54 protein-coding genes and 2 pseudogenes (2 of these 56 running past the window's edge) are annotated in these 56,576 nt (G+C 61.1%); 18 read left to right on the top strand and 38 right to left on the bottom strand.

Annotated features, from left to right (window positions below; genetic code table 11):
• The 3 genes from ACN9MY_RS27345 to ACN9MY_RS27355 all read right to left on the bottom strand — a co-directional run.
• Positions 1-14 carry the start of a response regulator transcription factor gene (locus ACN9MY_RS27345; protein WP_055929369.1) on the bottom strand. Its footprint begins 352 nt before the window's first position, so the window shows 14 of its 366 coding nt (coding positions 1-14); it begins with the start codon at positions 12-14; its stop codon lies beyond the left edge, outside the window.
• A 25-nt stretch (positions 15-39) separates the two neighbouring features.
• Entirely contained in the window at positions 40-438 is a 399-nt protein-coding gene (locus tag ACN9MY_RS27350; RefSeq protein ID WP_426164806.1) for a response regulator, read from the bottom strand.
• Between the two features lie 149 nt (positions 439-587).
• Positions 588-740 (bottom strand): rubredoxin, encoded by a 153-nt coding sequence (locus tag ACN9MY_RS27355; RefSeq protein ID WP_028104578.1) that lies wholly within the window; start codon positions 738-740, stop codon positions 588-590.
• Positions 741-836: 96 nt separating this feature from the next.
• Here ACN9MY_RS27355 and thiD point away from each other — a divergent pair, with 96 nt between their 5' ends.
• Together thiD and hemL are read left to right on the top strand one after the other, a co-directional pair.
• Positions 837-1,646, top strand: a complete 810-nt coding sequence (thiD, locus tag ACN9MY_RS27360) for a bifunctional hydroxymethylpyrimidine kinase/phosphomethylpyrimidine kinase (protein WP_426164808.1) — start codon at positions 837-839, stop codon at positions 1,644-1,646.
• The gene (gene hemL / locus ACN9MY_RS27365) at positions 1,643-2,926 is read left to right on the top strand and encodes a glutamate-1-semialdehyde 2,1-aminomutase (RefSeq protein WP_426164810.1); all 1,284 of its coding nucleotides are present in this window, start codon (positions 1,643-1,645) and stop codon (positions 2,924-2,926) included. The genes thiD and hemL overlap by 4 nt, the downstream gene beginning before the upstream one ends.
• A 96-nt stretch (positions 2,927-3,022) precedes the next feature.
• Here hemL and ACN9MY_RS27370 read toward each other — a convergent pair whose 3' ends face one another.
• Positions 3,023-4,141 carry an ATP-binding protein gene (locus tag ACN9MY_RS27370; protein WP_426319248.1) on the bottom strand — a complete coding sequence of 373 codons (1,119 nt, stop codon included), beginning with the start codon at positions 4,139-4,141 and terminating at the stop codon, positions 3,023-3,025.
• 324 nt (positions 4,142-4,465) lie between these two features.
• On the opposite strand from ACN9MY_RS27370, the gene ACN9MY_RS27375 reads away from it, so the two are divergent.
• Positions 4,466-5,263, top strand: a complete 798-nt coding sequence (locus ACN9MY_RS27375) for a hypothetical protein (RefSeq protein ID WP_426164814.1) — start codon at positions 4,466-4,468, stop codon at positions 5,261-5,263.
• Between the two features lie 15 nt (positions 5,264-5,278).
• Here ACN9MY_RS27375 and ACN9MY_RS27380 read toward each other — a convergent pair whose 3' ends face one another.
• The 11 genes from ACN9MY_RS27380 to mpl all read right to left on the bottom strand — a co-directional run bounded on the left by ACN9MY_RS27380 (position 5,279) and on the right by mpl (position 15,385).
• Entirely contained in the window at positions 5,279-6,151 is an 873-nt protein-coding gene (locus ACN9MY_RS27380) for a hypothetical protein (protein WP_426319249.1), read from the bottom strand.
• Between the two features lie 4 nt (positions 6,152-6,155).
• A complete protein-coding gene (locus ACN9MY_RS27385; RefSeq protein WP_426164818.1) occupies positions 6,156-6,848 on the bottom strand; it encodes a hypothetical protein in 693 nt (230 codons plus the stop codon).
• Between the two features lie 98 nt (positions 6,849-6,946).
• Positions 6,947-7,912: a magnesium/cobalt transporter CorA gene (corA, locus tag ACN9MY_RS27390; protein WP_426164820.1), complete on the bottom strand. Its 966-nt coding sequence runs from the start codon at positions 7,910-7,912 to the stop codon at positions 6,947-6,949.
• 102 nt (positions 7,913-8,014) lie between these two features.
• Entirely contained in the window at positions 8,015-8,392 is a 378-nt protein-coding gene (locus tag ACN9MY_RS27395; protein ID WP_426164822.1) for a DUF4124 domain-containing protein, read from the bottom strand.
• Positions 8,389-9,081: a monofunctional biosynthetic peptidoglycan transglycosylase gene (gene mtgA / locus ACN9MY_RS27400; protein WP_426164824.1), complete on the bottom strand. Its 693-nt coding sequence runs from the start codon at positions 9,079-9,081 to the stop codon at positions 8,389-8,391. The genes ACN9MY_RS27395 and mtgA overlap by 4 nt, the downstream gene beginning before the upstream one ends.
• Positions 9,078-9,899, bottom strand: coding sequence for a shikimate dehydrogenase (gene aroE, locus ACN9MY_RS27405; protein ID WP_426319250.1), 822 nt, complete (start codon positions 9,897-9,899; stop codon positions 9,078-9,080). Before aroE ends, mtgA begins: the two co-directional genes overlap by 4 nt.
• Positions 9,899-10,780, bottom strand: coding sequence for an energy transducer TonB (locus ACN9MY_RS27410; protein ID WP_426164828.1), 882 nt, complete (start codon positions 10,778-10,780; stop codon positions 9,899-9,901). Before ACN9MY_RS27410 ends, aroE begins: the two co-directional genes overlap by 1 nt.
• Positions 10,781-10,825: 45 nt before the next feature.
• Complete coding sequence (locus ACN9MY_RS27415; protein ID WP_426319251.1) at positions 10,826-12,859, bottom strand: RNB domain-containing ribonuclease; 2,034 nt, start codon at positions 12,857-12,859, stop codon at positions 10,826-10,828.
• A complete protein-coding gene (locus ACN9MY_RS27420) occupies positions 12,856-13,440 on the bottom strand; it encodes a chorismate--pyruvate lyase family protein (RefSeq protein WP_426319252.1) in 585 nt (194 codons plus the stop codon). Before ACN9MY_RS27420 ends, ACN9MY_RS27415 begins: the two co-directional genes overlap by 4 nt.
• Positions 13,437-14,018: a YqiA/YcfP family alpha/beta fold hydrolase gene (locus ACN9MY_RS27425; protein ID WP_426164834.1), complete on the bottom strand. Its 582-nt coding sequence runs from the start codon at positions 14,016-14,018 to the stop codon at positions 13,437-13,439. The genes ACN9MY_RS27420 and ACN9MY_RS27425 overlap by 4 nt, the downstream gene beginning before the upstream one ends.
• Positions 14,018-15,385, bottom strand: a complete 1,368-nt coding sequence (gene mpl, locus ACN9MY_RS27430) for a UDP-N-acetylmuramate:L-alanyl-gamma-D-glutamyl-meso-diaminopimelate ligase (RefSeq protein WP_426336405.1) — start codon at positions 15,383-15,385, stop codon at positions 14,018-14,020. The genes ACN9MY_RS27425 and mpl overlap by 1 nt, the downstream gene beginning before the upstream one ends.
• A 245-nt stretch (positions 15,386-15,630) precedes the next feature.
• Here mpl and ACN9MY_RS27435 point away from each other — a divergent pair, with 245 nt between their 5' ends.
• From ACN9MY_RS27435 to ACN9MY_RS27470, 8 genes are all read left to right on the top strand, one after another.
• Positions 15,631-16,239 (top strand): hypothetical protein, encoded by a 609-nt coding sequence (locus tag ACN9MY_RS27435; RefSeq protein ID WP_426164836.1) that lies wholly within the window; start codon positions 15,631-15,633, stop codon positions 16,237-16,239.
• Positions 16,239-16,790: a redoxin family protein gene (locus tag ACN9MY_RS27440; protein WP_426336406.1), complete on the top strand. Its 552-nt coding sequence runs from the start codon at positions 16,239-16,241 to the stop codon at positions 16,788-16,790. The genes ACN9MY_RS27435 and ACN9MY_RS27440 overlap by 1 nt, the downstream gene beginning before the upstream one ends.
• A gap of 115 nt (positions 16,791-16,905) precedes the next feature.
• Entirely contained in the window at positions 16,906-17,343 is a 438-nt protein-coding gene (aroQ, locus tag ACN9MY_RS27445; RefSeq protein WP_426336407.1) for a type II 3-dehydroquinate dehydratase, read from the top strand.
• Positions 17,344-17,438: 95 nt separating this feature from the next.
• Positions 17,439-17,909, top strand: a complete 471-nt coding sequence (gene accB / locus ACN9MY_RS27450; RefSeq protein ID WP_426336408.1) for an acetyl-CoA carboxylase biotin carboxyl carrier protein — start codon at positions 17,439-17,441, stop codon at positions 17,907-17,909.
• 75 nt (positions 17,910-17,984) lie between these two features.
• The gene (accC, locus tag ACN9MY_RS27455) at positions 17,985-19,343 is read left to right on the top strand and encodes an acetyl-CoA carboxylase biotin carboxylase subunit (RefSeq protein WP_426164844.1); all 1,359 of its coding nucleotides are present in this window, start codon (positions 17,985-17,987) and stop codon (positions 19,341-19,343) included.
• 17 nt (positions 19,344-19,360) lie between these two features.
• Positions 19,361-20,272, top strand: coding sequence for a 50S ribosomal protein L11 methyltransferase (gene prmA / locus ACN9MY_RS27460; protein WP_426164846.1), 912 nt, complete (start codon positions 19,361-19,363; stop codon positions 20,270-20,272).
• Positions 20,273-20,288: 16 nt separating this feature from the next.
• Positions 20,289-23,057, top strand: a complete 2,769-nt coding sequence (locus tag ACN9MY_RS27465; RefSeq protein WP_426336409.1) for a DUF3426 domain-containing protein — start codon at positions 20,289-20,291, stop codon at positions 23,055-23,057.
• A 7-nt stretch (positions 23,058-23,064) separates the two neighbouring features.
• The gene (locus tag ACN9MY_RS27470) at positions 23,065-24,009 is read left to right on the top strand and encodes a carbohydrate kinase family protein (protein ID WP_426164850.1); all 945 of its coding nucleotides are present in this window, start codon (positions 23,065-23,067) and stop codon (positions 24,007-24,009) included.
• Positions 24,010-24,169: 160 nt separating this feature from the next.
• Here ACN9MY_RS27470 and ACN9MY_RS27475 read toward each other — a convergent pair whose 3' ends face one another.
• The 3 genes from ACN9MY_RS27475 to ACN9MY_RS27485 all read right to left on the bottom strand — a co-directional run bounded on the left by ACN9MY_RS27475 (position 24,170) and on the right by ACN9MY_RS27485 (position 25,199).
• On the bottom strand, positions 24,170-24,463 hold the full coding sequence (locus tag ACN9MY_RS27475) for a DUF167 domain-containing protein (protein WP_426164852.1): 294 nt from the start codon (positions 24,461-24,463) through the stop codon (positions 24,170-24,172).
• Positions 24,460-24,990: a YggT family protein gene (locus ACN9MY_RS27480; protein ID WP_426164854.1), complete on the bottom strand. Its 531-nt coding sequence runs from the start codon at positions 24,988-24,990 to the stop codon at positions 24,460-24,462. Before ACN9MY_RS27480 ends, ACN9MY_RS27475 begins: the two co-directional genes overlap by 4 nt.
• Positions 24,991-25,073: 83 nt before the next feature.
• Positions 25,074-25,199 carry a hypothetical protein gene (locus tag ACN9MY_RS27485; RefSeq protein ID WP_260115156.1) on the bottom strand — a complete coding sequence of 42 codons (126 nt, stop codon included), beginning with the start codon at positions 25,197-25,199 and terminating at the stop codon, positions 25,074-25,076.
• 109 nt (positions 25,200-25,308) lie between these two features.
• Here ACN9MY_RS27485 and ACN9MY_RS27490 point away from each other — a divergent pair, with 109 nt between their 5' ends.
• Entirely contained in the window at positions 25,309-26,103 is a 795-nt protein-coding gene (locus ACN9MY_RS27490) for a hypothetical protein (protein WP_426336410.1), read from the top strand.
• 677 nt (positions 26,104-26,780) lie between these two features.
• Here ACN9MY_RS27490 and ACN9MY_RS27495 read toward each other — a convergent pair.
• The 8 genes and pseudogenes from ACN9MY_RS27495 to ACN9MY_RS27530 form a co-directional block, all read right to left on the bottom strand.
• Positions 26,781-27,605: a chemotaxis protein CheW gene (locus tag ACN9MY_RS27495; RefSeq protein WP_426336411.1), complete on the bottom strand. Its 825-nt coding sequence runs from the start codon at positions 27,603-27,605 to the stop codon at positions 26,781-26,783.
• 268 nt (positions 27,606-27,873) lie between these two features.
• Positions 27,874-28,284 (bottom strand): annotated as a pseudogene (locus tag ACN9MY_RS27500) (chemotaxis protein CheW); the annotation flags it as partial.
• Between the two features lie 3 nt (positions 28,285-28,287).
• Positions 28,288-28,971 (bottom strand): methyl-accepting chemotaxis protein, encoded by a 684-nt coding sequence (locus ACN9MY_RS27505; protein ID WP_426336412.1) that lies wholly within the window; start codon positions 28,969-28,971, stop codon positions 28,288-28,290.
• A gap of 30 nt (positions 28,972-29,001) precedes the next feature.
• Entirely contained in the window at positions 29,002-29,529 is a 528-nt protein-coding gene (locus ACN9MY_RS27510; RefSeq protein WP_426336413.1) for a PAS domain-containing protein, read from the bottom strand.
• Between the two features lie 68 nt (positions 29,530-29,597).
• Complete coding sequence (locus ACN9MY_RS27515) at positions 29,598-29,789, bottom strand: PAS domain-containing protein (RefSeq protein WP_426336414.1); 192 nt, start codon at positions 29,787-29,789, stop codon at positions 29,598-29,600.
• 169 nt (positions 29,790-29,958) lie between these two features.
• Entirely contained in the window at positions 29,959-31,461 is a 1,503-nt protein-coding gene (locus tag ACN9MY_RS27520; protein ID WP_426319261.1) for a tripartite tricarboxylate transporter permease, read from the bottom strand.
• Positions 31,462-31,470: 9 nt separating this feature from the next.
• Positions 31,471-31,932 (bottom strand): tripartite tricarboxylate transporter TctB family protein, encoded by a 462-nt coding sequence (locus tag ACN9MY_RS27525; protein ID WP_426164866.1) that lies wholly within the window; start codon positions 31,930-31,932, stop codon positions 31,471-31,473.
• A 21-nt stretch (positions 31,933-31,953) separates the two neighbouring features.
• Positions 31,954-32,931 (bottom strand): tripartite tricarboxylate transporter substrate binding protein BugD, encoded by a 978-nt coding sequence (locus ACN9MY_RS27530; protein ID WP_426164868.1) that lies wholly within the window; start codon positions 32,929-32,931, stop codon positions 31,954-31,956.
• A 134-nt stretch (positions 32,932-33,065) separates the two neighbouring features.
• Here ACN9MY_RS27530 and ACN9MY_RS27535 point away from each other — a divergent pair, with 134 nt between their 5' ends.
• Positions 33,066-33,809 (top strand): substrate-binding periplasmic protein, encoded by a 744-nt coding sequence (locus ACN9MY_RS27535; protein WP_426164870.1) that lies wholly within the window; start codon positions 33,066-33,068, stop codon positions 33,807-33,809.
• Here the strand turns inward: ACN9MY_RS27535 and ACN9MY_RS27540 are convergent.
• From ACN9MY_RS27540 to ACN9MY_RS27550, 3 genes are all read right to left on the bottom strand, one after another.
• On the bottom strand, positions 33,795-35,549 hold the full coding sequence (locus tag ACN9MY_RS27540) for a chloride channel protein (protein ID WP_426336415.1): 1,755 nt from the start codon (positions 35,547-35,549) through the stop codon (positions 33,795-33,797). The two genes, ACN9MY_RS27535 and ACN9MY_RS27540, sit on opposite strands and share 15 nt — an antisense overlap.
• Positions 35,546-35,965 carry a MarR family winged helix-turn-helix transcriptional regulator gene (locus tag ACN9MY_RS27545; RefSeq protein WP_426319264.1) on the bottom strand — a complete coding sequence of 140 codons (420 nt, stop codon included), beginning with the start codon at positions 35,963-35,965 and terminating at the stop codon, positions 35,546-35,548. Before ACN9MY_RS27545 ends, ACN9MY_RS27540 begins: the two co-directional genes overlap by 4 nt.
• A gap of 90 nt (positions 35,966-36,055) precedes the next feature.
• On the bottom strand, positions 36,056-37,648 hold the full coding sequence (locus ACN9MY_RS27550; RefSeq protein ID WP_426336416.1) for a mechanosensitive ion channel family protein: 1,593 nt from the start codon (positions 37,646-37,648) through the stop codon (positions 36,056-36,058).
• Positions 37,649-37,734: 86 nt separating this feature from the next.
• On the opposite strand from ACN9MY_RS27550, the gene ACN9MY_RS27555 reads away from it, so the two are divergent.
• On the top strand, positions 37,735-38,451 hold the full coding sequence (locus ACN9MY_RS27555; RefSeq protein ID WP_426336417.1) for a substrate-binding periplasmic protein: 717 nt from the start codon (positions 37,735-37,737) through the stop codon (positions 38,449-38,451).
• A 369-nt stretch (positions 38,452-38,820) separates the two neighbouring features.
• Positions 38,821-39,066 (top strand): hypothetical protein, encoded by a 246-nt coding sequence (locus tag ACN9MY_RS27560; RefSeq protein WP_426336418.1) that lies wholly within the window; start codon positions 38,821-38,823, stop codon positions 39,064-39,066.
• Positions 39,067-39,352: 286 nt separating this feature from the next.
• Here the strand turns inward: ACN9MY_RS27560 and ACN9MY_RS27565 are convergent, their stop codons facing one another.
• From ACN9MY_RS27565 to ACN9MY_RS27595, 7 genes are all read right to left on the bottom strand, one after another.
• Positions 39,353-41,530 (bottom strand): S41 family peptidase, encoded by a 2,178-nt coding sequence (locus ACN9MY_RS27565; protein WP_426164882.1) that lies wholly within the window; start codon positions 41,528-41,530, stop codon positions 39,353-39,355.
• 56 nt (positions 41,531-41,586) lie between these two features.
• Complete coding sequence (locus tag ACN9MY_RS27570) at positions 41,587-42,777, bottom strand: JmjC domain-containing protein (protein WP_426336419.1); 1,191 nt, start codon at positions 42,775-42,777, stop codon at positions 41,587-41,589.
• Between the two features lie 33 nt (positions 42,778-42,810).
• Entirely contained in the window at positions 42,811-44,943 is a 2,133-nt protein-coding gene (locus ACN9MY_RS27575; protein ID WP_426319270.1) for a peptidase domain-containing ABC transporter, read from the bottom strand.
• Positions 44,944-44,984: 41 nt separating this feature from the next.
• Complete coding sequence (locus tag ACN9MY_RS27580) at positions 44,985-46,250, bottom strand: HlyD family secretion protein (RefSeq protein ID WP_426164888.1); 1,266 nt, start codon at positions 46,248-46,250, stop codon at positions 44,985-44,987.
• Positions 46,247-49,393, bottom strand: a complete 3,147-nt coding sequence (locus ACN9MY_RS27585) for a lantibiotic dehydratase (protein ID WP_426164890.1) — start codon at positions 49,391-49,393, stop codon at positions 46,247-46,249. The genes ACN9MY_RS27580 and ACN9MY_RS27585 overlap by 4 nt, the downstream gene beginning before the upstream one ends.
• Positions 49,394-49,435: 42 nt before the next feature.
• On the bottom strand, positions 49,436-50,587 hold the full coding sequence (locus ACN9MY_RS27590) for a lanthionine synthetase LanC family protein (protein WP_426164892.1): 1,152 nt from the start codon (positions 50,585-50,587) through the stop codon (positions 49,436-49,438).
• Positions 50,588-51,248: 661 nt separating this feature from the next.
• A complete protein-coding gene (locus ACN9MY_RS27595; RefSeq protein WP_426164894.1) occupies positions 51,249-52,100 on the bottom strand; it encodes a 2OG-Fe(II) oxygenase in 852 nt (283 codons plus the stop codon).
• A 290-nt stretch (positions 52,101-52,390) separates the two neighbouring features.
• Between ACN9MY_RS27595 and ACN9MY_RS27600 the strand changes: the two genes are divergently transcribed.
• From ACN9MY_RS27600 to ACN9MY_RS27610, 3 genes and pseudogenes are all read left to right on the top strand, one after another.
• Positions 52,391-53,773 (top strand): MBL fold metallo-hydrolase, encoded by a 1,383-nt coding sequence (locus ACN9MY_RS27600; protein WP_426164896.1) that lies wholly within the window; start codon positions 52,391-52,393, stop codon positions 53,771-53,773.
• Between the two features lie 265 nt (positions 53,774-54,038).
• Positions 54,039-54,490, top strand: a pseudogene (locus tag ACN9MY_RS27605) (zinc ribbon domain-containing protein); the annotation flags it as partial.
• Positions 54,491-54,558: 68 nt separating this feature from the next.
• The gene (locus ACN9MY_RS27610; protein ID WP_426164898.1) at positions 54,559-55,278 is read left to right on the top strand and encodes a substrate-binding periplasmic protein; all 720 of its coding nucleotides are present in this window, start codon (positions 54,559-54,561) and stop codon (positions 55,276-55,278) included.
• Between the two features lie 13 nt (positions 55,279-55,291).
• On the opposite strand, the gene ACN9MY_RS27615 is transcribed toward ACN9MY_RS27610, so the two are convergent.
• Together ACN9MY_RS27615 and ACN9MY_RS27620 are read right to left on the bottom strand one after the other, a co-directional pair.
• Positions 55,292-56,257 (bottom strand): hypothetical protein, encoded by a 966-nt coding sequence (locus ACN9MY_RS27615; protein WP_426336420.1) that lies wholly within the window; start codon positions 56,255-56,257, stop codon positions 55,292-55,294.
• A 102-nt stretch (positions 56,258-56,359) separates the two neighbouring features.
• Positions 56,360-56,576, bottom strand: the 3' end of a protein-coding gene (locus tag ACN9MY_RS27620) for a hypothetical protein (RefSeq protein ID WP_426164902.1). Its footprint extends 1,076 nt past the window's final position; the window shows 217 of its 1,293 coding nt (coding positions 1,077-1,293); its start codon lies off the right edge, out of view — the gene reads right to left on this strand; it ends in the stop codon at positions 56,360-56,362.

Here is a 56,576-nt window from a genome sequence, read left to right on the forward strand (position 1 = left end):
CGTTGAATGGCCATGCTTTACTCTCTGTATTACGGTGTTTTACGCACTGGCGGCGGCGGTGTGCTCTCGCACCGCAGCCAGCAGGCTATCTTTGGTGAAGGGTTTGGTCAGGTAGGCAGCCGAACCGACCATGGCGCCGCGTGCGCGGTCGAACAGGCCATCCTTGGATGAGAGCATCAGCACTGGGGTCGTATGAAACTTGGCGCTCTTTTTGATCAGGGCGCAGGTTTGATAACCATCCAGCCGCGGCATCAGGATGTCGCAGAAAATCAGCGCAGGCTGCTGGTCATTGATCTTGGCCAGCGCATCAAAGCCATCCTCGGCCAGGATTACCTGGTATCCCGCCTGGGTCAGGAAAATTTCTGCGGACCGGCGAATAGTCGAGCTATCGTCGATCACCATGATTTTCAGTCCGGTTCCTTGCGGTTTTGTCGTCATTTCTAAAGTATTTCCCTATAGTCTCGCTACGATAGCACAGGGGACAGCCCTATGGCAGGATCTGCTGCTTAAAAGAAACACTTATTTATTTGAAAACTTGGAAACATTCCTTATTTGATAAGAAACTAAGTTTTCAACTACATAACGGTTTAGATGGCGACCATCTCGAAATCATCCTTGCGCGCGCCGCATTCCGGGCAAGTCCAGTTCATCGGCACATCGGCCCAGCGGGTGCCCGGCGCAATACCTTCTTCCGGCAAGCCTGCGGCTTCGTCATAAATCCAGCCACAGATCAGGCACATCCAGCTCTGGAATTCCTGGCTTGTATCATTGCTGCTCACGTTGAGTCACCTTCTAATAAAGTAAAATGCTGAATTAGGTATCTTAATCTAACCGCCGTGCAAAACCAAACATCTCCCTTGATCCTGACATTTGGCGTGGCCGATCCGGTCGGAGCGGTGGGCGTGCATGCCGACCTGGCTGTTTTCCATGCCCTCGGCTGCCGCGGCCTGTCCGCCACCACCGCCCTGCTGGTGGGCGACAGCGCGCGCGTCGAAGACCAGCAGCATGTCGATCCCGACTGGGTGGCCGACCAGGCCCGCATGGTGCTGGAAGACGTGCCGGTGCAAGCCTTCAAGGTGGGCGCGCTGGACCACCTGGAACATGTCTCCACCCTGGCCGAAATCGTTTCCGACTATCCCGACGCGCCGCTGGTGCTCGACCCCTTCGGCAGCCAGTTGCCGCCGCCGGGCGACGAAGACGATCCCGAAGAGCTGCTGACCGTGTTGCGCCAGCTGCTGGTGCCGCAGGGCACGCTGCTGATGCTGTCGGAAGTCGAACTGGCGCGCATGGCCGAAACCTGGCGCGACCTGGGCAACGGCGAAACCATGGCCGACGACGCCGAACACCTGATCGACCTCGGCTGCGAATACGTGCTGGTCACCGGCACCAACGCCGGCGGCGGGCAGCGCGCCAATACCCTGTACAGCGCCGAAGGCGTGCTGCGCCACGACAAATGGCAGCACCTGCCGGGCCCCTTCGTGGGCGCCGGCGGCACCCTGTCGGCCGCCATCGCCGCCTGGCTGGCGCACGGCCTGGCCGTGCCGGAAGCCGTGGAGCGCGCCGAACAATACACCTACCAGACCTTGCTCCATGCCCAGCGCTATGGCATGGGGCGCTTTGTCCCCAATCGATTCTTCAAGCCATGACTACTTCGAAAAACGACATCCTGTTCGAACGCGCCCAGAAATCCACCCCGGGCGGCGTCAATTCGCCGGTGCGCGCCTTCCGTTCCGTGGGCGGCACGCCGCGCTTCATCACCCGCGCCGAAGGCCCCTACTTCTGGGATGCGGACGGCAAGCGCTACATCGACTACATCGGCTCCTGGGGCCCGGCCATCGTCGGCCACGCCCATCCGGAAGTGGTGAAGGCGGTGCAGGATGCCGCCACGCGCGGGCTGTCCTTCGGCGCCCCCACCGAAGCTGAAATCGAGATGGCGGAAGAAATCTGCCGCCTGCTGCCGTCGATCGAACAGGTGCGCCTGGTCTCCTCCGGCACCGAAGCGACCATGAGCGCCCTGCGCCTGGCGCGCGGCGCCACCGGCCGCGACAAGATCGTCAAGTTCGAAGGCTGCTACCACGGCCACGCCGACTCCCTGCTGGTGAAAGCCGGCAGCGGCCTGCTCACCTTCGGCAACCCGACCTCGGCCGGCGTGCCGGAAGACTTCGTCAAGCACACCCTGGTGCTCGACTACAACAACGTGGACGCCATCCGCGCCGCGTTCGACGAGTACGGCAATGAGATCGCCTGCGTCATCGTGGAACCGGTGGCCGGCAACATGAACCTGATCAAGGGCACCCCGGAATTCCTGGGCGCGCTGCGCGAACTGTGCACCGAGCACGGCGCCATCCTGATCTTCGACGAAGTGATGTGCGGCTTCCGCGTCGGCCTCGGCGGCGCGCAGGAACTGTATGGCATCAAGCCCGACCTGACCGCGCTGGGCAAGGTGATTGGCGGCGGCCTTCCGGTGGCAGCCTTTGGCGGCTCGAAAGAACTGATGTCGAAGATGTCGCCGGTGGGCGCGGTGTACCAGGCCGGCACCCTGTCGGGCAACCCGGTTGCCGTGGCGGCCGGCATGACCACTTTGAAACTGATCCAGCAGCCCGGCTTCTACCAGGGCTTGGCCCGCAGCGCGCGCCGCCTGGCCGACGGCCTGAGCGCCGCCGCGAAAGAAGCCGGCGTCACCTTCTGCGCCGATGCCGAAGGCGGCATGTTCGGCCTCTACTTCAGCGCCACGCCGCCCAACAACTACGCCGAAATGATGGCCGGCGACCGCGAGAAGTTCAACGTGTTCTTCCACAAGATGCTGGACGAAGGCGTCTACTTCGCCCCGGCCGCCTTCGAAGCCGGCTTCGTCAGTGCCCAGCACGACGACGCCGTGATCGACGCCACCATCGCCGCCGCGAAAAAAGTCTTCGCTACGCTTTAAAAAGTCGGGGTCAAAAAGTCGGGGTCAGGTCTGGCAATCCGCCACATTTTTCGCTTTGCGAAAAATGTGGCGGATTGCCAGACCTGACCCCGACTTTTAATTCACTACTGGGGCGCAGTTGAAAGGCCGCGCGTCCATCGGGATGTCGATCCGGAAGGTGGTGCCCAGCGCCGCCGAACTGGTGACGATGATGCTGCCGCCGTGGCTCTCGGCCACGCGGCGCGCATAGGGCAGCCCTACTCCCCAGCCATCCTTGGAGCATTTGCCCCCGCGCGCGCGGCGATAGACCTGGAAGATCGATTCCAGCTCTTCGGCAGGAATCGGCTCGCCGTCGTTGTGCACGGACAGTTGCACGCGCTCGCCATGGAAGGCGACCCGGACCAGGACCGGCGTACCCGGCGTGCGATACTTGATGGCATTGCCCAGCAGGTTCTCCAGCGCGCGCTGCAGCGAGGCGCGGCACCATTGCCCCACTGCCGACTCGAATTCCACCTGCACCTGCACTGCGCTGCGCTCCATGGTTTGCTGCGCAACCTCGTAGGCCAGCAAGGCAAGGTCGAACTCCTCCAGGTGCAGCGGCAAGCGTTGCCCGCCTTCGAACACCATGCAGTCCAGCAGGTCGCGCGTCATTGCTTCGATGCGCTGCGCGTTCACCGCGATGCGCTCGGCCAACCTGCGGATGTCGTCACTCGGCGCCTTGCTTTCGATAACTTGCGCCGCCACGCTGACGGTCGACAGTGGTGTGCGCAGGTCATGCGTCAGCGCGGCAATGAACTGCTCGCGCAGCGCTGACTGGATCAGGGCGAAGGCCGTCACGCTTTCGCGGATGGCGCTGTCGATCGAGGTGGCAATCGCTTCGCGCTGATCATGGGTCAGCACCACGCTGTGCAGGTGCAGCATCTTGAACAGCACTTGCCGGAACAGCTGGTATTCGCGGATCAGGGTGGTGGTGTCGTAGCCGCTCAGGCGCGCGCGCTCGCCGCCATGCTCCTGCGCGATCACCGCCACGTCGACGCCGCTGGCCTGGTAATACTCGTGCGTCAGCAGGCGTGCCAGGTGCTCGTAAAAAGTCGGCAGGGTATTCAGCAAGATCGGGTCGGGCAGCTCGCCGGCCTTGCACAAGGTCTCCCGCGCTACCTCGCGCCAGGCGTCGATCACCTGGTCGCGCAGCGCCAGCATCGCTTGCGATGCTGGCGACAAATCGACCTCAGCCATTCAGCCTCCGGGGTAAATGTGGATTGTGAAACGAAAGAATGTGACGAAGATACTTTCGTGTCAATATGTGGCCCGAATGCTGTATATGATTGACAAGTACAAGTACTGGAGCATGCAATGGTTCGCAGCTGGAGCAGGAACAACTGGTTTTCACTGTTATTCGCAGGCGCCCTGGGCGGTCATTTCGTCCTTTACCGGACACAGGGCAACCCCTTGGGTCATCCGGAGTGGCCGCTGCTACTGGACCTTTTGGTTACATTCCCTGTTGCATATTTGCTGATTTGCCGGCCCGCCTGGAAGGATTGGCTCAGGAAATGTGCCGCCATGTTGTTGCTGGGGCTGGCGTTCGGCAGTTTCGCCATCCCCGATGCATCCAAGCTGGCATGGCGCGAGATTGACCGCTTGCGCATGGCACTGCCTGGGCTGCTCGCCATGGCGGAAATAGCCCTCGCAGCCTGGCTGCTGCTGGGAATTCGTCGCGCCCTGCAGGCCGACGCCAATCCAGACCGCGTCCTGGCGCGTGCTATCCGGCGCCGCTTTGGCAAAGGCACCACGGGCCGCCTGATGGAGTTCGAAGCACGCATCTGGTATTACGCCCTGTTCATGCGCACGGCGCCCGTATTTGAAGGCGAACAGCATTTTTCGACGGCCCGTGCAGGCGGCAACGCGAGCAACCAGCTTGCGTGGATCTGGCTGATGGCATTCGACATCCCCGTCGCGCATTTGCTGCTGCACTTCCTATGGTCTCCGGCTGCCGCCTGGGTCGCTACGGCGTTGACTGCCTGGGGCCTGCTCTATTTGCTGGCCGACTATCGCGCCACCCTGGCGCGGCCAGTGTCGCTTGGCGCTGCCGATTTGCACCTGCGCTGCGGCGCGCTGGCCGCCGATGCCGTCGTCCCGTATGCCGCGATCGTCTCAGTCGCGCGCGTGCCGCATCCGGAGCGGCGCCTGCCTGGCAAGCGCTATTTCCGCCACCAGGGTGCGATGAATGTGGAAATCACGCTGCGGCCCGGTACCGCGCTGCCAACACTCTTGGGCGGCGACCGGGCTGCCACCCACATCGTGCTTGGCGTGGACGACCCTGCAAAATTCGTCGAGGCGCTGGGCGCGCGGCTGCACTGAGCCGGGTCCGCTGCGCTACAGCGCTGGCGGCCCGGCCGGCCCAGCGCACTCGGGCGCTGACGCGCGCACGCGCTTGAGCGGAATCGACATCAGCCAGCCACGCAAGTTCCTGACCAGCGCACGGCCGCAATGCTCGCTGACCGGTACAGCGCGTTCGACTGCCTCATTCTTCCCTTCCAGGTAGCGGAAGGTGCGCTCGGCGCCGGCGTTCGGTGCGACAGGCACGAACGCATGCGCCCGCGCAATCTCGACTGATGCACGGAACAGTCCAGCGCTGACCTCCCGCAGCCGCTGGCCGCCGTCGCGTTGCCAGAATACAGCCTCGTTCTCCACTTCAACGGCTCGCGACACGACCCGCACCGTGTTGGTGTAGACCGGCTGCTCGCTTCCCGCCTGAAACACCGACACGGTATTGTCGACGATCAGCGCGCTCTGGTCCTGCGTCATGTAAAACACCGGTGAGCTGGCAATGAGCAGTCCTGACTGCGGCCGCTCATTGCTGCCGAGCCAGGATGCGCCCGTCGCCGCAGGAAAAGCACGCTCAGCCAGCTCGGCATGGCTGAAGGTATTCAGGGTCTTCCTGAAAGGCACCAGGATCCGGTCCGCCTCAGCTTCGATCTCGCTGCGCTGCTCTTTCATCTGGCCCTTGACCACCGCCGCGTGCGTCGCCAGGGCCATGATAAAACCGGCCAGGCCGGGCGTCGGATACAGCATGGTGCCCGGCGCCTGGCCGGCCTTGTCAAAATTGACCTGGCCGTGGAAGGCGACTTTTTCCTCGGCCGGCAAACTGAGCGACCAGTGGGCATCGGCCTGCGCGGATTCGGCCGCCTTCGCCGCCGGCAGGCAAGCCAGCAGTACGGCCAGGGCAATGTAACGATGGCGGGTCATTGTCTTAGTTGGCCAGCGGCTGGAGGATGGCCTGGCGGGCCGCTTCGATCGCCTGGAAATAGGCATTGCTCAAGCCAGGGAAGGCCGGCGCTTCGTCCCAGTTGCCCTGCGCGCTCTTTTGCTGCAGCAGCGGCACATACCACTCGTAGGAACCGTCCCTGAAGTCGACCATGTAGAACATGCCGCGGACGACTCCTTTGGGTTCGCCAGCGGGAATGTACGAGGAGTATGCGCGCGTGATGCCTACTTCCGCCAACTCCACCACCAGCAGCTTGTCCAGCTGGTACTGCGATTGGAGCGAGGAGTAATCCCTGGGCGCCGCGTTGCGCACTGTGCTGCCGGCCTTGGGCAATTGGCCCACCACAATCGGCTCGTCGATCACGACAGGCACCTGGCCCTTCAGTTTCAACACTGCGGCGATGTCATCCTTCAGGCCGGCCAGGTCATCCGTCGGCAAGGTCCGCGCGTGGGCCGTCAGCTTGGCGTTTGCCAGCGCGGCGGCAGCATGGCACAGCGGCCATTCGGCACCTGGGAAACTGGTGTCAGCCTTGGGCAATTTGCTCATCGCGACGCCGATGCGCAGTCCCGGCTCGGCAAATGGCCTGTAAGCCATCGAGACCGGAGCTTGAGGCGGGGTGGCGCAACCTGCCAGCCAGCCTGCGGCAACGGCAAGCAGCAGCCCAAATCCGAATCTCATCTCAGCCCTTTCGTATCGTTGGAATTTCGCGCAACCGGGAGTCGCGGCGAAATTCTACCTTTCAAACAGGGCTTAGCAAATAAATATGTTGCTTTACATCAACGCAGCCAGCCGCGGCGGCGGAAATACATCAATGGCGCGGCAGCACTGACAATCATCAGGCCCCAGGCCCAAGGGTAGCCCAGGTGCCATTTCAGTTCGGGCATGAAGTCGAAATTCATGCCGTACACCGAGGCGATCAGGGTCGGCGGCAGGAAGGCCACCGAAGCCACCGAGAAGATCTTGATGATCTTATTCTGGTTAATGTTGATGAAGCCGACGGTGGCATCCATCAGGAAGTTGATCTTGTCGAACAGGAAGGAAGTGTGGCCATCCAGCGATTCGATGTCGCGCAGGATCTGGCGTGCTTCCTCGAACTGGTCGGAATTGAGCAGGCGGCCGCGCATCAGGAACGAGACCGCGCGGCGCGTGTCCATCATGTTGCGGCGGATGCGGCCATTCAAGTCTTCCTCGTGCGCGATGGCGCTCAGGGCGTCGGCCGCGTCCTTGTCGGTGAATTCTTCCTGCAGCACGCGGCCCGAGACTTCTTCCAGGTTCTGGTAGATGCCTTCCAGCGCATCTGCCGAATACTCGGCGTCGGTGGCGTACAGGTCCAGCAGCACGTCCATGTAGTCGGCGATCGAACCGGGACGCGAACGGGCGCGCATGCGCACCAGGCGGAATACCGGCAGGTCGTCGGTGTGTACCGAGAACAGCATTTTCTTGGCCAGGATGAACGCCACCGTGACCACGCGCGACGGGCCCTCGTCTTCTTCCAGCAGGAAGTCGGTCCGCAGGTGGAGGTCGCCGTTTTCCGCTTCGTAGTAGCGGGCGGAGGCTTCGATGTCCTTGACTTCGTCTTCGCCTGGCAGGATGACGCCGTAGATGGACTTGACCCAGGCGCGTTCGTCTTCTGTCGGATCAGTCAGGTCGACCCAGACCGGCGCCACTTGTTCAAGGTCTTCGCGCGTCTCAATTGGCACCTGGTTGAGCCGGCCATTTTGTAAAACGAAAACATTGATCATAGGCAATCTCAGCCGGACAGGGGATGTAGAGCGCGGGTTCTAAAAAACTTCGCAAGTGTACCCGCAAAGGGGGGCGGGTTGCCACCCCGCCGAGGCATATTTTTAGCGCGTTGCCCGCTCAATGGCGCGGTCTGTGGCATTCGGCATCGCTTCCGGCGGCGGCTTGGGCGGCTCCTTCGGCGGCTCGATGCCGCGCGAGTCGTGGATCTCGATGACTTTGCCTTTTTCACCACATTCGGTATTGGAAATCACGGTCTTGCCGTTGATGACGCACTTGCGCATCGGTGCCGGCGGCGGCGTCACCGATGCCACCGCTGGCGCCGCCACTTCGGCCGCCTTGGCGCCGACCTTGTTCAGTCCTTCTGCAAACAGGTTGCGCTCCTGCCGCATCGAGATCAGTGCAAATGCCGCCACTGCGCCCAGCACGCCCATAATGACCGCCACCGCGACCAGGCTGATGCCCGCTTGATGTTTTTTCATGGAAGATCCGCCGAATTCATTCGTTGCATGATGATGCCGGTACGCCGCGCCAGATAGGCCGATTCGCGGTGCGCATCATAGTATTTAGGACGCGGCAGCATGACTGCCAGCCGCGCCGCCTGTTCCGGCCCCAGCTTCGACGCCGGAATCCGGTAATAGTGGCGCGCCGCCGCTTCCGCACCGTAGATGCCGCGCCCGAACTCCGCCACGTTCAGATAGATCTCGAAGATGCGGCGCTTATCCATCAGCATCTCGAGCATATAAGTGATGATCAGCTCCTGCCCTTTGCGCAGATAGCTGCGCGAGCCGGACAGGAACAGGTTCTTGGCCAGTTGCTGCGTGATCGTCGAGCCGCCGTGGATCTTGGCGCCCTTCTTCTTTTCCTGGTTGTGCTCGTAGGCTTTCTGCATCGCCTCCCAATCCACGCCTTCATGCTCGGCGAAGTTGGCATCCTCCGAAGCGATCACCGCGCGTTTCAGGTTCGCGGAAATGGCCTGGTAGCCTACCCATTGCTGCTGCACGCGCGCTTTCGGGTCCTTCTCCTGCATGGCGGCCTGCTGCTCACGCATGAAGGCCGTCATGGTCGGGTTATGGTCGACCCACCACCAGATCTGCACCAGGAAATACAGCTGCACCGCGAGGAAAATCGCGATCGGGACGATGATGAACCACTTCAGCTTCCTGATCATAGCCTGGCGCGCAACTGCTGTAGCACTTCGGCAGTCCGAGGGCGCACGCCACGCCAGACCTGGAAGGCTTCGGCGGCCTGTTCGACCAGCATGCCCAGGCCGTCGCGCGCGACGGCGCCGTGGCTGGCGGCGAATTGCATGAAGACGGTCGGCCTGGCGCCGTACATCATGTCCAGCGCCAGCGCACCCGGCGCAAAGACCGTGGCCGGCACGGGCGGAAGATCGGCGCTCAGGCTGGCGGAGGTGGCGTTGATGATGATGTCGAATGCGCCCAGGACGTCGGCAAAGCCGCAGGCCGACAACACGCCCGGCCCGGCCAGCGCGCCGAATTGTTCGACCAGGGCCTCGGCCGTGGCAACGGTGCGGTTGGCGATCACCAGCGCAGCGGGACGATGTTCCAGGATGGGCAGCACGACGCCGCGCGCAGCGCCTCCTGCGCCAAGCAGGAGCACGCGCTTGCCGGCAATCGCGACGCCGGCGTTCTGCACGATGTCGGCCACCAGGCCGGCGCCGTCGGTGTTGTCGCCCGTGATGCTGCCATCAGCGCCGAACACCAGGGTATTTACCGCGCCCGCAGCCTGGGCGCGCACGGTCAGCGAAGTGGCCAGCCTGTGCGCTTCCAGCTTGAAGGGCACGGTGACGTTGGCGCCCTTGCCGCCAGCGGCGATAAAGGCCCGGACTGCGGCGCCGAAGCCATCCAGCGGCGCCAGCCATTTCTCGTAACTCAGTTGCTGGCCAGTCTGCGCCGCATAGGCCGCGTGGATTTCAGGCGACTTGCTGTGGGCAATCGGGTTGCCAAAGACGCAGTACTTGTCCATCACTGGTTGCTTCCGTAGGAAACCTCGACCTTCTCTTCACGCGTAAAGACGAACTTCTGCACGATCACCCACAGGTCGTCGCGGTCCTTGGAGCGCATATTCGGCGGGAATTTGCCGAATGGCGCGGAGCGGCGCACGATGCTGATCGCAGCCTTGTCCAGATCCGGATTGCCGGAGCTGCGCTCGATCACGGTGCCGCCTTCCTTTTCATAGACGCTGCCGTCCTGGAAGATAGGAATGCTCAGCACCACCACGCCGTACAGCTTGCGCCCATCCTTCTGCGGGAAATTGAGCGTGCCGATATCCTCCACGCGGCGGCGGAAGGCGTTGTAATACATGGCGTAGCCGACGCCCTGCGTGCTCGGCGACAGGAAAGTCTTTTTCGGCCGCTTGTTCTGGTCGTCGATGGTTTGCGTGATTTCCGCTTCCATGCGGGCGATGGCCTTGCTGCTTTCAATCAGCTCGGCGCCAGTGCGGCTAGGGTCGGTCTGGTTCTTTTCGGCCACCGGCGGGGCGGACAAAGGACTCTTCCTGACTTGGCTCAGCAGGTTTTTCTGGCGCTCCTCCAGCTCCTGCATATAGCGCTGGGAGGCCTTGATGCTGTCGCCGGTTTCCATGCGGCGCATGTCGGGCAGCGGGGATTTGGCACGGCCGGCATCGGCATTGCCGCCGCCATCCAGGTCGGCCTGCGCCAGTGCATCGGCCTTCAGCGGCTTGGATGCATGCTTGGCATTGACCAGGATGACTTCAAGGCCGGGGTCGGTTGGCTCGACCTTGAAATCTTTGGGGGCGACGAAATGCACCATCAGCGCCACGGCGTGGAAACCCACCGATACTGCGGAGGCGATGACAAGGAACTGGTTTTCTTTGAAATACTTCACGCGCTGGAATCAAAAATGATGCTTTAGAGAATCTTGAATTCTACTTCACTGTGGGCCAGGTTCGGTAACAACCGTCTCGCTGGCGAGCGAAGCTTCCTCTGCGTCGGCCTCGGTCGGCTGCGCCGGGTCGGCTGGCGCCTCTTCCTCGTCCAGTTCCGCCTCGGGCTCGGAAGGCAGGATAATCGAGCCTTCCTGCAGGCGCGTCTCGATGGCCAGGTCGACTTCGTCCCAGCGCAGCACGTCCAGCTTCACGTGTGACCCGCGTGCAACAGACGGCATGCCGGGCATGCGCACGATCAGCGGGATGTCGGCCAGGCGCAGTACTTCATCCTTCAGCACCACGGCTTCCACTTCCTTCGCATTTTCCTGGCCCAGCCATCTCAGGCACCAGTAACGCTCCATATTCGACTGGAAGTCGGCATAGGCCGCGTAGGCCGCATCGAAGGCCGACACGATGGCGAACAGGTTGGCGTCCTTGTGCTTGAACGGCGCCACCATCGGCGCGGTCACGCCGTGCGAAGCGCAGGCCAGGATCTGCCATTGGTTGACCAGGTCGGTATACCGGCGCAGCGGCGAAGTCGACCACGCGTACTGGTCCACGCCCAGGCCCTGGTGCGGGGCCGCCTGCGTCATCATGCGCACCTGCATCTTGGCGGCCCAGCCGCCCACGCCCTGTCCCTGGGTACGGTAAATGCCCGGCACGCCATGGTCGTGCATCAGCTTGCCCCAGGTGGAGTTGGCAAAGATCATCAGCTCGGCCACGATCTTGTCCAGCGGCGCGCCGCGCTTGCGGCGGGAAATGGTGACGACATCGTCTTCCACATAGAAGTTGAAGTCGACGCGGTTGTTCTGTTCCGGCTTCAGGCCGAACGCTTCGCGCTTGACCATGCGGCCTGCTTCCAGGTGCTGTGCCCAGCCCCACAGCAAGGCCAGCTCGGCCTTGCGCGGGTAGTCGCCCGCGCCGCTGGCCAGGGTTTCCTCGTTGACCAGTTCGTCCAGCGTGTTGTGGCGCAGGTTGTTGGCGATCGGAACCAGTTCAGCTATCGTCTCGGTCGAGATCACGGACCAGTCGGCCGGGTCGAGCACGGCATACAGGGACAGGGCCGGGCAAGTCTTGCCCTCGGCCAGGGTGAAAGCGTCGACGATGCTGTCCGGCAGCATGGTGATCTTATCGCCCGGCATATAGACCGTGGACATGCGGCTGCGCGCGATCTTGTCGATGGCGTCGTCCGGCTTGATGCCCAGGCCCGGGGCGGCGATGTGGATGCCCACGCGCACCTTGCCGTCCGGCTGGTGCACCACGGAGAAAGCGTCGTCGATCTCGGTGGTGGTCACGTCGTCGATGGAGAACGCTTCCACCGCCGCCAGCGGCAGCTTGGCCGGAGCGGAAGGCACCGGCAGTTCGGGGAAGCCATGGCCTTTCGGGAAATTCTCGAACAGGAACTTGGCCATATGCAGCTCTTTCGGCGACTTGATGCCGCCGGCCGACAGCATCAGGCGCGCCGGCGTGGTGTGGGCCTCGTTGGCGGCCTGCTCCAGCGCCTTGTATTCGATGGTGTTCTTGTCCGGCTTGAACAGCAGCTGGTTGACGATGTTCTGCATCGATGCCGGCAGGGTGCCAGCCTTCAGCTCCTCGGCGTACTGGCCCTGGATGATGGCTTGCTGTTTCTTTTTCTCGATGCCGGCCAGGGCGGCCTTCAGGGTCTGCTCGGGCGCTTTCTTATAGCGGCCGCGGCCCTTCTTGTGGAAATAGATCGGTGCCGAGTGCAGGCTCAGGATCAGGCCGGCCGCTTCGGCCGCTTGCGGAGCGTGGCCGAAGTATTCGGCGCCCAGTTCGGCAAAACCGAACTCCTCTTCGCCCGCCACCTCCCACAGGAAGTCCAGGTCGACGTCGGCGGCAATGGCCTTGGCCTGCTCCATCAGCTCGGCCGGCGACGGCTTGTCAAACTGCAGCATGACATCCTTGGTCTTGACCTTGTTGCGCTTGCCGCTGGCCATTTCAACCTGGTAGGCTTCGCCCGCCTGCGACAGCACGCTGCCTACTTTGAAATCGCCGGATTCTTCAAAAAATACATTCATTTCACATTATTCCGTTCAAGCTTGAGCACCGGCGGCAGGAATACCTCGGTCACAAGCAAAGTTCCTTCATGGCGCTGGTACAGGCAGCGCCGTGCATACAGTAAAGCTTCATCCGGCACCTCGGCGCCGTGCGCCGACAAGGCACTGCGGGCACGCCGGGCCAGCGGATGCGTCGCGCGCAGCCGCGCAAATTCCAGTTCGCCACGCCGCACCTGCGGGTCGCCAAACAGTGTACTGCCGAGCGAACGTTCGCCCAGGGCGCTGAACAGCGGCCAGTCCGAGGCATCGGCCGACATCGGCACCACGGTATGGGCGAAGACGACAGGCGTATTATCACACCGCAGCAAGACCTCCCGCTCCCAGACGCGGCCTGGGCGGTGGTAGCCGATGATGTTGGCTTCATCTGCCAGGCAGATTGCCGTGTCCTGGTGCAGCAACTGCACGCGGAAGGCGCTGCTGTGCGCTTTCAGCTTATTGGTCAGCGAGCCGCCGCCGGTCAGCCAGTGGCGGTAGGGGTGCGGGGCGTTTGTCGCGAGCACGTGACCGTGCCAGTTGGCCTGGCGCAGCGATTGACCTTTCATCGAGCCTCGCCCGTGATGCCGCAAAACTCGAGGACCTCGTCGAGGTAGCCGGCGTACTCGCTGATGGCGTGGTCGCTGCCCTGCACTACCTTCTGCTTCGCGCCGGCATAGTGCGCCACCATGTCGCGGTAGTCCAATACTTCGTCACCGGTGCAGGCAACCAGGAAGTAGCGTTCCGGCTGCGTAATCTTCGGCACGGCCAGCGCGCGCAGCTCCTCTATATATTCACGCTTGAATTCGAACGGCTCGTCCGAATGATAGGCGGTCGTGACGCCAACGTGCTTTTCGAGGTCAAGCGCCGCAACCACTGCGGGATTCAGCAGGACGGCGCGGCAGCCAAGCTTTTCCGCCATCCAGGTGGCGTAGTAGCCGCCCAGCGAGGAACCGACAATCGTGAGTTCTTCGGCCGGCACGCCTGCCACCAGGCCAAAGGCCAGTTCCATTGCCCGCCTGGGGCTGGCCGGCAGCTGCGGGCAGATGAATTCCGCGCTGCGGCCAAGCTGCGCCATCCGCTCCCCGGTCAGCCGCGCCTTCATCGACTGCGGCGAAGAACGGAAGCCATGCAGGTACAAAATCATTACTTCAGCGCCTCCAGCAATTTCTGGTGGACGCCGCCGAAGCCGCCGTTGCTCATCACAATAATATGGTCGCCCGGCCTGGCCTGCGCGACAATAGCTTTCACCATACCGTCCAGGTCCTCGTAGGCCGAGGCGATTTCGCCCATTGGCGAGAGGGCTTCAGCCAGTTTCCAGCCCAGGGCTTGCTCGCTGCCAAAGCCGAATACCAGGTCGGCCTCTTTCAGGCTGCCGGGCAGCGCGTCCTTCATGGTGCCCAGCTTCATGGTGTTGGAGCGCGGCTCCAGCACGGCCAGGATGCGGCCATTGCTGCCGATCTTCTGGCGCAGGCCGCCGACGGTGGTTTCGATGGCGGTTGGATGGTGGGCGAAGTCGTCGTACACGGTCACGCCGTTAACGGTGCCGCGCACTTCCATGCGGCGTTTCACGCTCTGGAAGCTTTCCAGCGCCTGGGCCGCGATCTCGATCGGCACGCCCACGTGGCGGGCTGCGGCAATCGCGGCCAGCGCGTTGGAGCGGTTATGTTTACCGGTCAGCTGCCAGTTCACAGTGGCGGCCTTGGCGCCCTTGAAGATGACGTCGAAGCTGCCGTCGGCATGTTCAGCCATGGACCAGTCGGCGCCCTCTGCGCTGCCGAAGGTTTCCTTCTCGCTCCAGCAACCGCGTTTCAGCACGCGCTGCAGGCTCGCTTCGTCGGCATTGGCGATCACGCGGCCGATGCCCGGCACGGTGCGCACCAGGTGGTGGAACTGGGTTTCGATGGCGCCGATGTCCGGGAAGATGTCGGCGTGGTCGTATTCCAGGTTGTTCAGGATGGCCGTCTTCGAGTGGTAGTGCACGAACTTGCTGCGCTTGTCGAAGAAGGCGGTGTCGTATTCGTCTGCTTCGATGACGAAGAATTCGGAGTCGGCGCCGGGGCCGGTCAGGCGGGCCGAGATGCCGAAGTTCTGCGGGATGCCGCCGATCAGGAAGCCGGGCGCGTAGCCGGCATGTTCCAGGATCCAGGCCAGCATCGCCGAGGTGGTGGTCTTGCCGTGGGTGCCCGCGACCGACAGGACCCATTTGTCCTTCAGGATGTGGTCACCGATCCATTGCGGGCCGGAGATCATCGGCAGGTTGCGGTTCATGATCTCTTCGATCAGCGGATTGCCGCGCGAGACGACATTGCCGATGACATAAAGGTCGGGATTCAGTTCCACCTGCTCGGGGCCGAAACCCTGGATCAGTTCTATGCCCTGCGCTTCCAACTGCGTGCTCATCGGGGGATAGACATTGGCGTCGCAACCCGTTACGCGGTGGCCGGCTTCCTTTGCCAGGACGGCAAGCCCGCCCATGAAGGTGCCGCAGATGCCTAGGATGTGGATGTGCATGGTGCAGATAGAAAAGAATCAAGAGCCGGATTTTACCTGATTAAAACCGATAAACCGGTGTCTGACCCGCAGGGTCAGACACCCAACGGTCTCCTGGTCGGCGGTTTTGGTTGTGCGATGTTGATCTTCTCAAAAGTCAAGGGCACAGAACCAACCCACGGCTTCGAGACCGTTCGGGGTCTGACTCTGCGTCGGATGGCCGCCCCGTCAGACCCCGAATTACCGGTTTTAGGTATGATGCATCCATGAACCCCGAGATCAAAACCGAAATCGCCGCCGCCGCCGCCCGCATGATCGCGCAGGATGGCGCCGACTACGGCAGCGCCAAACGCAAGGCCGCCCGCCAGATATTGGGCGAGTCGCAAGCCCGCGACCTGTCCGACATCCTGCCCGACAACGAACAGATCGAAGAAGAAGTCCGCCTATACCACGCTCTATATAACGCCGACACCCACCCGGCGCATTTATTCAGATTGCGCGGCCTGGCTTTGCAGGTCATGGAAATGCTGGAACAATACCAACCTTTCCTGACCGGCTCCGTCCTGTACGGTACGGCGGGCATGCACGACGACATCCACCTGCAAGTATTCGTCGACAGCGCCAAGGAAGTAGAAATCTATTTATTAAACAAGAACCTGCAAATCGAGATCTCCGAGTCGCCCCATTTTCGAGGCCCCCGTTTCGAAGATGTTGAAACGGCCAGCTTCATGTGGAAGAACGTCGGCGTGCACGTCGAAATCTATGAGCAGGACGATCTGCGCGGCGCGAAAAAGAAAAGCGGCGACAAGCTGCTGCGCGCCGACCTCACCGAATTGCGCACCATCCTTACCAATAGCTCCCACCCAGCCCAATAATGAAAAAATTTGCAATCTACGCCGTGGCCGCCGTCCTGTTTGCCGGCGCCGGCGCCTGGTACTTCCTCCACACCCAGCAAGCTCCCGCCCCAGCCCCGATCACCACCACCGCGCCAGCCGGCGTGACCAGCCCGGTGGCCGCCATGATGGCCGAGTCCTTGCCAAATGATAAAGGCGTCAAGGAAGCGCTGTCGAAATGGAAAGGCAAGAACCTGCTGGTGAATTTCTGGGCGCCGTGGTGCGCACCGTGCGTGGAAGAGATGCCGGAATTGTCCGAACTGCAAAATTCCGAGCTCGGCAAGAAGGTCCAGGTGATCGGTATCGGCATTGACTCGCCATCCAATATTGCAGAATTCACACAGAAAGTGAGAGTCGCCTACCCTGTTTACGTGGCAGGAATGAGCGGGACCGAACTGTCGCGCCAGTTCGGCAACACGCAAGGCGGGCTGCCCTTCACCGTCCTGATCGGCGCTGACGGCACAGTCAAAAAGACCTACCTCGCACGCCTGAAATTCGACGACCTGAAGGCCGACCTGGCGGCACTAAACTAGCAGAAGAACGCCGCCGAACGACCGTTCTATTAAGTTCCGACAAGTTATTTTCTCTTGCCAATGCTCGTAGATGGCGGCAAAATGCGGAACTTTCGCGGAAAATGGTCAGGGAATCATGGCATCGAACCTGCTGCTACTTAATGGCCCCAACCTGAATTTGTTGGGGACGCGCGAGCCTGAAACCTACGGCGCCAGCACGCTGGCAGACGTTGAACAGGCTGCGCAGGCACAGGCCAACACAGCCGGTGCACAGCTCGCCTGTTTCCAGAGCAACCACGAAGGAGCGTTGATTGACCGCATCCACGCAGCCCGAACCGAGGGCGTGGATTTCATCGTCATCAACCCGGGTGGCTATACCCACACCAGCGTCGCATTGCGCGATGCACTGGCCGGCGTAGCGATCCCTTTTATTGAAGTGCACATTTCGAATATTTATCGGCGGGAGGAGTTCCGCCACCATTCCTATCTCAGCGCAATCGCACAGGGGACGATCTGCGGGCTTGGTATCGAGGGATATCGTCTCGCCATCGACTTTGCTTTAAAAAGCAGTTAATCTACCGCGATCTGCGCACATCTAACGCGATGCCGCCCATAAGGTGACATCAATGTAACCGTCAACATAATAGATAGAACAAGGGAGCCAACAACATGGATCTACGCAAGCTGAAGACGCTGATCGACCTGGTAGCAGAGTCGGACATCGCTGAACTGGAAGTGACCGAAGGCGAAAGCAAGGTTCGCATCGTCAAGTCCGGCGGTCTGGCACAAAACCAGGTCGTGATGATGCCGTCGCAAGCGCCAACCCATTACGCACCCGCTGCCGCTCCTGTCGCAGCACCGGTTGCCGCGCCTGCCGCCGCCGCTCCAGCTGCCGCCGAGCCGACCGGCCACGTTGTGAAGTCCCCAATGGTGGGCACTTTCTACCGCGCTTCCGCGCCTGGCAACCCAGCCTTTGTTGAAGTGGGCGCCACCGTGAAGGAGGGCGACACCCTCTGCATCATCGAAGCGATGAAGCTCCTGAACGAGATCGATGCCGACAAATCCGGCACCATTACCCAGATCCTGGTCGAGAACGGCCAACCGGTCGAATTCGGCCAGCCACTGTTTGTGATCGGCTAAAGCCGGGCCATGGCTGCTGTGGATACCGCGGCAGCCAGCACAATCTCTCCTCCTTTCACAAACATAGAAGCTGCCATGTTTGAAAAAATCCTTATTGCCAATCGCGGTGAAATCGCCCTGCGCATCCAGCGCGCGTGCCGCGAACTGGGCATCAAGACTGTGGTCGTGCACTCCGAAGCCGACCGTGACGCCAAGTACGTGAAGCTGGCCGACGAGTCCGTCTGCATCGGCCCTGCTCCTTCGGCCCAGTCCTACCTGAATATGCCGGCCATCATTTCCGCGGCCGAAGTCACCGACGCGGAAGCGATCCACCCGGGCTACGGCTTCCTGTCCGAGAACGCGGACTTCGCCGAGCGCGTGGAAAAATCCGGTTTTGTCTTCATCGGCCCGCGCGCCGAATCGATCCGCATGATGGGCGACAAAGTGTCGGCCAAGCAGGCGATGATCAAGGCCGGCGTGCCTTGCGTGCCAGGTTCCGACGGCGCCCTGCCGGATGATCCGAAAGCCATCGTGCAGATCGCACGCAAGGTTGGCTATCCGGTGATCATCAAGGCCGCTGGCGGCGGCGGTGGCCGCGGCATGCGCGTGGTGCACACCGAAGCTGCCCTGCTGAACGCGGTCACCATGACCAAGTCGGAAGCCGGCGCCGCCTTCGGCAATCCGGAAGTGTATATGGAGAAGTACCTGGAAAACCCACGCCACGTGGAAATCCAGATCCTCGCCGACGAACACAAAAACGCCGTCTGGCTGGGCGAGCGTGACTGCTCCATGCAGCGCCGCCACCAGAAAGTGATCGAAGAAGCGCCGGCGCCGGGCATCCCGCGCAAGCTGATCGAAAAGATCGGCGACCGCTGCGCCGAAGCTTGCCGCAAAATCGGCTACCGCGGCGCGGGTACCTTCGAATTCCTGTACGAGAATGGCGAGTTCTATTTCATCGAAATGAACACCCGCGTGCAGGTCGAGCACCCGGTGACCGAAATGATCACCGGTATCGACATCGTGCAGGAACAGATCCGCATCGCTTCCGGCGAAAAGCTGCGCTTCCGCCAGCGCGACGTGATGCTGTCCGGCCACGCCATCGAGTGCCGTATCAATGCCGAAGACCCGTTCAAGTTCACCCCGTCGCCAGGCCGCATCACCGCGTGGCACGTACCGGGCGGCCCAGGCGTGCGTGTTGACTCGCACTCCTATGCGGGTTACTTTGTACCACCGAACTACGATTCGATGATCGGCAAGGTCATTACCTACGGCGCGACCCGCGAGCAGGCTATCCGCCGCATGCAGATCGCGCTGTCGGAAATGGTCGTTGAAGGCATTTCGACCAACATCCCGCTGCACCGCGAGCTGATGGTTGACGCACGCTTCATCGAAGGTGGCACCAACATCCATTATTTGGAACAACGGTTGGCAGAGATGCCAAAAGCAGGTAAGTAAAATAGGTAAGAAATAAGATGAGCTGGACTGAAATCGTCATCGAAGTAGCCCGTGAACACGCTGAGGCCCTGTCCGAAGCGTTGATGGATGCGGGCGCGCTGTCGGTGTCGGTGGAGGATGCCGATGAAGGCACCGACGCCGAAAAACCCCTGTTCGGCGAGCCGGGCATGGAGCCGACCGAAGCGGCATGGGATCATAGCCGCGTGGTCGCGCTGACCGATGACGAGGAAGACCAGGCCCTGATCGTGGCGGCTGCCGCCGGCGCGATCGGGCTGGCTCACCTGCCAAAGTTCACCACCCGCAAGGTGGAGGATGCCGACTGGGTGCGCCTGACCCAGTCGCAATTCGAGCCGATCCATATCGGCAAGAACATCTGGGTCGTGCCGAGCTGGCACGAAGCCCCCGATCCGTCGGCCCTGGTGCTGGAACTTGATCCCGGCCTGGCTTTCGGCACCGGCTCCCACCCGACCACCAAGCTGTGCATGGAATGGCTGGAAGCCCACCCGGCTCCGGGCAAGACCGTGCTGGATTACGGCTGCGGTTCCGGCATCCTGGCCATGGTGGCGCGCAAACTGGGCGCTGCCACGGTAGCCGGTGTGGATATCGATCCACAGGCGATCGTCTCGGCCAACGACAATGCGGTGCGCAACCGCGTGGAAGATATCCAGTACTTCGTGCCGGATGATTTCGCGGAATCGGCGTTTGCCTCGCAGCGTTTCGATATCGTGGTCGCCAACATCTTGTCTTCGCCGCTGAAACTGATGGCGCCGATGCTGTCCGGCCGCGTTGCACCGGGCGGTTCGCTGGTGCTGTCTGGCGTGCTGGCGCGCCAGGCAGAAGAAGTCGCTGCGGCCTACGCGCCGTTCATCAAACTGAGCGTCTGGGCTGAGCACGAAGGCTGGGTGTGCCTGTCCGGCACGCTGGCATAAGGTAGCTTCCTGACTGATGGCGCTCGCCACTAAATGCCCCCATTGCAATACGATCTTCAGGGTCGCGGCTGACCAACTGAAACTGCGCGGGGGCATTGTCCGTTGCGGCTCTTGCGCGCTGGTCTTCGACGGCAATGCTGCCCTGGTCGAACCGGCTGCCAAGCCGACTCCTGTCATTCCCGATGTAGTCGCCGAGGCGCCGCCGCCCAAGCCGGCGGTCTCCGATTACGTGCATGGCTCGCCGGTCGATTTCGAGATCGATTTCGGCGAGGAGCCGGCACCTGCTGCGCCACAGCCGCCTGTGGCCGAGCCAGTCTCGCCTGCCGTCTGGCGTACCGCAGGTACTCCGGCCCCTGTTGCCGAGCCAGTGCCCGCTGCCGCCCAGCCCAAAGCGCCCTCGCCTGACGACATCGCCATCGCCGCCGTCACTCGTGCGTTCACCCACGTGACCACGAATCCTGCGGTGGCATCGCCCGCGCCAACTTCGCCATCGCAAGCCGAACCGCCGCAGCCCGCCGCGCCTGCGCAAGCGGCAGCCTCGACGCCTGTCGCCGAGCCATCACGCCCGGCTGCCGCTCCGCTTGCCGCCAAGCCATCGCAACCGGTCGAAGTTTTGCACGCTACGGCGCCGTCACCGGCAGCTCGCGCCCCCTCGTCGCCGGCTGCGCGTTCGCTGATCGATGTAGTGTCGCCCGACGCCGCTTTCACGGCAGCTGCCGAACCATCACCTCCGCTGGTAGCCGACACTGCTGCCGCGGCATCATCAGCCAAGGCGCGGACGCCGGCTGGTTCGTCTTCGCTGGCCGACCTGGTGGCGCCCGATGCCATCTTCACGGCCACCGCAGAACCGTCGCAGCCCCTGGCACCTCCACCGGCCGCCAAAGCGTCGGCCCCGGTTGGCTCAGCCATGCTTTCGGATGTGCTGTCGCCCGATGCCACTTTCTCGGCCGCTACGCAAACAACACCAGCTGCCACCGCACCGACGACGCCAGCACCGCGCACCGCGTTCACGCCAGCGCCAACGCCAATCCCTGCGGCGGCCGCTCGGCCTCCTGTCGACGCAACCACGTCCACGGCGATGCCCCAGCCGGCAGAAAGCCTCCCATTCGGGGCCCCTCCGCCAGTCGACCGGGCGCAACCTGCTGCCCTTGAAGCCGCTCCGCAGCGGGACGAGCCACCTGCCGAGCCGGCGCAACCTGCCGATGCGAGCGCGCTCGCGCCGGAAGAAGCGCTCGAAGTCGAAGCCCCAGCGCCCGTCGAGCAGGCTGGCGCGCCTGCCGACGATACAACGCCTCAGCAGCGGGACGAAACACCTGCCGAGCCGGCGCAAGCTGCCGACGCGAGCGCGCTCCCGCCGCAAGAAGCGCTCGAAGTCGAAGCCCCAGCGCCAGTCGAGCAGGCTGATTCGCCTGCCGACGATGAAGCGCCCCCGCAGCGGGACGAAGCACCTGTCGAGCCGGCCCAAATTGCCGACCAAATCGTGCTCGCGCCCGATGAAGCGTCCGCATTCGAGGCCCCATCACCCATCGAGCACACCGATTCACTGGCCGACAATGAGGCCCGCCTCGAGCCAGCGCAGGCGGTCGAAGATGGCGATGGCGTTCAGCCATGGGACGATACGCCCGCCGGCGAAGAGCACGCGACGACGGAATCTGGCGAGCAGGCCGGCGCTTCCCTCGTGGAGGCTATCGACCAATGGTCGACCGATAATTTACATCCCGACGGCCGCGTCGAGCCCTCGCTCGACACGCCCCAAGAGCACGTGGTGGTCGCCGCCCTTGATGACGCGCACCATTTTGAAGACCTGCCGTCCGAAGAGCCGTCCGAGCCGGTAGCACCAGCAGCCGAGGCAGAGGCGAACCGCCTGAGCGAACCATCCCTGGATGCCGAACCGTGGCACACAGGCGAAGCAGAGGCGTCCGACGACGCTGCGCCAGCCAGCGAAGCATGGAGCCTGTCCGATCCCGACGAAACTGCCCAGCATGCAGTCGCAGCAGTCAACACGGATGCACCGGACGACGGCGCCTCCATCCCCGACGAAGCGCCAGCCGAACAACCGGCCAAATCCCGCCGTGAACGCGCCCTGAAGCGCGCCAAATCGCGCCGCGATGCCAGCGGTCCGTCCGCCGAACACGAAGTCTTTGCGCTTGAAGAAAACGGCCCCGCACAGGAATCGAGCGCCGAAGAAGTTGCTGCCCGCATGCGCGCGCTGGCCGGCGTCGACGAAGCAAAAGCCGAGGCCGAAGCCGAAGACCTCGACCACTCCGACCTGAGCTTCGTGAAGCGCGTCGACCGCAGCCAGAAGTACGGCAAGGCGGTCACGATCACGATGGCCGTCGGCGTCCCGATCCTGCTGGCGGGACTGGTGCTGCAAGCCGCCACCACCTTCCGCGACAGCCTGGCCGCGAATTACCCGCAACTGAAGCCAGCCCTGGCCGCCGTCTGCCAGCCGCTCGGATGCAAGATCGCCCTGCCCACCCAGCTCGATGCCCTCAGCGTCGAACCGGGAGAGCTGGCCAGCATGACTGAAAACACCTTCAGCTTCAGCACCGTCCTGCGCAACCAGTCCAAGACTCCACAAGCCTGGCCGCACATCGAACTGACCCTGAACGACAACGCCGACAAGCCGGTGCTGCGGCGCGTATTTGCCCCGCGCGAATACCTGCCCTCGCCAATCGAGCCCGAAAAAGGCTTCGGTCCGCGCAGCGAGCAAAGCATTAAACTGTACTTCGAGCTGAATGAGCTCAAAGCTTCCGGCTATCACATCGCCATTTTCTACCCTTAAAAATACTATGACTAAAACCGCGCTTGTCTGTGGCTCGCTGGCCATCGACATCATCATGCAATACGAGGGCCGTTTCGGCGACACCCTGCTGGCAGACCAGCTGCACAAGGTCAACGTGTCCTTCCTGGTGCCGACCATGCGCACCGAGTTTGGCGGCTGCTCCGGCAATATCGCCTACTCGCTGAAGATGCTGGGCGGCGACCCGCGCATCGTTGGCGTGCTGGGTCAGGACTGCGCGGCCTACCTGGAGCGCTTCCAGAAGCTCGGCATCTCGACCGACAACATCCTGATCAAGAAGGATGCCTACAACGCGCAGTGCTTCGTCACCGCCGATGCGGACCACAACCAGATCAATGCCTTCCACCCAGGCGCCATGTCGTTCGCGCACGAGAATCCGATCGAGAAAGCCGGCCCGGCCCGCATCGCGATCATCTCGCCGGACGGCCACCTGGGCATGCTGAAGCACGCGGAAGACCTGGCGCGCCTGGGCATCCCGTTCATCTTCGACCCGGGCCAGCAGATGCCGATGTTCACCGCCGAACAACTGATCGGCTTCATCGAGCAGGCCACTTATGTAACCTGCAATGATTATGAAATCGAACTGCTGATGTCGCGCACCGGGCTGACCATCCCGGATATCGCTGCCAAGCTGGAAGCATTGATCGTGACCCGTGGCGAGAAGGGTTCGGAGATTTATACCCAGGGCAAGCGGATCGATATTCCTGCCGTGGTGGTCGATTCGTCGCTCGACCTGGACCCGACCGGTTGCGGCGATGCGTATCGCGCCGGCTTGCTGTTTGGCCTGGTCAACGACCTGGGGTGGGAGTCGACCGGCCGCCTGGCCAGTTTGCTGGGTGCGATCAAGATTGTTACCAAAGGGGCGCAGAACCATGTGTTCACGCCTGCTGAAATCGCGGACAAGTTTGAGGCGGCGTTCGGTTACCGTTTCTGAAACCGGTAAACCAGGGTCAGACCCAAGGGTCTGACCCTGTACGGTCTCCCAGGCGCGGGTTGGGTTCCAGGCTTTTGACGTATTGAGAAGATCAAAAACGCACAACCGAAACCCGCGGCCGTCGCTCTGACGGGGTCAGACCCTTGGGTCTGACCCAGATTTACCGGTTTACAAGACGCGCCACATCCTCCAGCGTCACGCCGGACACTTCCAGCAGCTTCTTCTTATTGGTCTGCCCATGCGTCAGCGTCACCGCGCTGCGCGACACGCCCAAGGCTCCGGCCAGCCACTTCACCAAGGCCTCGTTCGCCTTGCCCTCGATGGGTTGCGCAGCCAGCTTGATCTTCAGGGCATCATCCAGCACCCCGATCACCTCGGTCTTCTTCGCATTCGCCTGGATCTGAACCGCCAGCCGCACGCCGCCCGGCAAGGGCGAACACCAGCTGCGGCTCATGCCACCCCGAACAGCTTGCCCAGCAGAAGTTGGAAGATCTGCAGCAGGATCACCGCCACCAGCACCGACAAGTCCAGGTTGCCAACCAGGGGCACCACCTTGCGGATAGGCCTGAGCAGCGGATCATTCAGCGCGCGCACGAAAGGCGCCAGCGGGGCATGCGGGTTGACCCAGCTGAAGATCACTTCGATGATCAGCAGTGCCATGAAACCGAACAGTATCCACTGCAGGAAGCGATACAAGGCCGCCAGCAACACGTACTCCACCGACCGTCCAATCAGGAAATCGATCGACGTCGCCAGGATTACGATCAGGAACGCCCCGATCAGGCTGGCCCAGTCATAGCCGCCCATGCCGGGAACGATGCGGCGCAGCGGGCGCACCAGCCAATCCGATAATTGAAAAGTAAACTGTGCCACCGACGAAGGCGGCCGGACGCGGATAGCCTGCATCCAGAAGCGCAGCAGCAGCACGCCGCCGAGGAGGCTCGCTATAACATCGACGATCAACTTCAGAATATCAAACACGAGTTCACTCCAAATAAAAAAACCGCTGTGCGATTGTCTCACACAGCGGTGTCTTCGCCATCCGGCACCAAGCGTTTAACGGCTTAGGAAGGACGGGTGCTGGTCGGGAACGGCCAGGCGGCTGCCGGGGCGATCACGGTTTTTGCTGCCGGAGCGGCGGCTGGAGCTGGGGCTGCAGCAGCAGGTGCTGGTGCGGCGGCTGGCTTCACAGCTTCCTTCTTGGGAGCAGCTGGTTTCTTAGGAGCGGCCTTTTTAGGGGCAGCTGGTTTAGCAGCCGGAGCTGCAGCCGGTGCTACGGCTACTGGCGCAACAGCTGGCTTGGCTGCTGGCTTAGCCGAGGCTTTTTTTGGGGCGGCCTTTTTAGCTGCAGGCTTGGCAGCTGGTTTTGCGGCGGCTTTAGGAGCGGCTTTTTTAGCAGCTGGCTTGGCAGCAGCTTTCTTGGCAGCTGGCTTCTTGGCGGCTGGCTTGGCAGCAGCTTTAGGAGCGGCCTTCTTGGCAGCAGGCTTGGCAGCGGCTTTCTTGGCAGCTGGTTTCGCAGCAGCTTTCTTGGCGGCTGGCTTGGCAGCAGCTTTCTTGGCAGCTGGCTTGGCAGCGGCTTTAGCTACGGTCTTCTTGGCTGCTGGTTTAGCTGCAGCTTTCTTGGCTGCTGGCTTAGCTGCTACTTTCTTGGCAACGGCTTTTTTAGCTGCTGGTTTAGCGGCGGCTTTCTTGGCTGCTGGTTTAGCTGCTGCTTTCTTGGCTGCTGGTTTTGCTGCTGCTTTAGCTACAGTCTTCTTGGCTGCTGGCTTGGCTGCTGCTTTCTTCGCTGCTGGTTTTGCTGCTGGCTTAGCAGCGGCTTTCTTCGCTACTGGCTTAGCTGCTGCTTTCTTGGCTGCTGGTTTTGCAGCTGGCTTGGCGGCAGCTTTCTTGGCTGCTGGTTTAGCGGCTGGCTTGGCAGCGGCTTTCTTGGCAGCTGGTTTGGCAGCTGGCTTAGCTGCGGCTTTAGCGGCCGGCTTGGCGGCAGCTTTCTTTGCTGGAGCAGCTGCTTTAGCGGCTGCTGGTTTCTTCTTAGCGGCGGTTGCCATTTTTAGTTCTCCTTCATCTGGGATGGGAAAAATTCACGCACAAATTTAAAACCCGTCCGGCCCTGCGCTGGACCAGGCGAATTATTCATCGGCACAAACAGGGTTGCGGTTTGCGCTAATGAATTCGGCACCCAGCTGAACTGCTGCACCTCCTCACAAGTGCAGCGCTTCAGCCATCGATTCCTGCGCCGGTGCTTGGCAGCGCAGGACTCAAATTCTTTGTCGCGACGATTGCGCGGGTGGGGCGTCAACTCAGCTCCTCGACCCTTCGCCGGGCCACTTGGTACGACCAGCGTTCAAAGAAAAAACCGCCCGGCCTGATCGAGTGATCAGGAGAGCGGCTTCGCTGTCGTCGTGTGGTCTTTAAGCATACTTATGCGTTTTTGGTTCCCATTATTTTTCGATTTTTGCGGTAACAACACACCCGAAAAAACAGTGCTTGCAAATTCACGCGATTTCAAGTTCGCAAAGTACACGAAAGCTTGTCGATGCGCAACCAGCACGCATGATTTTCTTCTTCTTTTTTTGCGCCGATCTGCGAGTTCGCGCACATTAAAGTGCGCATCGCGCGCCGTGCACGCGCTTCGATCCACCATCGCATGGTCGGCCACCTTCGCATAACGCCTTTAGGTAAAGGCTGTATAAAAAATGAAGCGCCCCGGCCCGCGTTTGCGCGCGGGACCGGGGCGACTGATGGCGGCGTTTGAAAATTTTTTTTCGTCGCGATTACGCGACATGCAAAATTCGCTGCATCACGCGTTCGAGATCAAGCAAACAGGTGCTGTGCGTGCAGCCATCTGTTTGCGGCAGCTCCACCACCTCATGCGATTCGGCCGACAGTCCTTGCAGCGCTGCCGAGGCCTTCATCAGCGACGGTGCAGCGAAGCGCTTGCCGTCATCGACGTGACGATGTCGGCCACCGCGTCGACCACCAGGCCGTAACGCCCTTCTTCGCGCTCGATCACCAGCACCTTGCCTGCATCTTCGCCGGCGTCCATCCCGTACAGGCGGCGCAAGTCGACCAGGCTGATGAGCTGTTGGCGCAGGTTCAGCACCCCGCACAGGTAGTCTGGCATGCCGGGCGGGTGGCTGATGTCGCCGGTCGATGATCTCGCGCACCTGCTTCAGCTCCAGCGCGAACAGCTCGCCCACCCGGAAGCTCAAGTAGACCTTGCGTCCGGCGCGCTGGCTGGCTCCCGCCGGCGCCCCGCCCTGGTCGGCTGGATACAGCCGGCGATGGCCCAGGTCCATCTCGCCGATCTCGCTGCGCGAGAAGATGCCCGCGTGGTCCAGCAGGATCACGTCCTCTTCACCGGGCCGCCCCACGCAACCGGCAAACATCGCACTGCGCTCCTTGCTCAGCAAAGGGATCGGCAGCACTTCATCGCTGGTGAAATGCAGGATGCTTTCCACTTCGTCGACCAGGAATCCGATCGTCGCCTCGCCGATGCGGGCGACCAGGATGCGCTGTTCGGCATCGGCCTGCGCGTGCTGGCCGCCGGCCAGCGCAGCAAAGTCCACCACGGGCACCTGCAGCCCGCGGAACAGCATGCGGCCGCGGCCACAGGGGACTGGCCAGGATGGATGCGGCCAGTTCGGGCACGCGAACGATTTCCTGGATCGCCTTCATCTCCATCGCGAACCGGGCGCCGGCGGCACGGAAGCTGATCGCGTGGCGGCGCTCGCCGACCACCCGCAACTGGCGCCGCGATTCGGCGCCGGCGGCGCGCATCGATTGCACCTGCGGCACGTTCTCGATATGCACCAGGCGGTCGATGTCGAGCACCTGGACCAAGCGCCGGCCGTCTTCCAGCAAGATGGTGCCGGCTACTACCCCTTGTGTCGATCCCTCCGCATAACGCAACCGGCTGCGTTGTTCGGGCCGCACGCGCAGGATTTCGCCGGTGGCGTGCACCAGCAGGCCGACCTGCGCTTCCTGGTAGTCGATGATGGCGATCTTGTCCGAAGCTGCGGCCACAGGCGCCGACGGATCGAACAGGCGGCCCAGGTTGACCACCGGGATCACGCTGCCGCGCAGCGTGAACATGCCTTCCAGATAAGATGGGGCGAGCGGCACGCTGGTCATGCGATCGGGAAAGTTGACCACTTCCCGGATGCACAGTGCGGGCAAGGCGAACTCGCTGCCGCCCAGCATGAAAGACCCAAACAGTTCGACCGCCGCCGCGGCGTCCGCCTGCGGCGCCGCCGACGCCACACGCAAGGCTTCCATGGCTTACACCACGAAACCGGCGACCAGCTTGTTCAATTCCCCGGCGCGCGAATTCAGGCTGGCGGTCGACGAGGCAATGCTGTCGCAGCTGCCGGCGGACTGCCCGGCCGCTTCGGCGATATGGTTGATGGCCACGCTGACCTCGCGCGCCGACAACAGTTGCTCACGGGCTTCGTGCGAGATCTCGGCAATGGCTTCGCTGGTCTTGCCGACGCCCTTGACGATGCGGTCGAAGGCTTCGCTAGCCTGGTGCGAGATGGCGGTGCCGGTATTGACCCGCTTGACCGACTTGCTGATCAGCTTGGAAATCTCCTTGGTCGCCTGCGAGGAACGCTCGGCCAGCTTGCGCACCTTGTCAGCCACCACCGAGAAGCCCAGGCCATGCTCACCGGCGCGCGCCGCTTCGATGGCCGCGTTGAAGGCCAGCATATTGGTCTGATTGGCAATATCGCTGATCACCTTGACGATTTCGCCGATGTCTTCCGACGAACGATTGATCAGGTCCATCGCATCGATCGAACGCGCCACGGCCTTGGCGCCCGCCTCGGCTTCGTCCTGGGTCGACTTGGCCGGCTCGTTGGCCTGGCCGGTGCTGGTGACAATCGCATCGATGGAACGGGTCAGTCCTTCGACCGTGGCATTCATCTCCTCGACTGTCGCGCCCAGCTCCTGCGAACCGCCGGCCACCACGCCGGCGCGGTTGGCGATCTCCCGACATCACCCCTGGCCGATCACGCCGCGCAAGTCTCCCATCATCTTGCCGATGCCGGCGCCCAACTGGTCGAGCGGCTCGTCGCCGGCCGGCGGCACCTCGGCCGTCAGGTCGCCCTTGGCCGCGCGCGCCACCGCATCGAGCAAGCGCTCGATCCTGGCGGCGTCGCTGGCTGCCTTGTCCTTGATGCCCTGCTCCATCAGCACCTGCTCCGTGATGTCGCTGGCGAACTTGACGATTTTGAAAGGCGTGCCGTCCATGTCCAGGATCGGATTGTAGGTAGCCTGGATCCAGATCGTCTTGCCGCCATTGCCGACGCGCTTGTAGCGGCCGCCGTCGAATTCGCCGCGGTTCAATTTTTGCCAGAAGCGCTTGTAGTCGACGCTGGCCGCGTAGTCGGTCTCGCAGAACATGCGGTGGTGTTCGCCCTTGATGTCGTCCAGCGTATTGCCCATCGCATCGAGGAAGTTGCTGTTGGCGGTGAGCACATGGCCGCCCATGTCGAATTCGATCACGGCCTGCGCCTTGTCCATCGCGCTGACCTTGTCCTCATACTCTGCGTTGCGCAGCTTGGTGGCCGTGATGTCGGTGGCGAACTTGATTACTGCTTGCCGTCGGCGTCGAACACCGGGTTGTAGGAAGCGTTGATCCAGATTTCCCGCCCGCCCTTGCCAAGGCGCTTGTACTCGCCGTGCTCGAAATGGCCGCCGCGCAGGCGTTCCCAGAATTGCTTGTATGCTTCGCTGGCCACGAACGCGCTGTCGCAAAACCTCGCGTGGTGGCGGCCCTGCACCTCGTCCAGCGTATAACCTGACCGGGCTGTTCATTTGGGTGAGCTCCTGTAGGGATTGTTGCCACTGAGAATTTTCAGTATAGACAGCGCCCTGCGGGGATACTCACGCTTGTCACCGTTGTCGACCCACAACGAAACAACGCCCGGCGTGCCGGGCGTTGTCAGTTTATTACTCCTCGTGGAAGGCTTCTTCCCGCTTCTTGCGCAAGGAAGGCGACAGCACCACCGCCAGCGCCAACACTGCCAGCGCCAGCAAGGTGGCACTGATCGGACGGTTGAGGAACACCATCGGGTCGCCATGCGACAGCGTCATGGCGCGCCGCAGGTACTCTTCCAGCATCGGCCCGATGATGAAGCCGAGCAGCATCGGCGCCGGCTCGGCATCGAGCTTGGCGCAGATATAGCCGAACACGCCGAACAGCGCCATCAGCCAGACGTCGAACTGGGCGTTATTGAGGCTGAACACGCCAATCGCACAGAACATCAGGATGGCCGGGAACAGGCGGTGGTAAGGCACGGTGATCATCTTCACCCACAGGCCGATCATCGGCAGGTTCAGCACCACCAGGAACAGGTTGCCGAACCACATCGACACGATCAGGCCCCAGAACAGATCGGGCTTCTCCGTCATCACCGCCGGTCCCGGGGTAATGCCCTGGATGATCATGGCGCCGATCATCAGTGCCATCACCGGGTTGGACGGGATGCCCAGCGTCAGCATCGGGATGAAGGAAGTCTGTGCGCCCGCGTTGTTGGCCGATTCCGGCGCCGCCACGCCTTCGATGGCGCCCTTGCCGAACTCTTTTGCGTTCGGCGACACCTTTTTCTCGAGCGAGTAGGAAGCGAAGGAAGCCAGCATCGCGCCGCCGCCCGGCAGGATGCCCAGCGCCGAACCGAGGAAGGTGCCGCGCAAGACCGGCGCCAGGATGCGCTTGAAGTCTTCCTTGTCCAGCATCAGCCCCGACACTTTCTTCATCAGGATGTGACGCTCTTCATCATGCTCCAGGTTGCGCACGATCTCGCCGATGCCGAACATGCCCATGGCCACGATTACGAAAGAAATGCCTTCAGCCAGTTCCGGCATGTCGTAGGTGTAACGTTGCTGGCCCGAGTTGACGTCGGTGCCGATCATGCCCAGGAGCAGGCCCAGGATCACCATGCCGATCGCGTTCAGCAAGGAACCGCTGGCCAGCACCACAGCCGCCACCAGGCCCAGCACCATCAGCGAGAAGTAGTCGGCCGGGCCGAACTTCAGCGCCAGGTCGGCCAGCGGCGGCGCAAAGCACGCCACCACCACGGTGGCCACCGTGCCCGCGAAGAAGGAGCCCAGGGCCGCCGTTGCCAGCGCCTTGCCGGCATGTCCCTTGCGCGCCATCTGGTACCCGTCGATGGCGGTCACCACGGAGGATGACTCGCCCGGCAGGTTGACCAGGATGGCCGTGGTGGAGCCGCCATACTGGGCGCCATAATAAATACCGGCCAGCATGATCAGCGCCGCCACCGGCGGCAGGCCGAAGGTGGCCGGCAGCAGCATGGCGATGGTGGCGATCGGGCCCAGGCCCGGCAGCACACCGACGGCAGTGCCGATGAAGACGCCCATCAGGCAGTACATCAGGTTGGTCAGGGTGAAGGCGGTTTCAAAGCCCAGACCCAGGTTGCTTAAAATTTCCATGCCCGCTCCCTAGAAACCGAGCCAGGGGCCGAGCGCAGGTATCGGCAATCCCAACAATTTAATGAACAGCACATAGGCGAAGGCCGCCAGGCCGATGGCCAGCAGTGCCACTTCTTTCCAGCGGAACTTGGGGCTGGCATACGCGCTGACCAGCACCAGCACGGCTGCCGCCGGCACCAGGCCGGCGCCGCGCATCAGGACGCCGAACAGCACCACGGCCAGCGTAACCAGGGCCAGCGGCTTGAGGTGCAGCTTTTCCATCGGTTCGCCGTGGCGGAAGAAGGAACGCAGCACCCCCGCCGCGCCGATCACGGCCAGCAGGATGCCCAGCACGACCGGGAAGAAGGCCGGCCCCATGCGGAAGGAAGTGCCCATGTTCAGGTCGCCGCGCGTGAACACGGCGCCCAGCCCAATGGCGATGAAGATCACCCCGATCCAGAAATCCTTCGGGTGACGAATTGCGGAAGACATCAGAGACTCCTTGGCCGGCGCTTAGTCGGCGTAAACACCGGCTTTGCTGATGATCGGGCCCCAACGGTCGATATCAGCCTTCAGGTGCGCACGCAGGGCTTCCGGCGTGGCGCGCTTGGTTTCCACCGGCTCGGTGCCGAGGTCGGCGAAGCGCTGCTTGACGGCCGGATCCTTCAGCGCCACCTGCAGGGCGCCAACCAGGGTGTCGATCACTGGCTTCGGCGTGCCTTTCGGTGCGTACATGCCGTGCCACACCGCCACTTCAAAGCCAGGAACGCCGGCTTCGTTCAGGGTCGGCACGTCCGGCATCGACGGCACGCGGGTCTTGGTGGTGACGCCGTAGACCTTCACCTTGCCGCTCTTGATCTGGCTGGTGGTGTTGGTGGTCTGGTCGCACATGAAGTCCACCTGGCCGCCCAGCAGGTCGTTCATGGCCGGGCCGGTGCCCTTGTATGGCACGGTGGTCAGGTCAGTCTGGATGGCGGACATGAACAGCATGCCGCACAGGTGGGACGCCGAACCGAGGCCGGCGTTGGCGTAGGTCACCTTGGCCTTGTTGGCTTTTACATAAGCCAGGAATTCCTTGAAATCCTTGGCCGGGAAGTCCTTGCGCGCCACCAGGGTCATTGGCACGTCGGTCACCAGGCCGATCGGCTCGAAGCTGTCGATGGCGTTGTAGCTCAGCTTGCGGTACAGGGCCGGCGCGGTGGAATGGCCGATGTGGTGCAGGAAGATGGTGTAGCCGTCCGGAGCCGCCTTGGCGGCGCGCGCCGCGCCAATGGTGCCGCCGGCGCCGCCGACGTTTTCCACAACGATCTGCTGTTTCAGCTTGGTGCCCATGGACTGCGCCAGCAGGCGCGCCACGGTGTCGGTCGGTCCGCCGGCTGCGAACGGCACGATCAGGGTGATCGGCTTGGTTGGGTAGCTCTGTGCCTGCGCGAGGCCGGCGCCGAACAGGGGCAGGCATGCCATTGCGGTGATGAGGGCGCGTCGTTTCATGTGGTTCTCCAGTTGCTGATTAATTGTTGGATTTGCGCTACTAGTAATGTTGTACCAGCAATTATTGGAGGACACAAGTCGGGCCTGTCAGTTTGATTGACTTCGCGCCTCAAGACGCACATGATTGGCTGATCATGGCTCCCAAGCTGCACCTCGCCGCATCGTTCCTGGCGCTGCCTTTGGCGGCATCGGCCGGCTCGCTCCAGCTGTTTACCGAGTACACGCCGCCCGACATCATGCGCGATGGCGAACGAGTCGTCGGCATCTCGCCGGACAAGGTGAAGGAAATCATGGCGCGCGCCGGCATCAGCTACACCATCGAGATCATGGCGTGGCGCCGCGCCTACGAACTGGCGCTGCGCACGCCGGCTTCCTGCGTATTCTCCACCTCCCGCACGCCGGAGCGGGAAGCCCTGTTCAAATGGGTTGGGCCGCTGCGCGAAGTGGACTGGACGCTGTACGGCCTGGCCAACCCGCCGTTCCGGCTCGCCACGCTGGATGACGCCAGGCACCTGCGCATTGGCGGCTACAACGGCGACGTGCGCGCCCAGTTCCTGCTGGACCGCGGCTTCAAGGTGGATATTGCGCCCGACAATTTTTCCAACCCGCGCAAGCTGCTGGGAGGCCGTATTGACCTGTGGGCGACCAGCCACCAGCTGGCCAACGGCGTGCTGGCGCAGGAAGGCCTGCTCGGCAAGATCGTGCCCCTGCTGACCTTCCACACCTCGCGCGCCTACCTGGCCTGCAACAAGGCGGTGCCGGACGCGCAGGTTGCCGCCATGTCGGCGGCCATGGCGGAAATGGTGAAAGACGGTACCTCGACTGCGATCGACCGCAAGTATGCCAACTGGCGGCCAGCGCCCTCACCCACCCGCTGACCTGGGCAAGCGCAAGCGCCGGAAGCGGTGGCGCCGGTGCTCCTCGTTGTCGAGCGAAAGCGAGGACTTGACCAGGTCGCTGCGGCTGATCACGCCCACCAACTGGCGGCTGCCGGCATCGGCCACCACCGGCAAGCGCTCCAGTCCGTGCACCGCCAGACGCACCGCCACCGTGCGGCAAGTTTCGCCGCGCAGCGCCACAATCGGGGCGTTCACGCCATACAGCTCGCGCACGTGCACGGCGTGGCTGGCCTGCACCAGGGTCGCGCGATCAAGCATGCCCAGCACCGCGCCATTGCTGGTGACCGGATAGGCGCGGTGGCGCTGCGCCGCGCCGAAGTGGGACGCCAGCACGTCGGCAACGCGCGCATCCGCGTCGATCGACACCGGGGCGGCCGTCATCACCTCCTCCACGCTATGCCGCTCCAGCGGATCGATGCCGTATTCGCGGTAGATATGGTGGCCGCGGCGAGCGATCTTCTCGGTCAGGATCGAACGGTGCATGGTGATGACGGTGAAGCCATAGGCCACCACCGAGGCTGCCAGCACCGGCAGCAGCGCATTCGCATCGTGCGTCAGCTCATAGGCAAAGACCGTGGCCATGATCGGTGCGCGCATCATGCCGCCCAGGGTGGCTGCCATGAACACCAGCGGCCAGACCGCTGGCGAGCCGCCCGGCAGGTAGGGCGCCAGCAGCGTTCCCAGGCCGGCGCCCAGCATCAGCAAGGGCGCCAGCACGCCGCCCGACGTGCCCGAGCCGAGCGCGATCAGCCACATCACGGCCTTGGCGGCCAGCAGCGTCGCCACCACGCCGGCGGCCAGGTGATTTTGCAGCAGGTCGCCGATCACGTCATAGCCGACGCCCAGCGCGCGCGGCTGGAAATAGCCGCCGATGCCGATCGCCACGGCGCCCAGCGCCGGCCACCACATCCAGTGCAGCGGCAGCTTGTGGAAGCCGTCTTCAATGCGGTACAGCGCGGTCGACAGCAGCCACGCCATGGCGCCGCACAGCACTCCGGCCACGGCGCAGGACAGCAAGGCTACCGGCGGCAGCTGCGGGCTTTGCTGCGGGAACAGCGGCCCCGCTTCCATCAGCAGCGGCCGCAGGAAACCGGCCACGGCGCAGGCAATGGCGACCGGCAGCAGGCTGCGCGGGCGCAGTTCGAACAGCAAGAGTTCAACCGCCAGCAGCAGCGCCGCGATCGGCGTGCCGAAGACGGCCGTCATGCCGGCCACCGCGCCCGCCACCAGCAGGGTCTTGCGCTCGGCATCGCTCAAATGGAAATGCTGCGCGAACAGCGAACCGACCGCGCCGCCGGTCATGATGATCGGCCCCTCGGCGCCGAACGGCCCGCCACTGCCGATGGCAATGGCCGAGGCCAGCGGCTTGAGCACCGCCACCTTGGGCGACATCGCACTGCGCTTGAACAGGATGGCCTCGATCGCCTCGGGAATGCCGTGGCCGCGGATCTGCTCCGAACCATAGCGGGCGATCAGGCCAATCACCAGTGCGCCAATCACCGGCACCACGATCACCCAGGCGCCCAGCGCATGGGCGGACGGCGCTTGCGGCGCGGTCGACAGGGACTGGAAAAAGAACAGGTTGGTGAACAGCGAAATGGCCTTCAGCAGCAGCCAGGCGGTGCCGGTGCTCAGCATGCCGATCAAGGCAGCCATGGCGCCAATCTGCAGCAGGCGCGCGTCGCCGCTGAAATCGCGGCGTGGATCGTACGGTTTCATGGTGTGGCGGGCAGGTTGGGAACGGTGAAGACGCCGTGCAGCGATTGCAGTTCGGCGCGGTGGATGGCAGCCAGGCGCAGCAACACTTCTTCGCCGGCGGGCAGCAGGTGGACTTCGACCCGGCGCCGGTCTTGCACATGGGGGCGGCGCTGCACCAGCCCGGCCGCCTCGCAGCGGCCCAGCAATGCGACGACGCCATGCTGCTGCGCCTGCAGCCGTTCGGCCAGCTCGCCGACGGTGGCCCAATCGCGGCCGGGAAAGCCCTTGATATGCAACAGCAGCAAATACTGCAGTGGCGTGATGCCTTCGGCCTGGGCCGCGTTCTCGGAAAAGCGCTCGAAGCGCCGCATCTGGTAGCGGAATTCGGACAGGGCCATGAAGTCGGCCTTGGCCAGGGTATCTGGTGGAGACGGCATTTTTATATCACGATATGATGTAATTAGCCGGTCATGATACCACCGTTTTTCTATCTGCAACCAGGCCGGCCAGCGCTGCCTGTCGCGGGATCACGCCGCCGGCTTTGACCTCGCAGGCGCCACGATGTGCGGTTGCTGCGGTTCTTGCGTGAAGTGCGGCGACATGATCTGGACGCCTTCGCGATTGAAGACGTCGACCACCTGCTGGTGTAGTAGGCTGAGCAGCTCGGCACGGCTATTGGGCGAGCTCAGTACCGAGCATGCCACGAGCTTGTATTCGATATAGAAATCGGACAGGGCGCTCTGGATCACATACGGCCGCGGTTCCGCAGCAATGCCCTCGGTGGTCGCAGCCGCTTCCTCCAGCATGGCGTAGACCTGGCGCCAGGGCGTGTCATACCCGATGGTCACGCTCGTATCGACCACATAAGCGCCCGGCACGGCGCGCGAGTAATTCTTGATCGTATTCGACAGTACCCAGGCATTCGGCATTGCCACATCCACGCCCATGCCGGTGCGCACGCGGGTATCGAAGATCCCGGGTTCAACCACCGTGCCCTGCACGTCGCCGATGCTGACGTAGTCGCCCTTGCGCAGCGCCCGCGTATACATCAGGATCAGGCCTGCCGCACCCTGGCCGACAATGCTGGAGGCGCCGATCGACAGCATCAGCCCAGCCAGCACCGTCACCCCCTGGAAGGCCGCCGTGTGCGAACCGGGCAGGTAGGGGTAAGCCATGGCCAGCGCAAACAGCCAGATCACCACCTTGCCCAGGCGGCGCGTCGGCACTGCCGTATCGCGATCGAGCCAGCCGAAATGCAGCTCGCCGCTTTCGATGCGCTTGAAAACAGAGGCCAGCGTGGCGCTGGCAAGGCGCGCCACGACAACAATCACGGCAACGAGCAGCAGGCCGGGAATCGCATCGGCCACGTTGCCGGCGATTTCAGCGGCGGTATCGAGCAGGAATTGCTGCAAGCGTTCGCCCCAGTTGCGCGCGAACGGAATCCGCGCGAGCACAAAGGCCAGCCAGACGTAAGCGGCCAGCAGCCCCAGGAACCAGGCCGCAACATCCATGGTGAGCCGCATGAAATGGACCAGGTGTTCCGCATCGAGCACGCGCACGTTGCGCACCCGGACCTGCGCCAGGCGCCGCCCCAGGATCGCCTCCAGCCGGCGCCGGCCCTGGCGGCGCAGTGCCGCCAGCACCCACAGGAACAAGGCCAGCGCGCAGCTGGCCAGGGCGCACAAGGCCAGCGCTTGCGCGATATAGGCCGGGCTGCGCTGCTCGCGGCGTTCCAGCAGAGCTTTGTTCAATTGCGCGGCGCTTTCATGCGCCAGCAGCTCGGTGGTATCACCCGCCAGGGCGTTGACGTCGCCGGGAGACACCAGGAACAGCAGCGAGCCGTCCAGCAGGACTTGCGTACCCTCGGCGATCGAACGGGTGCTGGCCTGCTGCGGACCGCCTTGCGCAAGCGCGCGTTCGAGGCGTTTCTCTGCAGCTTCGGCGCGGTCATGTGGGGGATAGCCGCTCAGCATCGCGCGGAACACGAAGACTGTCCGGTTGCCGACGGTGAGCCGCGCGAGCGGCGCCTCTGGCTGGGCCGCCGGCGTGGCACTTGGCAGTGCGTGGCTCAACTGGCTGAACGTCAGCAGAAAAAGACAGAAAAGCGTGCGTAGCAGCATGGGTTCCTTCGTGTCAATTTGCGTGCCATCATTGCATACAATGCTGTACAACTCAATCCATGCGCTCGCCACCGCCAAGCATGAAAATGTTACGACTGCTCGTCCTCAGTTGCCTGCTGCTGTCCGCACCGTGCGCAGGGTGCGGCGAACTGGTCGTGCTGGTCGACCGGGCGGCCGACATGCCCATGGCCCGCATCGACAATGGCCGGCTGGCGGACGGCGTGCACAAGATGCTGGGAGAGGCGCTGGCCCGCGGCACGGGGCGCGAGCTGCGCTTCCTGCTGCTGCCGCGCAAGCGCATTGCCAGGGCCTTGCAGCAGGGCGAGGCCGACATCCTGTGCGGCTATACGCCGGAATGGATCGAAGGAGACTATCTATGGACGGAGCCGGTGTTCACGGCGGAGGAAGTCCTGGTCACCGATGCCCGCCATCCGCAACCGCATTCCATCGCCGACCTGCGCGGACAGGCCATCGGCACCATCCTCGGCTACCAGCATCCTGAAATCGAAAAGATTCTCGGTGCCGGCTTTGTACGGGACGATTCGCCCAATATGGAAACCAATCTCGAGAAACTGGCGCGCGGCCGGGTGCACCATGTGCTGATCGCGCGCGCTGTCCTCGAATACCGGCAGCGCCTGCGGGCCTTTCCACTGAACCTGCACCCGCCCCTGACTGCGGCGAGCTTCACGACCCGCTGCGCGGTTTCACGCAAAGGCCATCTCAGCCTGGAAGAAGCCAATCGCGCGATCGCTGCCGCCGCCAGAGACGGCACGCTCGCGCGGATCCTGGCGCAGTTTCGTTAGGCGCCTGTCCGGCTTCACGTGTCGATGTTTTCAGCTCGTTTGGCAGCAGATAGGTATAGCTCTTTGGATCGAACATTTCCTTCCAGGTTTTCGTGCCCACCTGGATTCCTTCCTGCATGCCGGCCTTGCGTGTGATATACAGCGGTGTGAACGTCGAGTCGCTTACCGGGTCGGTGCGATAGGACCACTACAGTTGGTTGCAGCGGCGCGGAACGATGGCGTACTCCTCGTCCGCCTCCTCGCTCGACGCTTCCGGCGAACCCTCACCCTCGGCAGGCGCAGTCTTCTTTTCGTCCTTGTTTTTTCCCAGTCGGCATACGCGCTCTCGGTTTCCTTGCAGTTGCCGGCCCCAGGACCTGGAACGCTGCCGTGAACTCGGTCAGCACGACGATCTGTTCATTGCGCTGCGCCAGGACCACGTTGCTGGTGGTGGTGAAGTGTTCGCCCACGGCGGCTTCATTGGCGGTAGTCTTCAGCCCCCCCGGCATCGACGCTCAAGGCTTCGAACGAATCCTGGCCATCCTTCGATTCGATGGCGAGGCCGCTGGTGACCAGGTAGAGCTCATCGCCTCCTGGCCGTCGACTTTCTTTTGCTGTACGACCGTGATGGAGTAAGTTGCGTGGTTCATTTCGTCAACGTAGAGCCAGCCTTTCCGCGACTCCGAGTACTTGCCATAGTTGCGCCTCATGAGCCCGTCGATCGGAACGGCGATACCCTGCTTGCGGTCCGCGCTCAGCGCTTCGTGTCCACCTTCAATGAACCTGCAACGGGTAACAAACTGCTAATGTGACGGCCAGCAAAGCCGTGTACACCAGCGAAGCCATAAGCAATGAGCTGCGCAGTAGGTACCCCGCCCCCAATGAAGTTGCGCCACTTGAAACCAGTCTGTAGGCGAAACCATTATCTGCCGGATTTCAGAAATAGCAATGCACGCTCAAGCACTTCATCCTGTTGCGCCCGCAGTCCCGCAACAGTAGGGTGGACCGTGATATGAGGTTGAATACCTATTTGTTGCAAACGAGTGCCATTGGCGCGGGTGATTCCGATCCCAGAATAGCTTACAGTGACTTTGCCCGGAAGTGTCATGAGGCGAAGGTCGCCGTTCGTGCCAACGCTCGGGCTGCCAATAAAGGTGACAGGCGCCACCGACTCAAACAAGAGCGCGGCATGTTCCGCCTGGCTCATGGTTCGAGCATCGATCAGGACCACGACCGTACCGGAATAGATCGGGCCGTCGGCACGGCGAATTGGCTGCGGATGATACAGGCGGAAAGCTGTCGACGGTAACAGGCCACTGCCGAAAAACTGGTGTATCCCGGGGCCGCTGGCGGCGCCCTTGACGTTCAAGCGGGCGGCAATGGCCAACGCCGTACTGCGCGGATAACCCCGCAAGTCAAAGATTACGCCCGACGTATCCGCAATGAACGAGAACATGGCGGGGACCGCATCCGGTTCCAGGCGGTCGAGGTCCACATAGGCGATACGGCCTTCAAATCTTTGCAAGACGGGTGAGGATGCCCGTTGAATCGTCTCGGCGGTTACAGCTTTCCGGCCCAGCGTGGCTTCATACTCACCGCGCGCACCGAGTAGCTTCAGCCTGGCGACCGAAGCCGGCTGGCCTCGCAGCAAGGTGCCCAAAACGCCAAATTCAATGCCAGCCGCCGTGGCAGCTGAAGTCCGGGACGCAAGCATTGCCATTCGCGTTGAAATTGGCTGGTCATCGATTGCAATGAGCTCATCGCCGGCACGAATGAATTCTGCTTGATCGCCGCCAACGCTGTCTGCGGTGGCGATAACCTTTCCGTCGATCAATGCAAAGCGCAGGTCCAGGTCTCCCTTTCCATAAAAGGCATTCAGTGCCCGGCTCGATACCCAGACATGGTTGTCCCCCATCTGAATTGCCATCGTCTCCAAGGCTTGGGCGTACTCAAGGCTGTTGCTGACCATCGTCATTTGTTGCAGACACGTGGCCAAAGCGTCATTCCAGGCCTCGCCAAGTAACTCCCGATAAGGATATTGGCGATCTATCGTGGCCCACATTTTAATGGCGGCGAGAAGCCGTTGCTCCAGCGCGGGGAATTCGGCCTGATCAGCCTGGTGGTGCTGGCGTGCCATTATGGGCGCTGGATGCTGGGCGGGAGCAGGACGCCAATGGCCGTGATTTTTCAGCATTTGTATTGCCGCTTGCACGAGTGCCTTCTCGGCATTGCCGTCGCCTGCAGCGGAGATGACCTCATTGGGGCGAAAGCCGATGATTCCCTGAGTTGTCACCAATCTGGCGCGGCTAAACTGAACCGTTATATGTTCGCCGATATTCAGGTGCTGCAATGGCACCGCATATGCAGGCAAAATTCGTCCCACTGCAATAATTTGTGCCGCGCCCCTTGTTTGCAGGGCCACGGCAACCTTGGGAACCGGGAACAGATTGTCGACTATAAATACGATGGGTTTGCCGCGCTGCGAGGGCTGCGGCGTAACCGAGCGCATATTCATCGTCAGCAAGCCGCCGACAGCAGCGCCGTCGTCCGCCGTGCCGGATGGCAGCGCGTCAGCATAAAACCGGTATTGCTCAGTTGGCAAGGCCAGCGGCGCCGTGATGACGCGGGCTGCAAGCTGCTCCAGATAGGGAGCTTGGTTGGGAACTTGCCAGGATGTGCTACGCAGATCGATGACCAGACCGCGCACGTTTGGCAAATGCGCCAGAAATTTCGCCCAGTCCGCCGGCGACACCGGGCGGCCGCCATGCAGTCGCAGCAGGCAATAGCTAGCCGGCAACTCTTGCCACAGAGCTTGGCCCGACGGGAGGGCGAGCGGCCGGCTCTCGCTCTTATCCCAGATGCGCAACGCAGAATCATGCAATGGTTGCATCAGCCGCTCGATGGCAAGCATGCGCGCGCCGTCATCCTGCGCAGCGAGCATTGCCGGTAACGCATCGACCAGCGCCTGATCCCAGTCGACTGTCCCGTCACCCAAGGCTGGATGAAGGTATTGCACATCGCGCCAGATGCGCGCCATGTCCGGCAGGTCGGCCTGTGCAGCGACAGCCGCTGTAGGCAGGCAAATTAACAGGCTGGCCAAGCAAAGCAAGCTGGCCCACCTGCGCCGAATACCTTGCCGCAAGCTCATCCATGACATCATGGTTGGGCTTGCGCTACGGCATGCGTCAACGGCGCGCGCGCGTGTTTGCCAATGATGTCGCGCAGCAGCAAGTCGTTAAGTGTCCACAGCAAGGCTTCGTGTTTAATGGCAGGATGTGCAGCCTGCAGCGCCTGGAAGCTGATCGGCTGTGTGGCATTTGCAATGGATTCCGTGACCGCCTGGCCATGCGGCGTGCGTAAGGAAGCGCGGCCATTGATCGTGCGCGCCTTGAAAATGGCGCGACCATCGAAGCGCGAGTGCAGGATGAAGCGACTCTGTTCCAGCTCGTCGTAAGCGTCTGCCCGGAAGGGACGTGCAATGTCGAAAGCACTTGCCGTGCGCTCGTTGCGGACCAGCTGCGTTTGGTAAGCCGAGAAGGTCTCGTCACTAAATAGGACTTCCAACAGCGTCTCCTTTGCCGCAGCGATGATGTGCCGCGATTGCTCATTCGCGTGAATTGAGTGTCGGCACGAAAAATGGTCGGGCAATACGTTCTTGGCCACCCATTCCACGTAGTTCGCGACGACTGGTGGGTGAACGCCGATGGCAACGTGGAATGTCTCTTCCCGCAATGGTATTGCAGTGTGCCACCATCCGCGCGGAATATAAAGGATATCGCCTGCTTCCAGTATCTCATCGAAGAAGGGAGTAGCGGGGCAATCGGCTTTATGGTGCAGGCTGGTTTGACCAGGCAGTGGCAGGGAGAACGTGGGTTCATAAACAAGCCACCGCTTGCGTCCGATCAACTGTACTGCAAACACGTCGTGCGTGTCCCAATGGTTGCCAAACGTCTCCTTGTCACCAAAAGAAATATAGCCGTTTGCCGCTGCGGGCGCGCCGGTGAATCGGGCGACCTGATTGCACAGATCGCGAATGGGTACGGATACCCCTTCCATCCGGTTGTAAATGATCGAGGCACCGTCTTCCAGCAACTTGGCCAGTTCGGCTTTGATGATGCGTTTGCGAACCACGCCGAGGTCGGAACAAAGTTCCGTATATTTCGCTTCATCGATGAACCCCCCCTTGTGCACGCGCAGATTGGCATCGGTGTTCTCACCGACAAACAGGGCGCGATCCACTTCGTCCCAGCCGACAGCAAGCGCGGCGTAACCGCCACGCTGAATAAAGGGACGCTTTTCGTGCAGTTCGTCAAAGAAGGTCTGTTTCGATATTCCAAAGTCCAGCATGAGTACTTCTCCAATTGTCGTATAGGAATGCAGTCAAGCACTGCGTAGATGGCTGGCAGGCTGATCGTTCGCGACCCGGCCGTGCTCAATGGTCAGAATCCGGTCTGCGGAGGCGATGGTCTCAAGCCGGTGCGCGATAATAATGCGCGTTATCCGCAGCGCACTGATGGCAGCGTTCACCTGCTTTTCGCGTGGTACATCAAGGTGGCTGGTAGCTTCGTCCAGGAACAATATTTGAGGACGCTTGTACAAGGCACGCGCCAAAAGGATGCGCTGCTTCTGCCCGCCAGATAACACCGTACCCATATCGCCAACCAAGGTATTGAATCCCATCGGCATAGCCCGGATATCGTCCAGTACGGAGGCGGTCGCGGCACACTGCTCAACCCATAGCGGATCGGCATCGGCGTCAAAGAAACTGATATTGTCCTGAATCGAGCCAGCAAACAGGACGTCATCCTGCAGTACGGTACCGACCATCGAGCGAAATGCATTGACGCCGAGCTGCCGTATATCGGTGCCGCCAATGGTAATGCTTCCTTCGTGGGGCGGACGAATTCCCAACAGGACAGATAGCAGAGTACTCTTGCCGCAGCCCGATGCGCCGACGATGGCCAGCGACTCTCCTGCTGCCAATTCGAAGCTAACGCCGTTCAACACCCATGGTTCCTGTTCGCCATACCGGAATCGTAAGCCGGCCACCCGTAACGATGGCGCCGTGCGGTCGGTGGCGCCAGCCATATGTTCGGGCCCATTTTCTTCGGGTGCCGTCAATACAATATCGCCCAGCCGTTCGCTCTGCAATTGAAGCATTTTGAATTCCATCGTCTTATCGATAAGGGAGGCGGTACGATTGATAAACTGCGTCTTGTACGCCATGAAGGCGAGCAGAATGCCTACGCTGAAACGGCCCTCCATGACGAACAGCGCGCCGAGGCCAGTCAGCAGCAGGTTTTCGAGACCAAAGCCAAGACCATTCACCACACGGAAATACAGATTCAGTTTTTGCAGCCGAAGATTGGCGTTGATCTGGTCGGAGGACAGCGCCAGCCAGGCTGCGCGCCGCTGTTCTTGCTTGGAAAACAGTTTGATCGCCTTGACTCCCCGCACCGTTTCCAGGAAATGTGTGTGTTGCTTGGCACCGCAGTTAATTTCCCTCTCGCTGGCGGCACGGGTAGGGTAATACCATGCCCACCGCAGCAGTGCGTATAAGGCAACCACGGCGATGCTGACCGCAGTCATGGCAGGACTGTAGTAGCACATCAGCATTAGTGTCACCAATGCCATCGTGCCATCAAGCAGCGCTTCCAGGAATGAGGTAGTGATCGTGCGCTGAATCTGGTTGACAGCGTCGAACCTTGAAATGACATCGCCCAGGGTGCGCTTCTCAAAGTACGGCATGGGCAGCCGGACCAGGTGGGAGAAGATATTCGATCGCCACTGCAGGCTGATCGACGTGGACATATAGATCAGCATCCAGCTACGCGCCGTACTGATACCGGTCTCCAGCAACAACAGCAATGCAAAAGCTGGTACGAGGACGTAGAGCAGCGGCTTGTCGTTGGATGGAATAACCGAGTCGACAATCCAACCCGTAAAGAATGGGCTGATCAACGATAAGACTTCCAGGGCCGCGGCCAGGAGCAGGATTTGGCCAGCGGCACGGCCGAATCCACGCGTCGTGCCTATCAGTTCACGGAACCGGACCCGAGGCGTTTCGACTCGTGGCTGGAACTCCGGCTTGGGCCAAAGCTCCAGGGCGACCCCGGTAAATGATCGCGACACCTCGGCAAAGGTCAGCTTTCGCTCGCCAAACGACGGATCCTGGACTGTAATGCCGCGCTGATCGACCTTGGTCAGTACCACGAAGTGATTGAAATTCCAGTGCAGGATGCACGGCAACTGCAACTGGTCCATGTCTTCCAGCTCCAGGCGCAATGGGCGTGACCCCAACCCCATTTTTTCCGCAATATGAATCAGTTGGCCAAGGGATGCTCCTTTTAAGGAGATGGCGAAACGTGCTCGCATTTCCGCCAAATCGACGCGGTGCTGGTAATAGGAGAGCACCATGGTCAAACAGGCCAGTCCACATTCCGCAGCCTCAATTTGAAGAACCAGTGGGACGTTTCGCCCACGGGCGAATAGCATTTTTTCAAAGGACTGCATTATTTGCGATTTTTCGGAAGCGAAGAGGAGGATGAAGCTGCTTAAGGCTTAGTGGCGCCGACCAGTGCATTGAGCTCGCGGAATGGCATGAACATCCATTGGTAGAGACTACGCGTTTCTGACAACACGTCGGCCTGCAAGTTCATCCCGGCCGGAAGCTTGCGCATCTGGCCTGCGACCTGAATATCCTGCTGGTCCAGTTCAACGATGATTTCATACTGAGGCGTGCCAATGCCGCCGTTTGCCGCGCTCACCGCAGTGCCGACGACGGCCGGGGCCTGAGTGACTGAAACAACGTTGCCGCCAGCTTGACCAAAGTGCTGATAGGGATAGGCGTCATAGCGCAGGAGCACGCGCGCATTGGGACGGACGAAACCGATGGCATTGCTAGGGGCGTACAAGCGCGCCTGCATCCGGGAAGCTTGCGGCAGCAAGCTTGCAAGTGTACTGCCTGCCCCCACGGCCTGGCCTGTATCCGCCAGGATCGCCGTGGCGACGCCGTCGCGTGGTGCGACTATGAGTTCGGTGAGCTGCAATTCATTTTCACTGAGTTCCTGCTTGTTCGACGATAGCTGGCGGCGCAACGCTTCCGCGTCACTGGCATGGCGCAGCCGTGCTGTGGCCAAGTCATCTTGTCGTTCGTTGATATTTCGCTCGACTTCCAAACGCTCGCGTTGCAGTGCAGCCAGGCGATTCCTGTGCTCAAGCAGTTCAGACTGCTTTTGCTTGAAAGATTCGTCGGAGACATAGCCGCGCTCATGCAGGTCCTGGAATCGTTGGTGGCTCCCCTGCTCCAGCGTCAACAGCTTGCTTTGGCTGGCAAGTTGCTCATCCAGCTTTGCCAGTTCCTCTCGCAGGGTACGCAAGTGCAGTACCGTGCGACGCTCCTGATCCTGCAAATACTCGGCCTTGAGACTCAGTTCGTGCTGGAGCGAATCTGACCGCGACTGCAGTTCGTGTGCAGCGGTCTGGCGTGTAGGGGCCAGTGCACCATTTTGACGTTCGCTGGAGATGACATACATGATCTGCCCGGCCCGCAGGGTATCTCCTTCGGCAAAGCGGCGCTCAAGCACAACGCCGGCCTGGTTGGCCGCCACCTGGATAAGACCGCCAACCGGGACAAGTTTGCCGGACACCGTTGTCCGGCGCGTATACGTGCCCAGCGAGAGCAGCAAGACCAGCCCCACCAGCACGCAGGCAACCAAGGCGGACACGAGACGTGCCGAGGGCGGTTGAATTACGATAATTTCGCCAAGCCATTTTGGGCGGCGGGCGGCATAGGCTTCCCGCCTGAAAAGCTCACTCATGCGGCGACTTTCCTTGTGTTGGCGCGTTGCCGGCCCAATGCCGTGCGATAAATGCGTTCCAGTGCATCGTAGGCGATGACTTCATACGAGCGCGGATGCTGGCTGAACAAACGTATACAGCACATATGCAGATGGCTCTGCACGATCTCATCTGCCAACGGCTGCACCGTGCTCAACAACGCGCGACGTCGTTCCAGTCCGCTGGCGGCAGCCAAACGATAATTCGCGTCCCATCCCTTGGCGTCGGCGGTATCGTCGAGGATGCAGTTCAATTGGCTGGCATGCGTGCGGAAATTTTTTCCCAGCAAATCGCGCTGATAGGAGCTCACGCTGAACTCGGCGCGGTATTTGTTTGCCATTGTGGCTACGATGCGGTGACGAGCCTCGATAGAGTAGCCCAGGTCGGCCAACAGGGTGTTGCAGGACCAGACGGCAGCATGACAGCGCTCTTCTTCTCCTTGTCCGGCGATGCCCAGCAAAGCGATGGCAATATCGCTGTCGGCGCAGAACAGTTGCTCGCTCAGTCCCATCAGTTGTGCACCGCCATAACGGATCAACTCGCGCTCATACTGGGCGAAATGGTAATGGCGAATGCGCTGCTTTTCATGCAGCGAATCGAGAACTTTGGTAACTTCGCGCACAAGCGGTCCTAACTCGGGGCTCAGGAATCGAAGCCGCAAGTGATGGTTCGGATCGGCGTAGCGGATAAAGAACCAGTCGCTGGCCAGTCCGGCGCCGCGCAGACGGCGCACCAAGGGTTCGATCACGTCCAGCAGCAGCGCGTCGACCTCGGTGGGAGCAAGATATATTTTGGCATACAGAACTTCGTGCATGGCCACGAGGGGCAGATCGCATTGATCCAGCTTTCGTACCTTACCATGTGACACTGCCGCTGGGACGGCATCCGGTCCAAAGGGCAGCAGCACCTCGTGCCTTGTCAGCAGCGGCGCACCGTTCGCGGGCGCTGCCTGCGAAACGACTTCGCGCAGCACGAGCCGGCGGCTCTTCCGGTATATGCGATAGAGCTGTTCCATATCCAACTCATCGGTGCGGTCCAGCAGCAACGTGTTGTCGAACTCTTTTAGTTCGGTCAGTGCCGGGAGACCGCGTTGTGCAAGGTAAGTTGCAAACGCCCGCCTGTTCTCCTGCTCGGACAGTGCCTTGTCAGGTACGAAATCCCCGGTTTGGATCAACCAACGGGCCGGCGCAAGGATAATATTGGCATATTCCAGACGTGGAAGATAAGGATAGCTCCTGAAGAAATTGCTCCATCCAAAATGCGCGAAATACGCTGGATGCAACTCAAGGCTACGCAGGAGAGAGTAGGCCTTGACATTGCCAAAATGCTCGCTGTTATGAGCGGACGACATATGCGGAATCACCCGTTTGCCGTGCCGACGCGAGTACAGCTGCACCTCGCCGCCGACCACGGTCACAAGCAGGTCGTTCAACGGAATTTCGTTGTCGCTACCGCGCAGATCCCCTTCAACCAGATTGATGCGGTAGGGCCAGATGTCGGCCCGAGACATCACATTGTTGAGTTTGCCATATGGCATGTAACAAATTTCCGCATGCAGGACTTCGGGATCGTTTTGCTCCGTTGTCCTTGCCATATCGCGCAGAGCATTGCCGATTGCCGGATCGCCATAAGCGAAGCGGCCGGTCCAAGCCCCCAGGCTGGAATTGGAAATACCCTGCAGCCAGGTACGCGTACCCTCGGCTGTTGGGGGCAGCACGGTCATGATCGCAAACAGGCTATCCGGGAACTTCCTGCCGCGGCGTTTGAATGTCCGCACTTCTTCCGGCGTAATGCGCAATACAGTATTGCTGCCAACGGGAGCGGCCAGCAACTTCCCGACCAAGAACTTGTCAAATTCACGCAGAGTGTCTTGCGCATTGCCGTTATGGCCACTCCCCTTCGTGAGGCCAAATTTTCGTAGCAAGTCGCAATTGTAGGGATCGCTCCCGGCCCCAAACAATTCTTCATCGTCCAGCAGTTCAGTCAGTGGCACGACGCTCTCGCCGTAGCGGTGCGAAAATGCCTGGGCCAAGTTGTTGAAGGACGCTTCCTCTTCGCAGAAGCGAGAAATCAGCAGACCTAAATCCGCCAGCAGCTCGTCGCAATACTGCCTGGACAGACTGAACGCTGCATCCGGACGGAAACAATCGACTCTTACTTGCGGTGCTTTCGGCGCTGGTTCGCAAAGTGCGGCCAATTCTGCTCCTATGCGCTGGTATTGAGCCATGGGGAAGGCCTGGACGTCGGTCAGAACGTCCAATTCGTCCGCCGCCCGCAACAAGGCTCGGCCAGCGGCGCTTGCAGGAGAAGCCAACAGTGCAGCTGCCAGTGCACGGGCAGGATCCGGGGCCAGCAGGTCGATTGTTAATGCTGGCAGTAATAGCCGGGCTTCGATGAGGTCGCCAATCAGGACCTCAAGGACTGCGTTCGGCACCTGCGGGAATTTGCCGGCGACGCGTTCGCACACCTGTTGCGGCAGCAATGGGGCTGCGTCGCAAAGTGCCAAAATTGCTTCCACTACCGGGTGCCGATCAACCTGGGCCAGTTGGTAATTCCGTCCGCCGGTGGAGGTGCTGGACCAATCCGTATATTTCAGGAACTCGCCGCTGACATATGCCGAGCGATTTGCGAGGTAGGGAAGTTGTTCGCGGTGCCGGATCACCATCTGGTCGCAAAGAATTTGTAGAAAGCCGGCATCGACGCGGGCGCGCCGTACGCCGCTGCCATCGCCTTCCAACTGAGCGGGGCCATGATAGCCATCACTAGTGATGCGACCGATGGCTACGGTGGAAAACATCCCAAAAGGGGTCGACCGCAGGCACATGCGGTTCAGGTAGCGCTCGAACGTCAAGAGAAGCTTGCGGCTGTCCGCTCGCGCGCTATCCCAATCGGATGACTGAAGCCGATGGTGCAGCTCGCCGCTTGCCAAGTAGATCGCTTCACTTACCGGGGCGCGAGCGAACAGTTCACGCGCCGCGCCCATGCGCTTGGTCCAAAGAAGCTCGGCTGGATCGGCAGCGCCAACTGCAGTATTGTGCCGATATTCCAGCCAGACTTTGGCAGGCAGAAATGGCGCGCGCAAAATAAAGAAATCGCGATGGGTGAAGCGGAGATCAGTGGTCATGAGTGTCAAAGTTTGCGGTACAGGGCATATGGCCAGCGTTAATCAGAAACCGAATGTCAGGCAAACATCCCAATGGTGGCGCCCGCGCGAATGTCGATCTTCCATTGCCAGCAATACGCCGCAGCTGCCTTCAAGCAGGCCTGGCTGCAGGGCATAGTGATCCCGGCCATCACCTAGCAAGTCCAGACGCGTGCGAAGGAACTCGGCGTAGCGCGGAGCCGGCGCGGCGGCATTCAGTTTGTGTACCATATGTAGGGCTCCCCCATGTCCGTGGCAGAGTGTGTTGTCACTGAAGCCGAACGATGCCTCAGGTTGCGCAAGGCGCGACAGGACAATTTCGTGGGCTTGCGAGGCCAGGGCCGGTTGCACGAGGGCCGTCGCGGCGCCGTGCAATGCAAATCCTGCACTCAGGTCGCCATAGCACCAGCCCAAACGGCTGGCTTGCGACAACTTCTGGCTCGTGTAATAACTGTAGCGACTGCCTTTCACTGGGTCCGACTGATACTCCAGCAGCGCAGCAACTGCCTCCTGCAGCAAGCCAGGAGTCGCGCTGGTGCCCAGGCCGTGATAGTGAGCACCTGCCAGCAGCAGCACTACGCCGGGCAAGCCGTGAGCGATGCCCAGGTCGGTATGGCCATTCTCGCGCGCGGACGCGGGGGCCAGCGGGCCTAGGTGTATGGGTTGAGTGTGCCAGGTACGGCCTGCGGTAGTCCTTGTAGACATCGCCACCAGGCTCGCCTCGACGATTGCATAAAGGTTACGGGCAGCTTCAAGGTTAGTGCGCATCAGTGCATATGCACCAATACCTGCGACGCCAGAAATGAGATCGAAATGTAAGGTGGTGGCCCGGCTCCTGATGTAATCGCCGAGCTGGGCATCCATTTCGTCAACAAAATCTGCTACTGCGGCTGGTAGTATTTCCGGTGCGCTGGCGCGGACGAATTCGAACGCATACAGGATGCCTACCAGGCCGGACCACAGGTTGACCTCCAATGGGTGTTTTTGAATTGCATTGATTAGCGCTTGCAGTAGCTGCTCCAGCCTCGCGCGCCGCTCGGCTGTTGGGTGGACCGCGTAGCGCTCGGTTTGCATGAGCAGCCCGCCGGCCAGCCCACCGGACAAGTATGGATAATTAGGGTTGCCCATCAATTGCGTCAGGTTCTGGCGTTCAGTTTGATCGTGCGCGGCAAACATGTTGGTCACTTCAACAGGAAAAGAATAGGGTGCGGAGCTGGCTCATCCAGATGGAAAATTGCCGGCCCAAGCGTTCTGGAGCCGGCAATCTTTCAGCGTTTTTTAGTCACCAGTGTTTGGACAGCAACGAACGTTCCTCGAGGTGCCCGGAGGGCATCTGTCGGACGGCACCGGGCACAGTTCAGTCGGGCACGGGCAATTCGTTGGCAAGGTGTCTGGCTTTGGCTTTTGTTTGGAACCATCTGGATCCTCGTCACCGTCTTCGCTTGCGCCTCCAACAAGCTCCAGCTCACTCAGGGTTAACGTACGCAAGGTACGCTTATTCAACTCAATTTTTTCCATTATTTTAAAAATGATAAATTAATACTCCGCGATATAAGAGTGCCATAACGCACGGTCTACACCGTCAATTATCAGGCACTCCGATATAATCGCAACCTACCCCAAATAAATCTGGGATAGGAATAATAATTATCATTTTAAAAAAAGTAAATACAGGGAGAATGATTTTATCGCAGCAAAAGACTAAATAATTCCAGGCGAAAATATATGCGGATGGCGCCACACCCATTGCACGATGCGCAATAGGCGTACATAAGGCGCCGCCATGTCGCTTTCAATATTTTGGGGGCAAACCTATTTTGTCACCCGTGGCTGGCAATTACTCATGAGCGTACTGGCGAAACCATTTTGTCATTATCCATTTTTCACCGCTTTGCACCGGGTCGCCCGCATGCAGGGTGCCGCATTGCACGGTTGGCGTTGGATAAGAAAAGAAGAGCGCGCTGCCCTTTCTTGGCATCACGCGCACGCCCAAGTTAGCCATAAACGTGGCGCCACCGCGCTCCGGCTGTTTTAAGTAAACGATCAGGGTCGCCAGGCGCTGCCCGCCATTCTGGACCGAATTTTCAAAATATTCGTTACCTTCCAAGAAATAATCATAGTGAGGCTTGAAGCTGCCGTGCGCGCCATAGCGTTGGATCTCCAGCGGCTCGCCCCAAGCCTGCGGCCACCCTGTCAGCGCTTCGATACGCCTCTCTATTGCCATTGGCAGTGGCTGTCGCGCCGCATCCAGCCTGCATGTGTCCGACTTGCGGTAATCATCAAATTGGATGCCGTGCTCGTGATTAGCATGCAGCACCATTGCCGCCTCAAGCGAGTCATGGGCGAGCTCGCACAGGGCGTCGCACTCCTCTTCAGACAGGAAATCATCGAGCAATACCAGACGCGGCGCAAATTGTTCCATTGCGATACGTACCCGGCGATCTGGCAGTTCGACAAACAGATCACCCTTGCCGGTGTCTATGGCGGGCAGGGCCTGCCCATGTAATCTTTCATCGCTGACTGCCTGAAAGTCGTTGGCGCCATGATCGAGCACGGTTTCCACAATGCGCTGCGCGAAATGCGCCGCATATCCCCCGGTTACCACCAAATTCATGACGATTTGGGTAAAGGGAGTGCCTTGGGCATGCAGTTTTTCAATGTGAATTTGCAAGTTTGCAGGGAATTGCACAGGTAACCTTTTTGAATCAATGGAAATGCGCCTGGGTTGCCCTGCTTTGCCTTGGCTAAACCGTATCTTTTTTCGGCATACAACATACGAAAGCGATGCGGCTTATTGAGGCTGAGCATGATAGCGCGTTTTTTTAATTTGTCAACACCATCAATATTAACTTGCAAATAGCAATCTAGTGTTGCAGCAAGACATCCGACAGTGTTCAATTTTATAATTTCCTGATAACATTTTGAGTTTGCCGCGACACTCCCGGCTGAAACAGGGAAAATGCTCACACAAGGAATTAAATGAATTACGCAAGAAAAAATCTATCCCCACACACCGCCTTTCGCCTTATTAATGAAGAACAGGGGGACGTGAGTTCAAAGCTGGGCGTTGTCGTACAGGCGATGGCAAACCTTATTAACGAAAAGGGTGGATTATCCGAGGCAATTTTGGCCGCTGCAGAGTTGCCGAACTTCGAGCGTTTTTTTGAATATGACGCCGCTGCCCCCGCAGCATCGTTTGCCCCGCGTGACAGCCTGCTGTTCCCTCCGCGCTATCCATTGGACACCTTTATCGTTTCGGTAGATGAAAGGCGGGAAGACTCGTTTGCCGAACAGTATTTGATGAAAATGCGAACCCCTGAAGGCGTGAAGATGGTGGCTGACACGCTATTATGGATAGCTGGTGACCAGACTGACGACCCCCCATCGGATGAGTTGATAAAGCGGCTCGACGAGATAGGTTGCTTCAGTGAGGCGGCAGACGAAGCCGACACGATTGCCGCGGCATTCAGTCAGGACGGCATATACAGGCTGCAGCACGCATCACTGCTCTATGTCCATCAAGGGCAATCGGTGCTCATTGATCCAGTGCTGCATACCGTCGGCTATGGCGTTGGCACCGGCGATTTGCGCCTGTTGATCGCCTCGCGCACGTGCTCTGCAATTCTGATCTCGCATTCGCACGGCGATCATTTTGAGCCCTCGTCCCTGGCCTTCTTCCCACGGGATATTCCGATTGTCGTCCCGACAGTCCGACGCACCAACATTCTGACTTCATCGTTTGTTGAACCGCTCAAAGCGATGGGGTTCATTAACATCATTGAGGCCGATTGGTGGAGTAATCCGCTGAACGTCGGGGATATCAAAATCACGGCTTTGCCCTTTTATGGTGAGCAGCCACGCTCGACAGGATATGTGCGCAATCCTGAACTGCGCAACATTGGCAATACGTACTTGATCACAACCCCAACCGACAAGACCTGGGTGGTCGTTGATACGGGCAATGAAGTGGAACACAAGATGGTTCATGTGGCGGAGGCGATAGCGGCCAAGTTCGGAAAAATCCGGCACATTGCCTGCAATCTGGGAAGGTTCACTGCCCATACTCCGCACTATTGTTCGGGCTCAGGCAGTTACTGGGCATGCTTGAGCAACGAGGATATGGCCAATTTTTCGCAACTTCGCTCAGAATGCGTGACCTTGGGGCCCAAAGGTGTCGCGGAAATCATTGCAGCCAGTGGTTGCGAAAGATTCATTCCCTATGCTGACTGGTGGGGCGAAATGGATCAGCCATCCATGCAGCAGGAGAAACTGACAAAGGCATTGCAGGAACAACTCAAGGGCTTGGGGTCCGCTTGCTCAATTGCAGACGTCAACATTGGTGGGGTCGTGAGGTTGCCTTAAGCGCCGGCAACCCATACGCCGATTTGGTCCACCAAATTCGCTAACAAAAGCCCGTGCCAGGCCCAATGCCTGGTGCCGGCGATTCGATGCACGGGTCGATCAGCTCATTGAGCGTCTCGGCCAGGTGCTGGCACCACACAAGCCCCTGGCCAACGCATGTCTTCCGTTTCCGCGTGAAGTCGAAGAATCAGCTGCTGATGCGGCAAGCTTGGCTTCGATTTGAATAAGCTGACCGCCGGCAGCAGCAAAGAGCTGGAGTTACAGCGACCTGCATCGAGAAGGGAACACGTTTCGTTTTGCAATCAGTACGCTCCGTGTGTTCTGCTCGCGTCCGCTTCCCGAAGGGAAAAATCAAGGATGGCAGCTATTTTGCGTAAGATAGCTGGGGCAATTAGTTCCTCAATATTGTGATCGAGTTTGCAGCCCCCCAGGTCTTCCGCTCGACCACGGTGTTGGTATTGACCTCGGCTTGAAGGATGTCGCCATGCCCCGGTACGTGAAAGTGGACGAACGCTTTACCACCCAGACCTGCTCGAATTGCGGAACCCCGATCCACGATCGAGCGCCAAGGTGGGACCGAAAGGTATCGCAGGCCTTGGAATAAGAGAATGGGAATGCAGCGAACGCGGTGTGATACATGAACGAGATCGTGATGCTGCGTTAAACATTCTCCGCCGCGGACGTGCGACGCTGGAAGCAGGAAACCCCAGCCTTTAGTGCGGGGAGGAAGTAAGCATTGCACACAATGCAGTACAACTCAATCAGTGTCCTTGCGACCGCTGCGTATGAAAACGTTTTACCTGCTCGCCCTCGTCTGCTTGCTGTGCGCGCCACATGCATGGGGCGGCGAACTGGTCGTGCTGGTCGACCGTGCGGCCGACATGCCCATGTCGCGCATTGAGAATGGGCGCCTGGCGGACGGCGTCCACAAGATGCTGGGAGAGGCGCTGGCGCGCGGCACAGGGCGCGAGCTGCGCTTCCTGCTGCTGCCGCGCAAGCGCATTGCCAGGGCCTTGCAGCAGGGCGAGGCCGACATCCTGTGCGGCTATACGCCGGAATGGATCGAAGGGGACTATCTATGGACGGAGCCGGTGTTCACGGCAGAGGAAGTGCTGGTTACTGACGCCCGCCAACCGCAACCGCATTCCATCGCCGACCTGCGCGGACAGGCCATCGGCACCATCCTAGGCTACCAGCATCCTGAAATCGAAAAGGTCCTGGGCGCCGGCTTTGTACGGGACGATTCGCCCAATATGGAGACCAATCTCGAGAAGCTGGCGCGCGGCCGGGTGCACCATGTGCTGATCGCGCGCGCTGTCCTCGAATACCGGCAGCGCCTGCGGGCCTTTCCACTGAACCTGCACCCGCCCCTGACCGCAGCGAGCTTCACGACCCGCTGCGCGGTCTCGCGCAAGGGCCATCTCAGCCTGGGAGAAGCCAACCGTGCGATCGCTGCCGCAGCCAGGGACGGCACGCTCGCGCGCATCCTGGCCCAGTTCCGCTAGGGCCTGTGCAGCATCACATGCCGACGTTCTTCAACTCTTCCGGCAGCAGGTAGGTATAGCTCTTCGGATCGAACATCACCTTCCAGGTTTTCGCCGGGACCTGGGCACCGCCCTGCATGCCCGCCTTGCGTGTGATGTACAGCGGGGTAAAGGTCGAATCGCTGACCGGGTCGGTGCGATAAGACCATTGCAGCTGGGTGCAACGCGGCGGAACGAGTTCGAACTCCTCCGCCGTCTCCTCGTTCGAAGCTTCCTGCGCGCTGTCAGCCTCGGCCGGAGCAGCCTTTTTTTCAGCCTGGGCTTTTTCCCAGTCAGCGTACTGGCTTTCGGTTTCCTTGCAATCGCCTCCGCCCAGAACCTGGAATGCCGCAGTGAACTCGGCCAGCTCCGCGATCTGTTCGTTGCGCGGCGCCAGGACCACGTTCCTGGTAGTGGTGAAATGTTCGCCCACGCCGGACTCATAGGAGCTGGTCTTCACCACCCATCCCCATACATCGGCACTCAAGGCCTCGAAATGCACGCGCTCCGGAGTCACCGGATCGACATCGCTTGGGCGGCGCGGATCGCTGTATTCATACAGCTGGCCGTCGCGGTAGCGCAGTTGGAACACGCCGTAGAATGAATCGTCCTCGTCCTTGTTTGCGATGGCACGGCCGCTGGTGACCAGGTAGAGCTCATCGCCCTCCTTGCCGTCCACTTTCTTTTGCTGCACCACGGTCACGAGGTAAGTGACGTGACTCGTTTCATCGACATACAGCCAGCCTTGCTGGGATTCCGAGTACTTGCCATAGTTGCGCGTCATGACGCCGTCGATGGCTTCGTTCGCGTCGAAGGTGCGCGGCGCCTGCGGCTTGGATTGCAGCGCCATCACGGCGATCAACACCGAGAACAGTAGCCCGACTGCGGCAAAGATGTAGATGGCGATGCGGCCCAGTTTCCTGGTGCGCTTTGGTTGTTCCGGGGTAGTGGCTTCTTCCATGTTGTAATATTGCAATATTAGTAGAAGCGCAATTATACAAAAGCCAAAGAAACATGATTTCAGCCGTGCGCGGCTGACTGTTCCCTACGCATCCTGCCCACCTCAGTCGGAATAGCCTTGCGGCTCCGGTCCTGCATCGTGGCGCAATCCCCACCAAGGCAGGAATGCGTTGCCCCCGCCGCGGGCTCGGAACCACGGCGCGTTCGGATCGATCGGGCGTACCTTGGCGGGTGGGCTCACCACGACTGCCGTTGGCTGTTCGGCGTCGGTGGTGCCTGCCACCAGCACGTGCTTGCCCAGGTGATTGGCGTAGGCGATG

The sequence above is a fragment of the Pseudoduganella sp. R-31 genome, from assembly GCF_049913235.1.
Taxonomy (GTDB): domain Bacteria; phylum Pseudomonadota; class Gammaproteobacteria; order Burkholderiales; family Burkholderiaceae_D; genus Rugamonas.

Bases quoted from the DNA above. Each gene is read 5' to 3' on its own strand.
- ACN9MY_RS27530 (WP_426164868.1), bottom strand. From the start codon at position 32,931: ATGAAACGACGCGCCCTCATCACCGCAATGGCATGCCTGCCCCTGTTC.
- mtgA (WP_426164824.1), bottom strand. From the start codon at position 9,081: ATGATCAGGAAGCTGAAGTGGTTCATCATCGTCCCGATCGCGATTTTC.
- accC (WP_426164844.1), top strand. From the start codon at position 17,985: ATGTTTGAAAAAATCCTTATTGCCAATCGCGGTGAAATCGCCCTGCGC.
- ACN9MY_RS27580 (WP_426164888.1), bottom strand. From the start codon at position 46,250: ATGAGTGAGCTTTTCAGGCGGGAAGCCTATGCCGCCCGCCGCCCAAAA.
- mpl (WP_426336405.1), bottom strand. From the start codon at position 15,385: ATGCACATCCACATCCTAGGCATCTGCGGCACCTTCATGGGCGGGCTT.
- ACN9MY_RS27615 (WP_426336420.1), bottom strand. From the start codon at position 56,257: ATGGAAGAAGCCACTACCCCGGAACAACCAAAGCGCACCAGGAAACTG.
- ACN9MY_RS27395 (WP_426164822.1), bottom strand. From the start codon at position 8,392: ATGAAAAAACATCAAGCGGGCATCAGCCTGGTCGCGGTGGCGGTCATT.
- ACN9MY_RS27380 (WP_426319249.1), bottom strand. From the start codon at position 6,151: ATGACCCGCCATCGTTACATTGCCCTGGCCGTACTGCTGGCTTGCCTG.
- ACN9MY_RS27590 (WP_426164892.1), bottom strand. From the start codon at position 50,587: ATGTTTGCCGCGCACGATCAAACTGAACGCCAGAACCTGACGCAATTG.
- ACN9MY_RS27385 (WP_426164818.1), bottom strand. From the start codon at position 6,848: ATGAGATTCGGATTTGGGCTGCTGCTTGCCGTTGCCGCAGGCTGGCTG.
- ACN9MY_RS27435 (WP_426164836.1), top strand. From the start codon at position 15,631: ATGAACCCCGAGATCAAAACCGAAATCGCCGCCGCCGCCGCCCGCATG.
- accB (WP_426336408.1), top strand. From the start codon at position 17,439: ATGGATCTACGCAAGCTGAAGACGCTGATCGACCTGGTAGCAGAGTCG.
- ACN9MY_RS27585 (WP_426164890.1), bottom strand. From the start codon at position 49,393: ATGACCACTGATCTCCGCTTCACCCATCGCGATTTCTTTATTTTGCGC.
- prmA (WP_426164846.1), top strand. From the start codon at position 19,361: ATGAGCTGGACTGAAATCGTCATCGAAGTAGCCCGTGAACACGCTGAG.
- ACN9MY_RS27610 (WP_426164898.1), top strand. From the start codon at position 54,559: ATGAAAACGTTTTACCTGCTCGCCCTCGTCTGCTTGCTGTGCGCGCCA.
- ACN9MY_RS27555 (WP_426336417.1), top strand. From the start codon at position 37,735: ATGTTACGACTGCTCGTCCTCAGTTGCCTGCTGCTGTCCGCACCGTGC.
- ACN9MY_RS27375 (WP_426164814.1), top strand. From the start codon at position 4,466: ATGTTGTTGCTGGGGCTGGCGTTCGGCAGTTTCGCCATCCCCGATGCA.
- ACN9MY_RS27470 (WP_426164850.1), top strand. From the start codon at position 23,065: ATGACTAAAACCGCGCTTGTCTGTGGCTCGCTGGCCATCGACATCATC.
- ACN9MY_RS27570 (WP_426336419.1), bottom strand. From the start codon at position 42,777: ATGCTGGACTTTGGAATATCGAAACAGACCTTCTTTGACGAACTGCAC.
- ACN9MY_RS27535 (WP_426164870.1), top strand. From the start codon at position 33,066: ATGGCTCCCAAGCTGCACCTCGCCGCATCGTTCCTGGCGCTGCCTTTG.
- ACN9MY_RS27425 (WP_426164834.1), bottom strand. From the start codon at position 14,018: ATGATTTTGTACCTGCATGGCTTCCGTTCTTCGCCGCAGTCGATGAAG.
- ACN9MY_RS27510 (WP_426336413.1), bottom strand. From the start codon at position 29,529: ATGGACAAGGCGCAGGCCGTGATCGAATTCGACATGGGCGGCCATGTG.
- ACN9MY_RS27540 (WP_426336415.1), bottom strand. From the start codon at position 35,549: ATGAAACCGTACGATCCACGCCGCGATTTCAGCGGCGACGCGCGCCTG.
- corA (WP_426164820.1), bottom strand. From the start codon at position 7,912: ATGATCAATGTTTTCGTTTTACAAAATGGCCGGCTCAACCAGGTGCCA.
- ACN9MY_RS27550 (WP_426336416.1), bottom strand. From the start codon at position 37,648: ATGCTGCTACGCACGCTTTTCTGTCTTTTTCTGCTGACGTTCAGCCAG.
- ACN9MY_RS27545 (WP_426319264.1), bottom strand. From the start codon at position 35,965: ATGCCGTCTCCACCAGATACCCTGGCCAAGGCCGACTTCATGGCCCTG.
- aroQ (WP_426336407.1), top strand. From the start codon at position 16,906: ATGGCATCGAACCTGCTGCTACTTAATGGCCCCAACCTGAATTTGTTG.
- ACN9MY_RS27525 (WP_426164866.1), bottom strand. From the start codon at position 31,932: ATGTCTTCCGCAATTCGTCACCCGAAGGATTTCTGGATCGGGGTGATC.
- ACN9MY_RS27420 (WP_426319252.1), bottom strand. From the start codon at position 13,440: ATGAAAGGTCAATCGCTGCGCCAGGCCAACTGGCACGGTCACGTGCTC.
- ACN9MY_RS27415 (WP_426319251.1), bottom strand. From the start codon at position 12,859: ATGAATGTATTTTTTGAAGAATCCGGCGATTTCAAAGTAGGCAGCGTG.
- ACN9MY_RS27520 (WP_426319261.1), bottom strand. From the start codon at position 31,461: ATGGAAATTTTAAGCAACCTGGGTCTGGGCTTTGAAACCGCCTTCACC.
- ACN9MY_RS27600 (WP_426164896.1), top strand. From the start codon at position 52,391: ATGAATTACGCAAGAAAAAATCTATCCCCACACACCGCCTTTCGCCTT.
- aroE (WP_426319250.1), bottom strand. From the start codon at position 9,899: ATGGACAAGTACTGCGTCTTTGGCAACCCGATTGCCCACAGCAAGTCG.
- ACN9MY_RS27350 (WP_426164806.1), bottom strand. From the start codon at position 438: ATGACGACAAAACCGCAAGGAACCGGACTGAAAATCATGGTGATCGAC.
- ACN9MY_RS27475 (WP_426164852.1), bottom strand. From the start codon at position 24,463: ATGAGCCGCAGCTGGTGTTCGCCCTTGCCGGGCGGCGTGCGGCTGGCG.
- ACN9MY_RS27495 (WP_426336411.1), bottom strand. From the start codon at position 27,605: ATGCTGTTCCGCGGGCTGCAGGTGCCCGTGGTGGACTTTGCTGCGCTG.
- hemL (WP_426164810.1), top strand. From the start codon at position 1,643: ATGACTACTTCGAAAAACGACATCCTGTTCGAACGCGCCCAGAAATCC.
- ACN9MY_RS27370 (WP_426319248.1), bottom strand. From the start codon at position 4,141: ATGGCTGAGGTCGATTTGTCGCCAGCATCGCAAGCGATGCTGGCGCTG.
- ACN9MY_RS27575 (WP_426319270.1), bottom strand. From the start codon at position 44,943: ATGCAGTCCTTTGAAAAAATGCTATTCGCCCGTGGGCGAAACGTCCCA.
- ACN9MY_RS27440 (WP_426336406.1), top strand. From the start codon at position 16,239: ATGAAAAAATTTGCAATCTACGCCGTGGCCGCCGTCCTGTTTGCCGGC.
- ACN9MY_RS27465 (WP_426336409.1), top strand. From the start codon at position 20,289: ATGGCGCTCGCCACTAAATGCCCCCATTGCAATACGATCTTCAGGGTC.
- ACN9MY_RS27355 (WP_028104578.1), bottom strand. From the start codon at position 740: ATGTGCCTGATCTGTGGCTGGATTTATGACGAAGCCGCAGGCTTGCCG.